This window comes from Achromobacter sp. SIMBA_011 (assembly GCF_046535435.1).
GTDB classification, from domain to species: domain Bacteria; phylum Pseudomonadota; class Gammaproteobacteria; order Burkholderiales; family Burkholderiaceae_B; genus Achromobacter; species Achromobacter dolens.
Map to the genome: position 1 here is coordinate 569,239 of NZ_JAWRWN010000002.1, position 54,890 is coordinate 624,128.

Below are 54,890 nucleotides of genomic sequence, written 5' to 3' on the forward strand. Positions count from 1 at the left end.
GCGACCGCGGCACCAGCTTCGGCTACGACAACCTGGTGGTGGACATGCTGGGCTTCGGCGTCATGAAGAAGGTGTCCGGCAACCGGCCGGTGATCTTCGACGTCACCCACGCGCTGCAGCAGCGCTCGGCACTGGATACGGCCTCGGGCGGTCGCCGCGAGCAGGTCGCGGAACTGGCGCGGGCGGGCATGGGCGTGGGGCTGGCGGGTCTGTTCCTGGAGGCCCATCCGGACCCCAGGAATGCCAAGTGCGATGGCCCCAGCGCCTTGCCGCTGGACAAGCTGGAGCCGTTCCTGACCCAGCTCAAGCAGTTGGACGATCTGGTGAAATCCTTTGCGCCCATCGATATCGAACCCTGATGCCGCCTGTCACCGCGGATCAGTGAAGTTGTTATACGATCCGGGCCACCAACTTTCGGGAGGCCTGGATGTCGTTTTACGCAATCGTCGCCGTTCGTAAAGAAGCCGTCAGCGGTCACGTCGCCTACGTGCGCTGGGGCCTGGCCGAGCGCGGCGTGCCCGGCTGGGTCAGCGACCCCGTGACGGCGGCGGTCTCCGAGGTCATCGAGGCCATCAAGGCCGGCATCGAGGTCGAGACGGTGATCAGCGTCGACGGCCTCTCCGTGGCCTCGCGCCCGGTGCGGATGCTGACCGACGACGACGGGCGCGAACACCTGGCGTCAGTGCCGATGCCAAGTTCCACCCTGCATACCATCTTCGATTTGCCGGAATTCTAGCGACGGCATGCCCGTACCGGTCCGACCGGTAGTTTTTTCACCCCCGAAGCGCCGATCCCGCGCCCCGCGCCGCGGGCATGGCGCTTGCTGCCGCCCCTGTCGTCATACCGCCGCGAGCCGCGCGGCCGCGGCGGGGCTTCAGGGGAACCAGCATGATGGACCACAGCGAAATGATGGCCCGCATGATCAGCAAGCCTGTCGCGTCCGGCAGGCCCGAAGGTTGGGATGGCATCCTGTCCGCCTATGCCGACTGCCTGATGCGGGTGCAGGGCCAATTGACGGACGACGACATGCAACGCTTTCTGGAAGTGGGCGCGCGGGTGTTCCGCAGTTGTTGCCAGGAGGACGCCCGGCAGCGCTGGACCGCCGAGCAATTGGCGGCCTACCACCGCAAACCGCGGGTTGGCGACTGACGAAGGCGGGCGCGCTCTGGCGCGCTAGAGGCACTGGCGCAGCGCGAACTTGCGGCCGAAGGCGCGTATTACGTCGCCGTCGATCGAGGCGGCAACGTCCCAGTGGTCGCCGCGCGTGATCAGCACCGATTGCGACGATAGCGCATGGCGCAGCGCGAACATCCAGAACGCCGCTTCCGAGCCGACCGGCGCGAGGTCATGCGGCCCGATGCGCAGTCGCGCCGGCCGGGGCGTGGCGCCCAACGACCAGCGCAACGCGACGCCCAGGAAGGCGAAGCGAGCCATCACCGATGACGGTTGCACGCAAAGCACTCGGATCTTGGGTTGCATGGTCACTGGACCTCCACGAGGGTGACCCAGCGTAGCAAAGAAGATTTCATCCTTCCATACTGCATTTGGATTACCAGCGGATTGCGTCCGGGGCGGCGGGCATCAGTCCGCGGGCAGGCGGGTAAAGAGATTGGTGACGATCATCTGATCGGGACGCTTGGTGCCCGGCGTCGCCGGCGGCATCAGCTTGTCCATTTCCTTGCGGTCCTGCACGCGGGTGAGCGTCAGGTGGTCGCCCTGGATCTTCACGTAGCGGATGGAAGCCTCGCCGATCTCGTATTCGCTGGTGGATTGCTCCAGCGTCTGCTCGATGCGCTTGGCGTCGAGCCAGCGATAGGTGCCGCTGGAAAGCGCGCCCGGCCCCTGCATCGACCAGGTGCCGTCGCTGCGGAATTCGGCCACGCCGGCGCCGCCAGAAGGCTGGGGCGGCAGCGCCTGACCGTCGACGGTGCGCAACATGGTCTGGTGCCGCCATTTACCGACAAGGGCCTGCGCGGCGGCTTGCTGCGTCGGTGGTTGGGCGGGCGCCGCGGCGGGCAATAGCACGGTGCCGCCGAGCAGGGCGGCCAGGGCGTATAGGCGCAGGAGCTTCATTTTGGTGGGGCGAGGGATCCGGGTTGCGGGGGCGGGGGCCGGTCGCCAGGGGCGGCCCATCAAACGCGTTGTTGCATTATGCGCGACGACGGCGTTTGCGGCGAGTGCTGATCCCGCTCGCCGGGGGGACGCGCTCAGGTCCGGCGCAGGCCCGCGAGCAGCAGATCCAGCGCCTGAAGCGCCTGCGCCAGCCGCCCCTGGCTGTCGTCTCCGGCGATCCAGAGGGCGCTGTCGGCCAGCCCGCCATGCAGCATCCGCGCCAGCGCGTCGGGCTCGGCCGGGCCGATGACGCCTTGCGTCATCAGGGCCTGCAGCAGCGCGCCCAGCGACGCGGTGCACTGTTCCTGCGCGGCGGCGCCGCCGGGGCCCAGCACCGCGCGCGCGTCCTGCAGCACGATCCGGCGGATTTCGGGCTCGGCCGCCATCGCCAGATAGGCCCGGCAGCGTTCGCGCAGGGCGGTCCAGGCATCGGGAGCGCCGCGTGCAATGGCCTGCAGGCGCGCCTCCATCTCGCGGTCGATCTGCGCCGCGACCGCCGCCAGCAAGCCCTGCTTGTCACCGAAATGGTGATACAACGCTCCTCGGGTCAGCCCCGCGGCGGCGGTCAGGTCGTCCATCGACGTGCCCGCATAGCCGGCGCGGCGGAACGACTCGCGTGCCGTCGCCAGCAGTTTTCCGCGGGTTTCTTCGATCATCTCGGCGCGCGATCGCGACATGGCTGTCTCCAGTGGCATACGAGCCGTATGTTAATTGACATACGTAATGTATGTGAATACCATCTTGCATACGCTACGTATGTCAATCTGTCCGGCGTCGCTGCCGCCGGCTGCAACATCCCCAGAGGTACCGGGTGTCGAATCCCTATCGCGAATTGTTCCAGGCGCCCGGCGCCGCCGGTTTTGTCGCCGCCTGCGCCGTGGCGCGGTTGGCCCTGCCCATGATCGGCATCGGCATCATCACCATGCTGTCGCAGGTGCGCGGCGCCTACACCCTGGCCGGCGCGGTGGCCGCCACCTTCGCTTTGGCGACCGCGTTGCTGGCGCCGCGAATTTCGCGCTTGGTGGACCGGCACGGCCAGGGTCGCATCCTGCCGCTGGCCGCCGGCGCCAGCGTGGCCGGCCTGGCGGGCCTGGCCGCCTGCGTGCGCTGGCAGGCGCCCGACTGGACGCTGTTCGTGTTCGCCGCGCTGGCGGGCAGCCTGCCAAGCATGCCCGCCATGGCGCGGGCCCGCTGGACCGAGATCTACCGCGACCGGCCGCAGTTGCGCACCGCCTATGCCCTCGAGTCGGTATTCGACGAACTGAGCTTCATCATCGGCCCGCCGCTGGCCGTCGGGCTGTGCGTGATCCTGTTTCCCGAGGCCGGCCCGCTCGGCGCGGCCCTGCTGCTGGGGCTGGGCGTGACCGCCTTCGTGCTGCAACGGGCCACGGCGCCGGTGGTGCAGCCGCGCGAGGCGGGCCGCGAGTCGTCGGTGCTGGGCGTGCCGCTGATGCGCCAGCTAACCGCCATGATGGCCGCCATGGGCGTCATCGTCGGCACTATCGACGTCATGAGCGTGGCCTTCGCCCGCCAGCAGGGAATGCCCGCCGGCGCGAGCCTGGTGCTGTCGGCCTACGCACTGGGGTCCTGCGTCGCCGGGCTGGCGTTCGGCGTGCTGAAATTCCGGGTGCCCCTGGCGCGCATGTTGGCGATTGCCGCCAGCGTGACCGCCCTCACCACCTTGCCGCTGCTGTGGGTGGGTGATCTGCTGACGCTGTCGCTGGGCGTGCTGCTGGCGGGCCTGTCGTTCGCGCCGACCATGATCATCGCCATGGCGATGGTGGAGGCCAGCGTGCCGGGTCGCCGCCTCACCGAAGGCCTGACCTGGCTGGTGACGGGCCTGGGGGCGGGCGTCGCGGCGGGCGCCGCGCTGGCGGGGTGGATCGTCGACCGTCATGGCGTGGGGGCGGGGTTCTGGACCGCGGCGGGCGCGGGAGCGGTGGTGCTGCTGGTCGCGGTTTACGCGGCGCGCGGCGCCCGGCCTGCCGCCGCCGTGGCCTGAGCGCGGCCGGGGCGGCCACCCCGGATGTATAGAATGCCGGCAACGCCGCGCCGCGGGGCGAGGCGTCTACAAGGAGAACCAATATGTCCCGAACCGTCGTCAATCCCGACACCGTCTTCAATACCGTGCAATACGGCTTCAGCCAGGCTGTCATCGTCACGGGCCAGCGCCGCATGCTGTTGTCCGGCCAGGTCGGCGTCGATGCCCGGGAGCGCACTGTCGGCCCTGGCCTGCGCGAGCAGACCGACGCGGCGCTGGACAACATCGGCCGTGTGCTTGCCGCGGCGGGCGGCACGCTGGCGCAGGTCATCATGCTGCGTATCTACATCTGCGAAACGGCGCGCGAGGATCAGGAGGTGATCGCGCAGGCGCTGCGCGACCGCTTCCCGGTCGATCCGCCGCCGTCGTCCTGGATCATCGTCAGCGGCCTGTCGCTGCCCGAGTGGCTGGTCGAGATCGAGGCCGAGGCCATGCTGGACTGATCCGTCCGGCGCGCGCCTCAGGCAGGCGTCTTGTCTCGCCACGGCGTGGCCGCGAAGGCCTGGCGCAGGTGGGCGAGAAAGCCCGCGGTGCGGGCCGGCAGCTCCTGGCGCGATTTCACCAGCGCCACCACGTTGGCCTCGGGCAGAGTCCAGCCCGGCAGCAGCGGCACCAGCGCGCGCGTTTTCACATGCTCGGCCACGTCCCACTCCGAGCGGGCCACGATGCCGTGGCCGGCCAGGGCCCAGGCCACGGCGGCGGCGCCGGCGTTGCTGGATAGCACCGGCGCGATGCGCACGCCCACCGCCGGCCCGCGCCCGCGCTTGAAGCGCCACAGGGTCACGTCCTCCTCGTTCTCGCGCAAGGCGATGCAGTCGTGTTCGCGCAGGTCTTCGGGCTTGGCGGGCGCGCCGTGGCGCGCCAGGTAGGCGGGCGAGGCGCACAGGATGCGCCGGTTGGGCGCCAGCGGATAGGCCACCAGGGTCGAATCGCGCAGCTCGCCGATATGGATCATCACGTCCCAGTCGTCGCTGGCCAGGCGGGGAGGCCCGTCCGACAGGATCAGGCTGGCGGTCACGTTCTCGCTTTCCTTGCGAAACCCGGCTACCAGTCCGGCGACGTAGCGCTGGCCGAAGCCCAGCGGCGCCACCACGCGCAGGTGGCCGGCCACCACGCCCCGCCGGCCCGCCAGTTCATCGGCCAGGTCGTTCAATTCGCCGCAGATCTGGCCGGCTCGCAGCGCCAGCAGCCGGCCCTCGTCGGTCAGCGCGGTGCCGCGTCCCGAGCGATTGACCAACCGCACGCCCAGGCGCTTTTCCAGCGCGTGCAGGCGTTGGGTCACGGCGGGCGGCGTCACGTCCAGGGCGCGCGCCGCCTGCGCCAGCGAGCTGGTGGCCGCCAGGCTCAGGAAGAAACGCAGGTCATCGGTCGTGATCATTCAGAATCACCTTAATGATTGATTAAGAGATGATTAAACACGCAAGCCACGCGGCGCGCCATACTGCGGGCATGCGGTCGCGCCCCGGGGCGGCGCCCGTGTCGGTTTCCCTTTTTCCGCCCCTTCCTGTTTCGTCGCTACCGCCATGACCACTGCCTCTGCCACCCTCGATACGCTGGAAACGCCCTGCCTGCTGCTGGACGAAACCCGCATGACGCGCAATATCGATCGCCTGAACGCCCTGATGGCCGGCCACGGCGTGCAATTGCGTCCCCATCTGAAAACACCCAAGTCGATCGAGGTGGCACGCCGCGTCATGGCGCGGCCCGAGGGGCCGGCGGCGGTCTCGACGCTGCAGGAGGCCGAACAGTTCGCCGCCGCTGGCGTGACCGACCTGCTGTACGCGGTGGGCGTGGCGCCGGCCAAGCTCGGCCGCGTGCTGGCCCTGCGCCGCCAGGGCGTCGACCTGACTGTCGTGGTCGACAGTATTGACGCCGCCCAAGCGCTGGCGGCGCGCGTGCGGCAAGAGGGCGCCGCCATCCCCGCATTGATCGAGATTGATTGCGACGGCCACCGCGCCGGGGTGCAGCCGGGTCACACCGACCAGTTGCTGGCGATTGCGCGGACTCTGCATGCCGCCGACAGCCTGCGCGGCGTCATGACCCACGCGGGTGAATCCTACGGTTGCCGCAGCGTGCAGGCCATCGCCGACATGGCGGAGCAGGAGCGCGCGGCCGCGGTCGGTTGCGCCCAGGCCATCCGCGCGGCGGGCCTGCCGTGTCCGGTGGTCAGCGTGGGGTCTACGCCCACTGCGCATTTCGCCCGCAACCTCGACGGCGTGACGGAGGTACGCGCCGGCGTGTACGTGTTCTTCGACCTCGTCATGGCTGGCCTCGGCGTCTGCGACGTGGACGACATCGCCGCCACCGTGCTGACCACGGTGATCGGCCACCAGCCCGACAAGGGCTGGATCCTGGTGGACGCGGGCTGGATGGCCATGTCGCGCGATCGCGGCACTGCCAGGCAGCCAGTGGACCAGTTGTACGGGCTGGTTTGCGATGTCGACGGCAAGGTCTATCCCGACCTGCTGCTGGCCGAGACCAACCAGGAGCAGGGCATCATCAAGCTGCGCGCGGGCAGCGGCGCCGCCTTGCCGGAACTGCCGCTAGGCACCAAACTGCGGATCGTGCCGAACCACGCCTGCGCCACCTGCGCCCAGCACGACGCCTATGAGGTCGTGCGCGAGGGCGACCGCCGGGTCGTGGCGCAATGGCAGCGCTTTCGCGGCTGGTAAGTCGGCTGCCCGCAAAAGGACTCGAGATGGACCTGATCCACACCCCCCACGCCACGCCACCGGCGGGCCATTATTCGCAGGCCGTGCGCGCCAACGGCTTCGTGTTCGTTTCCGGGCAACTGGGGTTCCTGCCCGCCGCCAGTCCGCGCGAACGGCCGCAACTGGCGCAGGGCGTCGCGGCGCAGACCGAGGCCGCGCTTCGCAGCGTCGCCGCCATCCTGCAGGCCGCCGGCGCGTCGATGGGTTCGGTGGTCAACGTCACCGTCTACATTGCCGACGTCGGTCTCTGGAACGAAGTGAACAGCGTCTACGAACGCAGCTTCGGCGACCACAAACCGGCCCGCGCGATCGTGCCCACGCGCGAATTGCACTATGGCGCGCTGGTGGAAATCAGCGCCGTCGCCGTCGTTCCCCAGGGTTGAACAAGACCCCGGCGACAGCCCTGTCCGTATGCCGGCCGCCACCCTCGGGGACGGATTGGCCCGCCCACCTATAATGCGGGCGCCGCAACATCCCAGGGGAGTCCGTCCGCATGCAGTACGAATACCTGTTCTGGTCCATGGCCGCCATGGTGGCGGTGGCATTGGTGGGCGGGGCGCTCTGCGGCCGCCTGCATTCCCCCGGGCGGACGCTGGCCGGCGTGGCCGTGCTGGCCGCGGCGGTCTGCGCGGGCGTGGTGGTGTTGTCGCGGTCGGCCGGTTTCGGCGACCAGGCGGCGATGCTGGCGATCGCCGCGTTCATGTTCAGCCTGGTGATCGGCGCCGCCGCCGCGCTGCTGACGCGGCGTATCCTGCGGCGCCGTTGAGCGCTCATTCTTCGTCGTCGAAGTCCTCGTCTTCTTCGTCTTCCTCGTCCTGCTCCAGGGCGTCGTAGCCCTTCCAGGTGATGCGCCAGCGCGTGTCGCCGGCGGTCGCCGTCGTTTCGCTGATCTGCTTGACCAGGCCGGCGTCGGCCAGCAGGTCCAGGTGGTGCGCAATCAGTTGCAGGCCTTGCTCCTGCGCGTGGGGCGCCAGGGCAGCCTCCTTGATGTCGTGGGTGCTCAGGTTGGGGCCCGCCGCGTCGCGCAGGGCTCCCAGGATCGTGACGACCAGATCGAAATCGCGTTGCATGATGTCCGCCGTATGGGTTGGGGTGGAACAGCCCACAATAGCAGAGTTCCGTGGCGGCGACGCGACAGCCGGCCGGGTCGGTTACAGTGCGGGATTACCGATCACAGACAGGCTGTATCAATGAAGAAACCCGCCGAGCGCGATTGCCTCGCCCTGGTCCCTGGCTACACCGGCCAAGCCGCCAAGCTGTTCCTGACGCGCACCGAGGAGGGCGCCATCGTCGGCGTCACCGTGTTCGATCTGCTGGGGCACGTCAAGCAACAGGGCGATGCCCAGGCCGCCGCCGACTGGGTGGCCAACTGGCTCGCGCAAGAAGCCGACAACCGCAAGGCGCGCCGCACGCAACTGCAAGCCCAGATGTTCCTGTGCAAGCTGGTCGGCGACGAGAAGGCCGCGTTCCTGGACGCCCAGAAGCCGCTGCTGGCCGCGCTGGCCGCGGCCGGGGTGCGTAGCCGCAACGTGGCGGCCACGTCCGGCGCCGCCCGCCGCTCGCTGGGACCGGCTGTCAGGAAGCCTTAGCGTAAGGCTGTTATAGTCGCGCCTGGACGTGCACGCATCCGTGCGGGCGCGTCCACGCGGGCCTGGCTCGCAAGTCAAGGAAGAGTGATCATGGAAATACTGAGTCGGCATGTTGCCGACGTGGCGGGCGGCGTTGAGCTGCACACAACGCTGGATGGCGAGAGCATCAGCGTCTATGTCGTGACCGATGTGGACGATCTCAATGCGATTGCCGACATCGTGCCCCCCGAAAAAGTCGAAGCCGGCGCGGACATACACGCCGCCAGTGTCGACAATGTTGATAATGCGCAAGAACAAATCGACCAAGTCCTGGAAAATATGAATCCCGGCGACGTGGCGGTTTTCCTTTGCTCGGGCCCCGACGCTTTCGGCGCGGCGCTCGATCTGTTGGGTTTACCTATCGAAGAGTAAGCCTGACGGCAAACCAAAGTGCCCGTCCAAACGGCGTATGCATCCGGGTACGCTCTTTGCCGGCATTTATATAAGCCTTGATTGTTTTTTTATGATGCGTGGGTGTTTACACCTATGCAGGGCTTCTTTTTTCCTATGAAAACGTGCAAATTCTGTTCGCAGTTTCTCTTTGTTGCATTATTGGCACGTATTTTTTAGGATTATGTTGACTTGTGAGGGGAACATAACGATAGTGTCGGCACACGATCACAAGCGTTGCGATTTTCGTTCAGTGCCGTGCCTTTTCCGGCTCAGCGTTATTGTTCTACTGTCCCCTCCTTGATTGATTCGTGACCTCCGGGCATTTGCCCATTATCTCTAGGAAATACAGTATGGAAACCGGCGTCGTTAAGTGGTTCAATTCGGAAAAAGGCTATGGCTTCATCACCCCGGAAGCGGGTGGTAAGGACCTGTTCGCTCACTTCTCCGAAATTCAGGGCTCGGGCTTCAAGTCTCTGGAAGAGAACCAGCGCGTCAGCTTTGTGACGGCCAATGGCCCCAAGGGCCCGCAAGCCACGAAGATCCAGGTCCTGTAAGGTTCTGGCTTTTCGGAAAAGCCCCTTCGGGGGCTTTTTTGCGTTTGGGCTCCCCGCGGTATCCTTGCCCGTGTCTCCCGCCGCACAGCCTGGCCGGACCCGCCATCGACAGAGGACGATCTCCATGACCCACCCTGGCCAAGCCCCCGCATCCCTGACGCCGCAGGACGTCGTCGCGTTCTGGCGCGACGCCGGGCCGCGGCAATGGTTCACCAAGGACGCGGCCTTCGACGAGCGCTTTCGCCAGCATTGCGGCGCCGCCCACATGGCCGCCGCCGCGCGCCAGTTGGATGCCTGGCTGGATGAGCCGGACGGCGCGCTGGCCCTGATGATCCTGCTGGACCAGTACCCCCGCAACGCCTACCGCGGCACGGCTCACATGTTCGCCACCGATCCGCTGGCGCTGCTGTTCGCCGAACGCGCCATCGCCGCCGGCCACGACCTTGCCGTCGATCCGGCGCTGCGCCAGTTCTTCTACATGCCCTTCGAGCACGCCGAGACCGTGGCCGCACAGAACCGGGCGGTTGCATTGATGGAGCCGCTGGGCGCCGACGCGGTGCGCTGGGCCGTCCTGCACCGCGACATCATCAAGCGCTTCGGCCGCTTTCCCCATCGCAACGCCGCGCTGGGCCGGCAGACCACGCAGCCCGAGCAGGAGTTCCTGGACACCGGCGGCTTCTCCGGCTGAGCCCCGGCGGCATGGCCGTTCGACGCGAGCGTATCTGCTTGTATCGGTGCATGGCGAGTTGAAAGATCCGGGGCCGCGGCTCGGGTGGTGGCGCGGCGCGGGCATGGCGATCACCGCATATTTGACGTTTTTCCGGGTTCGCCAATACACTGGGTTCAGCGAGATTTTCAAGAGACGCGGTCTGCGTTTAACTTGTCGCGGTCAGTGGTGCTGCGGTTGCTTTCCTCTCCCATCCTTGATCATCTGGCGCCCCGCGAGCAATCGCTTCTTTAGGTTCGAGGAAATTCCATGGCAACCGGCATCGTCAAGTGGTTCAACGCCGAAAAAGGGTATGGCTTCATCATGCCCGACGACGGCAGCAAGGATCTGTTCGCCCACTACTCGGAAATCCGCAGCGAAGGCTACAAGTCGCTGCAGGAAAACCAGCGCGTCACGTTCGAGGTCGGTACCGGCCCCAAGGGTCCCAGCGCTAAGAACATCAAGGTGGCGGCCTGAGTACAGGTCCACGGCGGGCCGGATACGGCCCGCCGTAATAAAAAAGCCCCGACACGCCAGTGCCGGGGCTTTTCTTTTCCCGCGCGGCGCGGGGGGCGTTCAGTGCTTCGCGTGCGATGGCGTGGACAGCCTGTCGACCAGGGCGATGCCCAGCGCCGACAGAATGAACAGCGCGTGAATGATGGTCTGCCACATCACGCCCGCTTCCGAGAAGCGCGCGTTGGGCGTGCCCAGCGTGCCGGCCTCGATGAAGGTGCGCAGCAGGTGGATCGACGAGATGCCGATGATGGCCATGGCCAGCTTGACCTTGAGGACGCTGGCGTTGACGTGGCTGAGCCATTCCGGCTGGTCCGGATGCCCCTGCAGCCGCAGGCGCGACACGAAGGTCTCGTAGCCGCCGACGATCACCATCACCAGCAGGTTGGAGATCATCACCACGTCGATCAATCCCAGCACCAGCAGCATGATTTCCATTTCGCCGAAGCTGGTGGCGTGCGTCAGCAGATGCCAGAGTTCCTTCAGGAACAGCATCACGTAGACGCCCTGGGCGACGATCAGTCCCAGATAGAGCGGCAGTTGCAGCCAGCGCGAACTGAAAATCAGGCTGGGCAGCAAGCCAAGACGGGGTGGGGTGTTGGGGGTCATGATGGGTGCGAGCCGTTATAGGGATACGGAAAAAGTGCGGCGGCAATTCTAACAACGCCGCGCTCTCCCGGGATTTGTTTTTGATGACGAATTTATGGCGGAGCAGGGGGTACTTACCACGGTAAGAAGTCTTTCGCCCGCCTTTTGTGTAAGAGAAATTCGCATTTGCGAAACTCTGTGGCGAAACGGTTTGAGCGCTTTTGGCGTATATAGAATTGCCGCCTCACTCGAACAGAGTCAGTCAAGAGGAGTTTTTTCCATGAAGATCCGCTACACCGTTGCCGCGCTGGCCGTTGCCCTTGCCCCTTATTCCGCGTCGCATGCCCTCGATATCGGGGGACTGGTGGGCGCCGGCAGCAAGGTGGTGCAGGCCGCCACCCTGAGCGATGCCGAAATCAAGACCTTGTCGGACAAGGCTTGCGCGCAGAGCGACTCCCAGGAAAAGATCGCCGCCCCGGGCAGCAAGTACGACGTGCGCCTGCAGAAGATCGCCAAGCAACTGGGCGGCACCGTCAACGGCCAGAAGGCCAACTACAAGGTCTACATCACCAAGGACGTCAACGCCTGGGCCATGGCCAACGGCTGCATCCGCGTCTACAGCGGCTTGATGGACATGATGACCGACGACGAAGTGCTGGGCGTCGTGGGCCATGAAATCGGCCACGTGGCGCTGGGCCACAGCAAGAAGGCCATGCAGACCGCCTACACGGTCTCGGCCGCGCGCGACGCCGCCGGTGCCGCCGGTGGCGCCACGGTCGCCGCCCTGAACTCTTCGCAGTTGGGCGACCTGACCGAGAAGTTCATCAACGCGCAGTTCTCGCAATCGCAGGAAAGCGCCGCCGACGACTACTCGTTCGACCAGTTGCAGGCCAAGAAGCTGAACACCCGCGGCCTGGTGACGGCGTTCCAGAAGCTGGCCGAGCTGGACGGCGGCAAGAGCGATATGATGAGCTCGCACCCGTCTTCGGCCAAGCGCGCGCAGCATATCGAAGATCGCATCGCCAAGGCCAAATAAAGCGCCCTGGCGGGCAATTTGCCGCCCTTTCCGGGTGGAAAACGGGGCGCGAGCATCCGGGCTTGTCCGGGTGCTCGCGCCCCTTTGCGTCAGGGGTCCGGAAGTTTCCGGTAAAATGCCGCGTTTATCCGCCCGTCATCCCATATCTTTCGGAAAATAGGTCTTTTAATGCAGCCTGTGGTTGAAACCCTCTCCGGCCTCGAGCGCCGTGTTGATCTGGCCGTCTCGGTGGCCGACGTCGAAAAGGAAGTCCAGGCGCAGTTGAAGCGCGTGGCCCGTACCGCCAAGGTCCCTGGCTTTCGTCCCGGCAAGGCGCCGCTCGCCATGCTCGAGCGCAGCCATGGCCCCGGCATCCGCTACGACGTGATCAACAGCCAGGTCGGCCGCGCATTCGAACAAGCCGTCGACGGCGCCAAGCTGCGCGTCGCTGGCGCCCCGAACCTGGAACCCAAGACGGAAGGCGTCGGCGAAGACACGCTGGCCTTCACCGCCACGTTCGAGGTCTACCCCGAAGTCGCCGTGCCGGACCTGTCGGCCCTGGCCGTGACCCGCTATGAAACCGCTGTCACCGACGCCGAAGTGCAGCAGACCCTGGACGTCCTGCGCAAGCAGCGCGCCACGTTCGAAGCCCGCGAAGGCCGCGCCTCGCAAGACGGCGACCGCGTCACGCTGGACTTTGCCGGCACCATCGACGGCGTGCCGTTCGAAGGCGGCAAGGCCGAAGACTTCCCGTTCGTGCTCGGCCAAGGCCGCATGCTGCCGGAATTCGAAGAAGCCGCCCGCGGCCTGAAGGCTGGCGAAAGCAAGGTCTTCCCGCTCAAGTTCCCCGATGACTACCAAGGCAAGGAAGTCGCCGGCAAGACCGCCGAATTCACCATCACCGTCAAGGAAGTGGCCGAAGGCGTGCTGCCCGAACTGAATGCCGAATTCGCCAAGTCGCTCGGCCAGGCCGAAGGCGACATCGAAAAGCTCAAGGCCGACATCCGCAGCAACATCGAACGCGAAGTCAAGGTTCGCGCGCAAGGCCGCACCAAGTCCAGCGTGATGGACGCCCTGGTCGAAGCCGGCAAGTTCGACGTGCCGAAGGCGCTGGTCGACAACGACGTGCAAAGCCGCATTGCCGCCGCTCGCGAAGAGCTCAAGCAGCGTGGCGTGCCCAACGCCGAGTCCGTGCCGATCCCGGCCGAAGCGTTCTCCACCGAATCCGAGCGCCGCGTGCGCCTGGGCCTGCTGGTGTCCGAACTGGTCAAGCAAGCCCAGCTTCAGGCCAAGCCGGAACAGGTCCGCGCCCGCATCGAAGAGTTCGCGGAAAACTACGAACAACCCGCCCAGGTTGTCAGCTATTACCTGGCCGACCGCCAGCGTCGTGCTGAAATCGAGGCTATTGTGCTCGAAGACAACGTCGTCGCGCATGTTCTGGAAAAGGCCAAGGTCACCGACGAAAAGGTGCCTTTTGATCAGTTGATGGGGATGGCGTAACACTATGCAGAGATTCACCGATTTCTATGCGGCAATGAATGGCGGGTCGTCGGTGACCCCCACCGGCCTGGGCTACATTCCCATGGTGATCGAGCAGTCGGGGCGCGGCGAACGCGCCTACGACATCTATTCGCGTCTGCTCCGCGAGCGGCTCATCTTCCTGGTGGGCCCGGTCAACGACGCGACGGCCAACCTGGTCGTGGCGCAGTTGCTGTTCCTGGAATCGGAGAATCCTGACAAGGACATTTCCCTGTACATCAACTCGCCCGGCGGGTCGGTGTACGCGGGCATGGCCATCTACGACACCATGCAGTTCATCAAGCCGGACGTGTCGACCCTGTGCACGGGCCTGGCGGCCAGCATGGGCGCCTTCCTGCTGGCGGCTGGCAAGAAGGGCAAGCGCTTCACCCTGCCCAACTCGCGCATCATGATCCACCAGCCCTCGGGCGGCGCCCAGGGGCAGGCCTCCGACATCCAGATCCAGGCTCGCGAGATCCTGGACCTGCGCGAGCGTCTCAACCGCATCCTGGCCGACAACACCGGCCAGTCGATCGACCGCATCGCCCTGGACACGGAACGTGACAACTTCATGTCCGCCGAAGATGCGGTATCGTATGGACTGGTGGACAAGGTGATGACCTCCCGTTCGGAAGGCTGACTTCCCGGTTGAGTCCCATCCGCTGCCGCCATGTTTGAGTAAGCGCAGGCGCCGGGCCCTTTACCCGGTCCGGCGCTTCTTTACCTGAGATACGACTACATATGCCTGAAAAAAAGGGATCGGCAGACGCAAAAGTGCTGCATTGCTCGTTTTGCAATAAAAGCCAGCACGAAGTCCGCAAGCTGATCGCGGGTCCGTCGGTATTCATCTGCGATGAATGCATAGACTTGTGCAACGACATCATCCGCGAGGAAGCGCAGGCTACCGCGCGCGCGGCGATTCGTTCCGAACTGCCCACTCCGGCTGAAATCAAGACGTTCCTGGACCAGTACGTGATCGGGCAGACCTCGCCCAAGCGCATGCTGGCGGTGGCCGTCTACAACCACTACAAGCGCATCCGCCACGGCGAGATCAAGGGCGACGAAGTCGAGCTGTCCAAGAGCAACATCATGCTGATCGGCCCCACCGGGTCGGGCAAGACACTGCTGGCGCAGACCCTCGCGCGCATGCTGAACGTGCCGTTCGTCATGGCAGACGCCACCACGCTGACCGAAGCCGGTTACGTCGGTGAAGACGTCGAGAACATCATTCAGAAGTTGCTGCAGAACTGCAACTACGAAGTCGAGAAGGCGCAGCGCGCCATCATCTACATCGATGAAATCGACAAGATCTCCCGTAAGTCCGACAACCCGTCCATCACCCGCGACGTGTCGGGCGAGGGCGTGCAGCAGGCCCTGCTCAAGCTGATCGAAGGCACCGTGGCCTCGGTGCCGCCGCAGGGCGGGCGCAAGCACCCCAACCAGGACTTCGTCCAGGTCGACACGACCAACATCCTGTTCATCGTCGGCGGCGCCTTCGACGGCCTGGAAAAGGTCATCCGCGACCGCACGGAAAAGTCCGGTATCGGTTTCTCCGCCTCCGTGCGCGCCAAGTCCGAGCGCGGCGTCGGCGAGCTGTTCTCCGAAGTCGAGCCCGAAGACCTGATCAAGTTCGGCCTGATCCCCGAGCTGGTCGGCCGCCTGCCCGTGGTCGCCACGCTGGACGAACTCGATGAAGCTGCCCTGGTGCAGATCCTCACCGAGCCCAAGAACGCCCTGCTCAAGCAATTCCAGAAGCTGTTCGCCATGGAAGGCGCCGAGCTGGACGTGCGTCCCGCCGCCCTCAAGGCCATCGCCCGCAAGGCGCTCAAGCGCAAGACCGGCGCCCGTGGCCTGCGTTCCATCATCGAGCAGGCCCTGCTCGACACCATGTATGACCTGCCGTCGCAAGGCAACGTCAAGCGCGTGGTGCTCGACGAAGGCGCGATCGAAGGCGAGGGCAAGCCCTTGCTGATCTACGCCGACGAAGAGGGGACGACCGAAAAGCCCGAGCGCGGGGAAGTCCGCGACGCCGCGGCCTGACGGATATTTCAAGAAAACCCGTTTCCGTAACGGGTTTTTTTGTCTCAGGGCCCCGATTGAACGCACACTCCCTGGGTGTGTGCAATAAAACTGGATACCGGCCGCCGTTTTTTTTGCGGTTTTGTTTATCCGGCCGCCGGGATCTTGAATTTTCGGCTATTGTTCCCATAACAGACGTAACTGACGGGGCTGTCCGGGTATACCCGGTCATCCTGTCCCCGATACGCCGAGTCATACCGAGGAACCTCCTATGTCTGCCAGCCAGACCCTGCCTTCCGACCCGATCGACCTTCCCCTGCTGCCGCTGCGCGACGTCGTGGTGTTCCCGCACATGGTCATCCCGCTGTTCGTCGGCCGTCCGCGCTCTATCCGCGCGCTCGAGGTTGCGATGGAAGCGGGCAAGAGCATCATGCTGGTGGCCCAAAAGTCCGCCGGCAAGGATGATCCCACCCCTGAAGACGTCTACGAGATCGGCTGCGTCGCCGGCATCCTGCAGATGCTCAAGCTGCCCGACGGCACCGTCAAGGTGCTGGTCGAAGGCACCCAGCGCGCCCGCATCAACAGCATCGAAGACGCCGACTCGCACTTCACCTGCCAGGTCACCCCGATCGAGCCGGACGCCGTCCAGGGCTCCGAGACCGAGGCCCTGCGCCGTGCGATCGTCGCCCAGTTCGAGCAATACGTAAAACTCAACAAGAAGATCCCCCCGGAGATCCTGACCTCGCTCGCCGGCATCGATGACGCCGGCCGCCTGGCCGACACGATCGCCGCGCATCTTCCGCTGAAACTCGAGCAGAAGCAGAAGATGCTCGAGATCGTCGGCACCTCCGAGCGCCTCGAAGGCCTGCTCACGCAGTTGGAAACCGAAATCGACATCCTTCAGGTCGAAAAGCGGATCCGCGGCCGCGTGAAGAAGCAGATGGAAAAGAGCCAGCGCGACTACTACCTGAATGAGCAGGTCAAGGCCATTCAGAAGGAGTTGGGCGAGGGCGAAGAGGGCGCCGACATCGAGGAGCTCGAAAAGAAGATCATCGCCGCGCACATGCCCAAGGAGGCGCGCAAGAAGGCCGATGCCGAGCTCAAGAAGCTCAAGCTCATGTCGCCCATGTCGGCCGAAGCCACCGTGGTGCGCAACTACATCGATACGCTCATCAACCTCCCCTGGAGGAAGAAGAGCAAGATCAACAACTCCATCGCCAACGCCGAAACGGTGCTCGACAACGACCACTACGGCCTGGAGAAGGTGAAGGAACGCATCCTCGAATACCTCGCCGTGCAGCAGCGCGTGGACAAGGTCAAGGCGCCGATCCTGTGCCTGGTCGGTCCTCCCGGGGTCGGCAAGACCTCGCTGGGCCAGTCCATCGCCAAGGCCACGAACCGCAAGTTCGTGCGCATGGCCCTGGGCGGCGTGCGCGACGAGGCCGAGATCCGTGGCCACCGCCGTACGTACATCGGCTCGATGCCCGGCAAGATCGTCCAGAACATGTCGAAGGTCGGCGTGCGCAATCCCCTGTTCCTGCTCGATGAAATCGACAAGCTGGGCATGGATTTCCGCGGCGATCCCTCGTCGGCGCTGCTCGAAGTGCTGGACCCGGAACAGAACCACACGTTCCAGGACCACTACATCGAAGTGGACTTCGACCTGTCGGACGTCATGTTCGTGGCCACCAGCAACACGCTGAACATTCCGCCGGCCCTGCTGGACCGGATGGAAGTGATCCGCCTGTCGGGCTACACCGAGGAAGAAAAGATCCACATCGCCCGCGACCATCTGCTGCCCAAGCTGATGAAGAACAACGGCGTCAAGGATACCGAGCTGACCGTCGATGACAGCGCGCTGCGCGACATCGTGCGCTACTACACCCGCGAAGCCGGCGTGCGCGCGCTCGAGCGCGAAGTGGGCAAGATCTGCCGCAAGGTGATCAAGCAGTTGCTGACCCAGAGCGATCGCGCCAAGGCCGAAGGCAAGACCTTCGAACTCAAGCCGGTCAACGTCACGGGCGAGAACCTCAGCGACTACCTCGGCGTGCGCCGCTACACCTTCGGCATGGCCGAAAAGGAAAACCAGATCGGTCAGGTGACCGGCCTGGCCTGGACGGAAGTCGGTGGCGACCTGCTCACGATCGAAGTGGCGGACATGCCTGGCAAGGGCGTGATCCAACGCACCGGTTCGCTGGGCGACGTGATGAAGGAATCGGTCGAGGCGGCCCGCACGGTGGTGCGCTCGCGGGCGCGTCGCCTGGGCTTTGCCGACAGCGTGTTCGAGAAGCACGACATGCACGTGCACGTGCCGGAAGGCGCGACGCCCAAGGACGGTCCGTCCGCCGGTATCGCGATCACCACGGCCATGGTGTCGGCCCTGTCGCGCATCCCGGTGCGCGCCGACGTCGCCATGACCGGCGAGATCACGCTGCGTGGCGAAGTCCTGCCGATCGGCGGCCTGAAGGAAAAGCTGCTGGCCGCCCATCGCGGTGGTATCAAGACGGTCTTGATCCCGGAAGAAAACGTCAAGGATTTGGCGGAGATCCCGGACAACGTCAAGAACCATCTCGAGATCGTGCCGGTCCGCTGGATCGACAAGGTGCTGGAACTGGCCCTGGAACGCCTGCCGGAGCCGCTGGCTGAAGACGAAGCGGTCAAGGAGCCGCTGGTCGCCAAGCCGGCCGAGCCGGGTTCGACGGATCCGGTGCTCAAGCACTGATGCCTGGCCCGAGGCGCCCCGCGAGGGGTGCTCGCAAAAAGAAACCCCGCGCAAGCGGGGTTTCTTTTTTGGCGCGTCCGTGGCGCCGGATCGGAAGCAGTGGGTCAGTGCAGCGTGTGCGGGCGGATCAACCCGACCGCGATGCCTTCCAGCGCGAATTCCTGGTCGGCCTCGACCACGATGACGCTGAAGTCCGGATTCTCGGGCAGCAGTTCGATGCGGCCGTTCTGGCGTTGCAGGCGCTTGACGGTGACGTCGTCGCCGAGCCGCGCGACCACGATCTGGCCATTGCGAGCCTCGGAAGCCTTCTTGACGGCCAGCAGGTCGCCTTCGAGGATGCCGGCGTCGCGCATGCTCATGCCGCGCACCTTGAGCAGGTAATCGGGCGTCTGCGCGAACAGGCTGGTATCGACGCCGATCTCGCGCTCGACATGTTCCGCGGCCAGGATCGGGCTGCCTGCCGCCACGCGCCCCACCAGCGGCAGCAGTAGCTGCGCCAGGCCGGGCAGGGGCAAGGGCGCCTGCGACGGTGTCGGCGAGTTGTCCTTCAGGCGGATGCCGCGGGAGGCGCCGGCGGTGAGCTCGATGGCGCCCTTGCGGGCCAGGGCCTTCAGATGGTCTTCGGCCGCATTGGGCGAGCGGAAACCCAGGGCCTGGGCGATCTCGGCGCGGGTGGGCGGAAAGCCGGTACGCGCGACGGTCTGCCGGATGAGGTCCAGGATTTGCTGTTGACGATCAGTGAGTTTGCTGGCCATGGCGGTGATCCGTTTGTGAGTCGGACTGTACATATATACAGCGGCATTCTGGGGGACATAACGCAAAAATGCAAGCGTTGATCCAACGCGGTTTTGTGACAGGCAATAAAAACGGGACCCGCAGGTCCCGTTTGGAGGTGCCGCTGTCGGCGCGTCTTACAGTACCGCGGCGATGCCCTTGGCCACCTGGTCGATGTTGCCGCTGTTGAGCGCGGCAACGCAGATGCGGCCGCTGGAGACGGCGTAGACGCCGTGCTCTTCGCGCAGGCGGTCGACCTGGGCCGAGGTCAGGCCCGAGTACGAGAACATGCCGCGCTGCTGCAGCACGAAGCTGAAGTCCTGCTTGCCGCCGTGTTCCTTGATCTTCTCGACCAACTGCTTGCGCATCAGGCGGATGCGGTCGCGCATGGCGCCGAGTTCCTCTTCCCACATGGCGAACAGCTCGGGCGAGTTCAGCACGGTGGAGACGATCGTGCCGCCGTGGGTGGGCGGATTGGAGTAATTGGTGCGGATGACGCGCTTGAGCTGGCTCAGCACGCGGGTGGCTTCGTCCTTGCTGCCGGCCACGACCGTCAGGGCGCCGACGCGCTCGCCGTACAGCGAGAACGACTTCGAGAACGACGAGCTGATGAACATGGTCAGGTCGAGGTCGGCGAACAGGCGCACGACCGCGGCGTCTTCGCGCAGGCCTTCGCCGAAGCCCTGGTAGGCGATGTCCAGGAACGGCACCAGCTTGTTTTCCTTGACGACCGCGGCGATCTGCTTCCATTGGTCGAAGGTCGGGTCGACGCCGGTGGGGTTGTGGCAGCAGGCGTGCAGCACGACCACGGTGTTGGCCGGCGCGGCCTTCAGGGCGGCCAGCATGCCGTCGAAGTTCAGGCCGCGGGTGGCGGCATCGTAGTAGGCGTAGGTGCCGACTTCGAAACCGGCGCGTTCGAACAGCGCGCGGTGGTTTTCCCAGCTCGGATCGCTGATCAGGACCTTGGAGGTCGGCAGCAACTGGCGCAGGAAGTCGGCGCCGATCTTGAGCGCGCCGGTGCCGCCCAGGGCCTGGGTGGTCAGGACGCGGCCGGCAGCGGCCAGCGGGGAATCCTTGCCGATCAGCAGGGCTTGCGCGCCCTGGTTGTAGCCGGCGATGCCTTCGATCGGCAGGTAGCCGCGGGCGGCGGCGGCCTCGATGCGGGCGATTTCCGCCTTGCGCACGGCGCCCAGCAGGGGAATGCGACCCTGGTCGTCGTAGTACACGCCCACGCCCAGATTGACTTTACCGGGGCGGGTGTCCGCGTTGTATTGTTCGTTCAGACCAAGAATGGGGTCGCGCGGCGCGAGTTCGACGGAATCGAAAAGGGTGCTCATGGGACTCTGCTGAGGGTGAGTGGACGCAGTCGGAAGTGCTGTGGATAATGGGGGGTTTACCCTGGGAACAGTCTAGCATGCCTAAGAGCGCAATAGACCCGAGCGCGGCGGGTGCCGCAGCCGTTGGCTCCGTCACTAACGGGGCGGCCGATGTGGCCCCTGGCGCTGTCGCGGCGGCCCCTGGCCCGGGGTACGTCGATTACCCCGGCAGCCCGTTCCACCTCTACCAACCCTATCCGCCCGCCGGCGACCAGCCGGGCGCCATCGAAGGATTGGTCCAGGGCGTGCAGGACGGCCTGATGTACCAGACCCTGCTGGGCGTGACCGGCTCGGGCAAGACCTACACCATGGCCAACGTCATCGCCCAGTTGGGGCGGCCGGCGCTGGTGCTGGCGCCCAACAAGACGCTGGCCGCGCAGTTGTACGCGGAAATGCGCGAGTTCTTTCCCAAGAACGCGGTGGAGTACTTCGTCTCGTACTACGACTACTACCAGCCCGAGGCCTATGTGCCGACGCGCGACCTGTTCATCGAAAAGGACTCGTCGATCAACGAGCACATCGAGCAGATGCGCCTGTCGGCCACCAAGAGCCTGCTGGAACGGCGCGACACCATCATCGTTGGCACCGTGTCGTGCATCTACGGTATCGGCAACCCCGGCGACTACCACGCGATGGTGCTGATCCTGCGCGCCGGCGACCAGATCTCGCGGCGCGAGATCCTGGCGCGGCTGGTGGCCATGCAGTACACCCGCAACGACGCCGAATTCACGCGCGGCGTGTTCCGCGTGCGCGGCGAGACCATCGACATCTTCCCGGCGGAAAGCGCCGAGCTGGCGCTGCGCCTGACACTGTTCGACGACGAAATCGAAAGCCTCGAGCTGTTCGATCCGCTGACCGGCCGCATCCGCCAGAAGCTGCCGCGCTTCACCGTCTACCCCGGCTCGCACTACGTCACGCCGCGGGATACGGTGCTGCGCGCCATCGAGACCATCAAGGAGGAGTTGCGCGAACGCACCAAGCGCTTCGTCGACGACGGCCACCTGGTCGAGGCCCAGCGGCTTGAGCAACGCACCCGCTTCGACCTGGAAATGCTGCAGGAACTGGGTTTCTGCAAGGGCATCGAGAACTACTCGCGCCACTTGTCCGGCGCCGCGCCGGGGGAGCCGCCGCCCACGCTGATCGACTATCTGCCCGCCGATGCGCTGATGTTCATCGACGAGAGCCACGTCACCATCGGCCAGCTCAGCGCCATGTACCGGGGTGACCGCTCGCGCAAGGAAACCCTGGTGCAGTATGGCTTCCGGCTGCCGTCGGCGCTGGACAACCGGCCGCTCAAGCTCGAGGAATTCGAGGCGCGCATGCGCCAGTGCGTGTTCGTGTCGGCCACGCCCGCGGCGTACGAAAAGGAGCACGCCGACAACGTGGTCGAGCAGGTGGTGCGTCCCACCGGCCTGGTCGATCCGATCGTCGAGGTGTTGCCGGCGCGCACCCAGGTCGATGACCTGCTGGGACAGATCAAGGCGCGCACCAGCCAGGGAGAGCGGGTGCTGGTCACCACGCTGACCAAGCGCATGGCCGAGGACCTGACCGACTTCCTGACCGAGCACGGGGTGCGGGTGCGTTACCTGCACTCGGACATCGATACGGTCGAGCGCGTGGAAATCATCCGCGACCTGCGCCTGGGCACGTTCGACGTGCTGGTGGGCATCAACCTGCTGCGAGAGGGGCTGGACATTCCGGAAGTGTCGCTGGTTGCCATCCTGGATGCGGACAAGGAAGGCTTCCTGCGTTCCGAGCGCAGCCTGATCCAGACGATCGGACGCGCCGCGCGCAACCTGAACGGCCATGCCATCCTGTACGCCGACCGCATCACCGATTCGATGCAGCGCGCCATGGAGGAAACCAGCCGTCGCCGCGCCAAGCAGTTGCAGTTCAATGCCGATCACGGCATCACCGCGCGCGGCGTGCAGAAGGCCGTGCGCGAGCTGATCGACGGCATCGTCGCCCCGGTGCAGCACGACGCGCTGGAAGCCGCAGTTCCGGCTGAGCTGCTCAAGGACGAAAAGGCCCTGGCCCGCGAGATCAAGCGCCTGGAAAAGCTGATGATGGACCATGCGCGCAATCTGGAGTTCGAGCAGGCCGCGGCCGCCCGGGATGCGCTGACGGCGCTCAAGCAGCGCGTGCTGCTGGATGGCGCGGTATGAGGTAAGTCGGTATCTAAATGTGTCCCTACGCTGACAGTGTGCTGAATATTGGGAAAAGTCATCATGTTGTCAGCGGGCGTCCGAAATTTGCGCAAGGGATCCGTCCCAGGCCCTCCGGAAAGCCTCAAATATAGTTGTTAACTATATGATTTATAATGATTATTTAAGGCGGTGGTCCGGCGTGTAACGGATGGCGAAAACGCAAAAAAAGCTTGCCTTATCTCGGGTTTTCCCGCACACTTACTCCCATGATGACCAAGGTACTTTTCGTTTGCATGGGCAATATCTGTCGCTCGCCGAGCGCAGAGGGCGTGTTTCGCCATTTGGTGAACGACGCGGGTTTGGGCGATGTGGTTCGCATCGACTCCGCGGGCACGCACGCGTTTCACATCGGCGAGGCGCCTGATGCCCGGGCGCAGGCCGCAGCGCGCAAGCGCGGCTACGAGATCACGCACTGCGAGGCCCGCCAGGTCACCGCGGAAGACTTCCGCGACTTCGACCTCATCCTCGCCATGGATTGGGACAACCTGTCCGCCATGCAGCAGCAGTGCCCCAAGGCGTACCAGCACAAGCTGATGCTGTTGATGCGTTTCGCCAACGAGTTCGAAGAGGCGACCGTGCCCGATCCGTACTACGGCGGCGCCGACGGTTTCGGCAAGGTGCTGGACTACCTCGAAGACGCCTGTCAGGGCGTGCTTGAACTGGTCCGTAAGCGCGCTACCCAATACCAGGCGGCTTGAGCCTCCTGTGCGCCGGGGCGTCCTGTGGGGCGCCTGGCGATTGGCAGTGAAAAAACCGCGCGACAGCGCGGTTTTTTCTAGCCGGGAGCCATACCAAATTACTCGGGAATTTGCTATACTTGAGCCAATTACTCGGGTATTGACCGTCGGATTCGCCGGCGGCCATTGCCGAATCACAGGGAATTCACCATGCGGCTAACTACCAAAGGGCGTTTCGCCGTGACTGCCATGATCGATCTGGCTATGCGGCAGCATAGCGGCCCGGTCACTCTTGCGGCCATCAGCCAGCGTCAGAATATTTCGCTTTCCTATCTGGAACAGCTGTTCGGGAAACTGCGCCGCCACGAACTCGTGGACAGCGTGCGGGGCCCGGGCGGCGGTTACTCGCTTGCCCGCCTGGCGCGCAACGTGACCGTGGCCGACATCATCTTCGCCGTCGATGAGCCGCTGGACGCCACTAGCTGCGGCGGCAAGCGGGACTGTACGAGCGGCAACGACGGCAAGCCTGGCAAGTGCATGACGCATGAGCTCTGGGCCACGCTGAATCGCAAGATGGTCGATTACCTGGATTCGGTGTCGCTGCAGGATCTGGTCGATCAGCAGCGTGTGCGCCAATTGCAGGAAGCCAACAATCAAGCGCAGGCCTGCGCGGTGCGCGTGAATCGGGTGGGAGGCGCCAATAACGCCGCCAACGCCCCGACCACCACCGTCGCGGCCAATGCCACCGTATAAGCAGTAGGAGTTGTAGAGATGACCACCCGCCCGATCTATCTGGATTACTCGGCCACGACCCCCGTCGACCCGCGCGTCGTCGAAAAAATGATCCCGTGGCTGTACGAGAGCTTCGGCAATCCCGCGTCGCGCAGTCACTCGTTCGGCTGGGAAGCCGAGGAGGCCGTCGAACGCGCCCGCGAGGAAGTCGCCAAGCTGGTGAACGCGGATCCGCGTGAAATCGTCTGGACTTCTGGCGCCACCGAGTCGGATAACCTTGCCATCAAGGGCGCCGCCAACTTCTATGCCGAGCGCGGCAAGCACATCATCACCATCAAGACCGAGCACAAGGCCGTGCTCGACACCTGTCGTGAACTGGAGCGCCAGGGCTTCGAGGTGACCTACCTGGACGTCAAGGACAACGGCCTGATCGACCTGGATGTCTTCAAGGCGGCGCTGCGTCCCGACACCGTGCTGGTGTCGGTGATGATGGTGAACAACGAAATCGGCGTCATCCAGGACATCGAAACCCTGGGCGAGATCTGCCGCGAGAAGGGCATCATCTTCCACGTCGACGCCGCGCAGGCCACCGGCAAGGTCGAGATCGACCTGCAGAAGCTGAAGGTCGACCTGATGTCGTTCTCGGCGCACAAGACTTACGGCCCCAAGGGCATCGGCGCGCTGTACGTGCGCCGCAAGCCGCGCGTGCGCATCGAGGCGCAGATGCACGGTGGCGGCCACGAACGCGGTTTCCGTTCGGGCACGCTGGCCACGCACCAGATCGTCGGCATGGGCGAGGCCTTCCGCCTGGCCCGCGAGGAAATGGGCACCGAGAACGAGCGCATCCGCATGCTGCGTGATCGCCTCTGGGCCGGCCTGTCGCAGATCGAAGAGGTCTACCTCAACGGCGACATGGACCAGCGCGTGCCGCACAACCTGAACGTCAGCTTCAACTATGTCGAAGGCGAGTCCCTGATCATGGCGATCAAGGAACTGGCCGTCTCGAGCGGCTCGGCCTGCACCTCGGCCAGCCTGGAACCTTCCTACGTGCTGCGCGCCCTGGGCCGCAACGACGAGCTGGCGCACAGCTCGATCCGCTTCACGCTGGGCCGTTTCACCACCGAGCAGGAAGTGGACTACACCATCGAACTGCTCAAGAGCCGCGTCGGCAAGCTGCGCGATATGTCGCCGCTGTGGGAAATGGCCAAGGAAGGCATCGATCTGAATACCGTGCAATGGGCCGCGCACTGAGCGCCCGCGCCAAAGAATACGTGGAGAACTAACATGTCTTACAGCACCAAAGTCCTGGATCACTACGAAAACCCGCGCAACGTCGGTTCGTTCGACAAGTCGGACGACTCGGTGGGCACCGGCATGGTCGGCGCGCCGGCCTGTGGCGACGTCATGAAGCTGCAGATCAAGGTGAACGAAGCCGGCGTCATCGAGGACGCGCGCTTCAAGACCTACGGCTGTGGCTCGGCCATCGCCTCCAGCTCGCTCGTGACCGAATGGGTCAAGGGCAAGACGCTGGACGAAGCGATGAACATCCGCAACACGCAGATCGCCGAAGAACTGGCCCTGCCGCCCGTGAAGGTGCACTGCTCGATCCTGGCCGAAGACGCGATCAAGGCCGCCGTGCAGAACTACAAGGAAAAGCATTCGGTGCCCGCCGAAGCTGTTGCGAGCTGAACATGTCCGTTACCCTGACCCAACAGGCTGCCACCCACATCGGCCGCTACTTGCAAAAGCGCGGCAAGGGGATCGGCTTGCGCCTCGGCGTTAGGACGACGGGTTGTTCCGGCATGGCCTACAAGCTGGAGTATGTGGACGACGCGGCGCCCGAAGACCAGGTGTTCGAAAGCTTCGGCGTGAAGGTGTTCGTCGATCCCAAGAGCCTGGCCTACCTGGACGGCACCGAGCTGGACTACGCCCGCGAAGGCCTGAACGAAGGTTTCAAGTTCCGCAACCCCAACGAGAAGGCGACCTGCGGCTGCGGCGAGTCGTTCACGGTGTAAGTCTTGGCTGGAGACGATCACTTCAGCCTGTTCGGCTTGCCGGCACGCTTCGACCTGGACGCCCAGGCGCTGGAATCGGCGTGGCGCACCGTCGCCGCGCAGGTGCATCCCGACCGCTTTGCCACCGCCAGCCCCGCGGAACGCCGCGTGGCCATGCAGTGGGCGGCGCGCGCCAATGAGGCCTACCGCCAGTTGCGCGATCCGCTGTTGCGGGCGCGCTATCTGTGCGAGCAGGCCGGCGTGGATCTGCAGACCGAGAGCAACACGTCGATGGACACGGCTTTCCTGATGCAGCAGATGACCTGGCGCGAAATGATGGACGACGCGCGCAATGACGCCGGCGTGCTGGCCGAGCTGCGGACCGAGCTGGAGGATGCCCGGCAGCAGATGCGCGCCGCGTTGACGCGCCTGCTGGACGAACAGCGCGACTACGCCGCGGCGGGTCTCAAGGTGCGGGAATGGATGTTCGTGGAGAAGCTGGCGCAGGAGCTGGCCCAGGCCCATCCCGATTCCTAGTCCCCAGGATGGCCCGGCCGCGGGGCGCCCGGACTTCGCCGCCTACTGAGTAGAAAAAACAATCATGGCCTTATTGCAGATTTCCGAGCCCGGCGAATCGCCCGCGCCGCACCAGCGCAAGCTGGCGGTGGGGATCGACCTGGGCACCACCAATTCCCTGGTTGCCGCCGTGCGCAGCAGCGTCGCCGAGGTCCTGCCTGATGCGCAGGGGCACGTGCTGCTGCCGTCGGCGGTACGCTATTTCCCCGGCGGCAAGGTCACCACGGGGCGCGAACCGCTGGCGCAGCAAGCCGAAGACCCGTTGAACACGGTGGTGTCGGTCAAGCGTTTCATGGGCCGTTCGCTGGAAGAGGCGCGCGCCACGCGCGCGCCGTACGAATTCGTGGACGCGCCCGGCATGGTGCGCATCCGCACCGCGCAGGGCGACCTGAGCCCGGTGGAAGTGTCGGCGCAGATCCTGGCGGTGCTGCGCCAGCGCGCCGAGGACGTGCTGGGCGACGACCTGGTGGGCGCCGTCATCACGGTGCCGGCGTATTTCGACGACGCCCAGCGACAGGCGACCCGCGACGCGGCGCGCCTGGCCGGCCTGAACGTGCTGCGCCTCTTGAACGAGCCGACCGCCGCGGCGATCGCCTACGGCCTGGATAACGCCGCCGAAGGCGTGTATGCCGTCTATGACCTGGGCGGCGGCACGTTCGATATTTCCATCCTGCGGTTGACGCAGGGCGTGTTCGAAGTGATCTCGACCGGTGGCGATACCGCGCTGGGCGGCGATGATTTCGATTCGCTCATCGTTGACCACGTGGTGGCGGCCGCGGGCGCCAAGGATCTGACGCACGCCGACCGGCGCGGCCTGCTGATGGCGGCGCGCGCCGCGCGCGAGGCGCTGTCGGATGCGCAGGACGCCAATCTGAATCTGACGCTGGCCAATGGCCAGGTCATCGATCACACGCTGACCCGCACGCAGTTCGAGGCGCTGGCGCAGCCGCTGGTGCAGCGCACGCTGGAGAGCGCGCGCCGGGCGCTGCGCGACGCCGCGCTGAAACCCGCCGACGTGCGCGGTGTGGTGATGGTGGGCGGCGCCACGCGCATGCCGGTGGTGCGCGCCGCCGTGGGCGAGATGTTCGGCACCGAGCCGCTGACCGATCTGGACCCGGACCAGGTGGTGGCGCTGGGCGCCGCGCTGCAGGCCAATCTGCTGGCCGGCAACCGCGCCCCGGGCGAGGACTGGCTACTGCTGGACGTGACGCCGCTGTCGCTGGGCCTCGAAACCATGGGCGGCCTGGTTGAGCGCGTGATCCCGCGCAACAGCACCATTCCGGTGGCGCGCGCGCAGGAATTCACGACGTTCAAGGATGGCCAGACGGCCATGAGCATCCACGTGCTGCAGGGCGAGCGCGACCTGGTGTCGGATTGCCGGTCGCTCGCGCGTTTCGAACTGCGCGGCATTCCGCCGATGGTGGCGGGCGCCGCGCGCATCCGCGTGACGTTCCAGGTGGATGCCGACGGGCTGTTGAGCGTGACCGCGCGCGAGCAGAGCACGGGCGTGGAAGCGGCGGTGTCGGTCAAGCCGTCGTACGGCCTGAGCGACGACGAAGTCGCGCGCATGCTGGCCGACAGCGTGGCGCAGGCCGACAACGACGCCCGCGCCCGCATGCTGCGCGAGCAGCAGGTGGAAGCGCGTCAGTTGGTCGAATCGGTGCAGGCCGCGCTGGCGGTCGACGGCGACCTGCTGAATGCCGAGGAACGCCAACGGGTCGATGAATGCCTGCAGGCAGCCAGTCGCGCCCAGGAGGCGCAGGATGTGGACGCGGTGAAGTCCGCGGTCGAGGCCTTGTCGGCCGCGACCGATGAATTCGCCGCGCGCCGCATGGACCGCAGCATCCGCGCCGCGCTGGCTGGCCGCAAACTTGACGAAATCGCCTGATAAGACGCTATGCCGAAACTGACCGTATTGCCTCATCCCGACTACTGCCCCGAGGGCGCCGTGATCGAGGACGCGCCCAAGGGCGTGTCGATCTGCCGCATCCTGCTGGACAATCACATCGACATCGAGCATGCCTGCGAACTGTCGTGCGCGTGTACGACCTGTCACGTGGTGGTCAAGCAGGGTTATTCGTCGCTGGAAGACGCGACCGATGACGAAGAGGACCTGCTGGACAAGGCCTGGGGCCTGACGCCGACCTCGCGCCTGTCTTGCCAGGCGCGGGTCGAGGATGCCGATCTGACGATCGAGATTCCCAAGTACACCATCAACCACGCGAAAGAGGGCCATTGATGAAGTGGACCGATACCTACCAGATTGCCGAGGCGCTGGCGGACGCCCATCCGGACGTCGACCCCAAGACGCTGCGTTTCACGCAGTTGCGCGAATGGGTGCTGGCCTTGCCCGGTTTCAATGACGACCCGGAACGCAGCGGCGAGAAGATCCTGGAGGCCATCCAGATGGCCTGGATCGACGAGGCCGACTGATCCTCCGGCGAAACGCTCCTTCGGGAGCGTTTTTGCATTGGGGGCGCGGGCGGCGGGGTATCATCAAGACTCTTTCGTTGTCCTTGCCATCCGAGTCTACCGATGCCCGCTGCCCAATTGCGCTTTGGCCTGGCCGCCAACCGACTGCACCATGAATCGCCCGACGCCGCCTTGTTCACCTGGCTGCGGGCCTGTTCGTCCACCATCCGCGAACTGGGCGTGCAGTTGCATACCGTGGGGCGCACCCACGATGCCATCGTGCGCGAGGGCATGCTGCAAGGCTATTCCGGCCTGATCCGCTATCCGTATGGCCGCGAAGGCGGGTTGATGAAGCTGGTGGCGCGCGTCACCGAAGGGCGCGATGGGCAGGAGCCGTTCGATGGCGCGATTTACCTGATCGATCCGGTGGACCCGTCGTCGATCTTTCCGGAGGCGCTGGCGCTCAAGCGCCAGTGCATCACGCATGGCCGGCCGTTCATTTCAACGCTGGCCGGCGCCATCGAGTGGATGGAAGTCGAGCGCGTGCACGCGGGCCTGGCGCCGGACATGGCGGCGTCGCGGCTGTTCAATTACACCGGCCAGACGCTGGCGTTGATCGCGCACGATGCGCTCAAGGACGAGATGGTGGCGTTCGCGGCCGAGCACTTCGACGTGCTGTCGCAGTTTGCGCGACGCGTGGCGACCGGCACCACCGGTGGCCGCCTGAACGAACTGGCGTGGTCGCGCGGCTGGCCCAAGGACACGCCGTGGGTGCACCGCTACCTGAGCGGTCCGCTGGGCGGCGATGCGCAGATCGCGGAACTGGTGCTGGAGCACCAGTGCCAGCGGGTCATCTTCTTCGAGGATCCCCATGTGGCGCGCCAGCATGAGGCGGACATCCAGTTGCTGGAACGGGCGGTGCGCGTGGTGACGGAGTCGGCCACGTGCGCGACCTCGCCGTCGGTGGCGCGGCGCTGGGCCAAGGCGGTGGAATTGCGCGCCGGGCGCGCTTGAGCCGCCAGCGTGCCGTCGGGGCGCCCTTTGGGGCGCCTTTTTTATTGTCGTTTTCCCTGATGGGGCGGAGCGCTTGGGGGGCGTTGCCCGTGGGCGGTCTGTTGTAAACAGGGGAAGTCTTTCTTTTCGTAGAGAAAAGGAACCATTTCAATAACGAGAAACATTAACATCTGGCTCTTCAAAATTCATCAAGGGGAGCCACGTCGATGTTTGATCCTGCCATGTCCCGCCGCGCCAGCCTGGCGGCGGCGTTGAGCCTGCTGCCGGCCGCGCTGGTCGCGCAGTCCGCGCCCGTCGAACCGACCACGTTGCCGTCGGTCAAGGTGGAAGGCAGCGCCGAGACGGCGACCAGCCCGGTGCTGGGCTACGCGGCCACGCGTTCGGCCACGGCCACCAAGACGGATACGCCGCTGAACGAGACGGCGCAGTCGATCACCGTGGTGCCGCGCGACCAGATCGTGGACCAGGGCGCCACCAGCCTGCAGGAGGCGCTCGGCTATGCGGCGGGGGTACGTTCCGATGCGTATGGGCTGGATTCGCGCAGTGACAGCGTGCGGGTGCGCGGGACCGACGTCGACGTCTATCTGGACGGCATGCGTCAGGCGTTCGATTACTACACCAGCACGACCCGCCCCGATCCGTATATGCTGGAACGCATCGAGGTGCTGCGCGGGCCGGCGGCCATGACGTATGGCCAGGGCAGCACGGGCGGCCTGATCAACATGGTCAGCAAGCGCCCGTTGGCCGAGGCGCAGCGCGAGGTCGGCGTGCAGGTGGGCAACCATGGGCGCAAGCAGGCGCAGATCGACCTGACGGGGCCAGTCACCGAGGATGGCCAATGGCTGTACCGCCTGGTGGCGTTGCAGCGCGATGCCGATACCCAGGTGCACCATGTGCCGGACGACCGCACGCTGGTGGCGCCGTCGCTGACCTGGCGACCGAGCGCGGCGACGTCGTTGACGCTGCAGGCGCTGTACCAGAAGGACAAGTCGGGTTCGACCGCGCAGTTCATGCCGTGGTCGGGCATGCGCACGCCGAATCCGAACGGCATGATTCCGACCTATCGCTTCATCGGCGAACCGGACCACGACCGCTACGATTCCGAGCGCCGCAGCTTCGGCTGGCTGTTCGAGCACCAGTTCAACGACAAGTGGTCGTTCAGCCAGGGATTCCGCCACGCCAACAACAAGGTGACGTACTTCACGCACTACGCGGATGCATTCTCGGTGCCCGGCGGCTGGGCGGATGATCCGATCAACCAGCGCATCATCGGCCGCTATGCCGATGACACCATCACCAAGGTGCGCATGGACACGCTGGACCAGCACCTGACGGGCGAGGTGAGCACCGGCGCGGTGACGCACAAGCTGCTGCTGGGGCTGGACTGGTCGCGCTATCGCCGCGACCGCGAGAGCGGCAGCGGCAAGGACACGATCGATGCCTATGATCCGGTGTACGGCAATGGCTATATCCCCGAGCTGTGCGGCGAGCCAAGGTTCAACCAGCGCCAGACGGGCATCTACCTGCAGGACCAGATGAAGATCGGTCAGCACTGGATCGTGACGGCGGGCCTGCGGCATGACCGCGCGCGCAGCCAGCTTGAGGATGGGGAGGCGGACAAGGCTCAGGCCACCACCAAGCGCTTCGGCCTGATGTATGCCGCCAGCAATGGCTGGTCGCCGTACATCAGCTACAGCGAGTCGTTCACGCCGGTGGCCGGCACTACGCGCAACACGCCCGACGGCGCGGTGCCCGAGCTGTACAAGCCGCTGCGCGGCAAGCAGTGGGAGGTGGGCGTCAAGTACCAGTCCGCCGACGGCGGCCACCTGGCCACGGCGTCGGTGTACGACCTGCGCGAGAAAAACCGCCTGGTGCCGGATCCGACGGCGGCGTTGAACAACGTCCAGACCGGCAAGACGCGCACGCGCGGCCTGGAGCTGGAATGGCGCGGCCAGGTGACGTCGTCGTTCGACGTGATCGCGCACTACAACTACATCGACCTGGATCCGAAGCTGGAGGGCATTCCGCGCCACCAGGCCGCGGCGTGGGGGCGTTACCGTTTCGCGCTCGACAACCTGGACGGACGCTTCACGGTGGGCGCGGGCACGCGCTGGATGGCGTCGTTCCGCGATGGCGACGGGCCCAAGCTGGCGCCGGTGTGGCTGGTGGACGCCATGATGGCGTACGAGACCAGTCACTGGCGCTACGCCTTGAACGTCAACAACCTGACCGACAAGACCTATCTGGCGACGTGCCTGTCGCGCGGCGATTGCTGGTACGGCGCGCGCCGCAGCGCGATCGCCAGCGTCACCTACAAGTTCTGACGCGGACGCCGCGCTCGCGCTTTACCGGCCCTGGAAGCGGGGCGCGCGTTTTTCGCGGAAGGCGCGCACGCCTTCGGCGAAGTCCTCGCGCCGCGCGGTGTCCAGGAAGCACGCGGTCTCTTCGGCCAGTTGCGTTTCCAGCGGGGCGTGCGCGGCGTTGCGCAGCAGGCGCTTGGCGCCGGCGATGCCGTGCGGCGCGTGGCTGGCGAGCTGACTGGCATAGGTTTGCGCCTGTTGCGCGAGCAGGCCGGTGTCGGCGACGCGGTTGAGCAGGCCCCAGCCCAATGCATCGGCGGCGCTAAAGGCGTCGTGGCGCAGCAGCAGGTCGAGCGCGCGGCGCGGGCCGAGCAGGCGGTTCAGGCCATGCGTCATGCCGGCATCGGGCGTGGCGCCGAGCTTCAGGTAGGCCGTCATGAAGCGCGTGTCGGCATCGGCGATGGCCAGGTCGCAGGCCAGCGCCAGCGACAGGCCGGCGCCGGCCGCAACGCCGTGTATCTGCGCCAGCCACAGCTTGTCCATGCGCGCGACGTGCGCGACGAAATCGTTGAGGGGCGTGAACAGGTCGAGCAGTTTGCCGCGCACTGCGTTGACGTCGCCTTCGAACAGCGTGATGTCGCCGCCGGCGCAGAAGGCTTTGCCCGCCCCGCGCAGCAGCACGACCCGGATGTCGGCGCGCGTATCGAGCCATTGGGCGGCGCGCTGCAGGTCCAGCGCCATGGCGACGTCGATGGCGTTGAGCGTGGCGGGCTGGTTCAGCGTGAGCGTGGCGATGCCGTCGCCGGCTTCCAACAGCAGGGTGGGAAAGACCGGAAGGGGTGGGTTCATGGCTTGTCTCCGTTATCGGGTAAATACCAACTTTCGATCCAAAAACCACGATGCTATGTTCGGAACCAAGCGCTTGCTCGGTCGCCGTCCGCCACGCAAGCGTAACGCATAGAACGATTTTCCGGCGCTGTACAGCGTAGGTAAAGACAGGTTCGCCGCATCGCCTGCCTCGGGGCTACGCTGATTCACCGCCAATAGAAAAACAGCTTCGCGACCAAAGCGAGGAGACAAAGGTGGATCAATCCGATAGCCCTCCCTTGCTGGAGGTGGATGGGGTCACGTTGGCGTTCGGCGGGGTCAAGGCGCTCACGGGCGTGGGCTTTCGCGTCGCGCCGGGATCCATCACCACGGTCATCGGCCCCAATGGCGCGGGCAAGACCTCGCTGTTCAACACCATCTCGGGGTTCTACCGGCCGGCCGCGGGCACCATCCGCTTCCTGGACCGCGACATCACGCGCGTGGCGGCGCCCGAGCGCGCCCGCCTGGGGCTGGCGCGCAGCTTCCAGAACATCGCGCTGTTCCGCGGCATGACGGTGCTGGACAACATCAAACTGGGGCGCCACGCCCACCTGCGCACCAATGTGCTCGATGCGTTGCTATACCTGGGCCGGGCGCGGCGCGAGGAGATGGCGCTGCGCGCCGATATCGAAGAACGCATCATCGACTTCCTGGAGATCGACCACATCCGCCATGCGCCGGTGGCGGCGCTGTCGTACGGGCTGCGCAAGCGAGTGGAGCTGGCGCGGGCGCTGGCGATGCAGCCCAGGGTGCTGATGCTGGACGAGCCGGTGGCCGGCATGAACCGCGAGGAGACCGACGACATGGCGCGCTTCATCCTCGATGCGCGCGCCGAGTGGGGCGTGACGGTGCTGATGGTGGAGCACGACATGGGCATGGTGATGGACCTGTCGGACCACGTGGTGGTGCTGAACTTCGGCCAGGTGATCGCCGATGGCACGCCGGCGGCGGTGCAGGCCGATCCCGAGGTCATCAAGGCCTATCTGGGCGCGGGCGACGTCGGCGACCTGCGCCGGCGGCTGCGCGAGGCGGCCTGATGGACGGCCTGTTCTTCCTGGAGGTGACGCTGGCGGGGCTGGGCAGCGGCGGCCTGTACGCGCTGGCGGCGCTGGCGTTCGTGATCGTCTACAAGGCGACGCGGGTGGTGAACATCGCCATCGGCGAATTCCTGATGATGGGCGCCTACGTGTTCTATGCCCTCGCCGCCGGCATGGCCTGGCCGGTGTGGGCGGCGATCGCCGGGGCGGTGGCGCTGTCGGCCGTGCTGGGCGCGCTGGTGGAACGCTTGACGATCCGGCCGATGCTGGGCGAGTCGCCGATCTCGGTGTTCATGATCACCGTGGGACTGGCGTCGATCCTGGTGGGCGTGGTGGAACTGATCTGGACCGCGGACCAGCGCCGCCTGCCGGAGTTCATGCCGCGCGCGCCGGTGATGGTGGGCGAGGCGTTTGTCGCGCCCAAGGTGTTCTACGGCTTCTGGGTGGCGCTGGCGCTGGTGCTGCTGGTGCTGGCGGTGTTCCGCTACTGGCGCGGCGGGGTGGCGTTGCGCGCCACGGCGTCGGACCAGGGGGCGGCGTATGCGATGGGCATCAACGTGCCGCAGGTGTTTTCGCTGTCGTGGGCGGCGGCGGGCGCGATCGCGGCGGTGTCGGGGGTGATCGTGGGGGCGATCGGCGGCATCTCGTCGTCGATGGGCGTCTTCGGTCTGTCGGTGCTGGTGGTGGTGATCGTGGGCGGGCTGGACAGCGTGGCCGGGGCGCTGGTGGGGGGCATCTTCATCGGGCTGCTGGAGGCCTGGGCCGGCGCCTACCTGGGCGGCGAATACAAACTGCTGGCGACCTTCGTGGTGCTGGTGGCGGTGCTGATGATGCGGCCCTACGGGCTGTTCGGCACGCGCGAAATCGAGAGGCTGTAGCCATGCGCATCGCGACCGCGAAAGAGACCTACCAGGCCGACGAGGCGCTGTTCGACACAACAACCCAGCGGCTGTGGCTGGCGTTGTTGGCGGCGTCGCTGGCGCTGTTCCCGTTCGTGGCCGACGCCTACTGGCTGTACCTGGCGTGCCTGGTGGCGATCAACGTGGCCAGCGCCACGGGGTTGAACATCCTGACCGGCTACACCGGGCTGGTGAGCCTGGGGCAGGCCGCCTTCATGGGGCTGGGCGCGTATACGGTGGCGGTGATGGAACTGCGGCTGGGCACGCCGGTGTTGCTCAACCTGCTGGGCGCCGGCGTGGTGGCGATGCTGGGCGGGCTGCTGGTGGGGATTCCGTCGCTGCGGGTCAAGGGGCTGTACCTGGCGATCTCGACCATCGCGGCGTCTTTCATCGCGCACTTCGTGTTCGCGAATTGGGCCTTCACGGGCGGCACGGGCGGGTTGCAGGTGCCGCCGGCGCGGCTGCTGGGGATCGATCTGGACACGTCGTTCAAGATCTATTGGCTGATCGTGCCCTTGACGGCGCTGATGGTGCTGGGTGCGGCCAACCTGTTCCGCACGCGCATCGGCCGCGCGTTCATCGCGATCCGCGACCGCGACATTTCCGCCGAAGTGCTGGGCATCCATCTGCTGCGCTACAAGCTGCTGTCGTTCGGGCTGTCGTCGTTCTATGCGGGCGTGGCGGGCGGCCTGTGGGCGTATTTCTTCCGCGTGGTCACGCCGGAGAGCTTTCCGCTGATCATGTCGATCTTCTTCCTGGCCGCGATCATCGTGGGCGGCATGGGGTCGATCCTGGGTTCCATCCTGGGCGCCGTGTTCATGACCATGGTGCCCGAACTGCTCAAGCTGGTGGTGGGCTGGCTGCCGGTGGGGGGCGATGCCCTGCGGCTGATCTCGCCGGTGCGCACCATTGTGTTCGGCCTGCTGATCGTGGGCTTTCTGATCTGCGAGCCGCACGGGCTCGCGGAAATCTGGCGCCGCGTGCGCCGCTACTTCCATCTGTGGCCATTCCGCACCTAGACGGCGGCCGCGTATTCCCAAGAGAACCAGGAGACGAAACCATGAAGCGCATCCGGATAGGCAGCGGTTTATCGAAGTTGCTGGCCCCCTTGGGCGTGGCATTGGCGTTGGCCGCGGCGCCGGCGGCCCAGGCCGAGGAGGACCTGGTGCTGGGCGGCTCGATCCCGCTGAGCGGGGTGTTCGCGTTCGCCGGGCAGGGCATCCATGCCGGCATCACCGACTACGTCAAGATCGTCAACGACCAGGGCGGCATCAAGGGCCGCAAGCTGCGCTACGTGCCGGAGGACACCGCCTACAAGGTGGATGCTTCGGTGGCGGCCTTCAAGAAGATCACCAGCCAGAACAAGGTCAATTTCTACTATGGCGATTCGACCGGGTTCTCCAAGACCATCAATGCCGAGCTGAACCGTTCGGGCAACATCCTGATGACGGGCGCGTCGTTCGCCACCGAGCTGAATGACCCGGCCAAGTATCCGGCGCAGTTCATGCTGGGGCCGGACTACACGGAGATGTTCGGCATCCTGCTGCGCTACATCGCCAAGGAGAAGCCGGGCGCCAAGGTGGCGTTCGTGTATTCGGACACGGAGTTCGGGCGCGACCCGATCGCCAGCTCGCGCGCGGTGGCGCAGAAGCTGGGGCTGACGGTGGCCACCGAGATCATGACGCCGCCGGGCAGCGTCGACGTGTCGACCGAGGTCATCAAGCTGCGCCGCGCCGATCCGGACTTCACCATTTTCCACGGCTACGTGCTGGCGCCGATTCCCGAGTTCGTCGGGCAGGGCAAGCGCATGGGCCTGAAGACGCGCTACATGGGCACGTTCTGGACCATGGACAACTTCACCGTGATGCAGATGGGCGAGGATGCCGAGGGCTTCATGGGCGTGATGCCGTACCGCTATTACTACGACGGGACGGCCGACGCGCCGATGCTCAAGAAGATCCGCGAGATGCGGCCGCAATACCAGAGCACCGGCTACATGCAGGGCTTCCTGGCGGCGATGCTGTTCACCGAGGTGGCCAAGCGCACGCTGGAGGCGGGCAAGGATCTGACCAGCGCCAACATGAAGGCGGCGCTGGAGGGCATCAAGGACTTCGACACCGGCGGGCTGATCGGCGTGCCGATCAGCATCAAGGGCAATTCGATTCCGGTGGGCCGGATCTACCGCGCCGATACCAAGCAGAAGCAGATGGTGCCGGCTTCCGACTGGATCGTGCTGCAGTGAGGCGCCCATGAATCCCGGACACGCCGCGTCGCCATCCACGGTGCTGGACATCAACAACATCGAGGTGGTCTACAACAAGGCGGTGCAGGTGCTGCGCGGCCTGTCGCTGTCGGTGCCGGCCGGCGCCATCGTGGCCCTGCTGGGCAGCAACGGCGCCGGCAAGTCGACCACGCTGAAGGCGGTGTCGCGCCTGCTCGACCTGGAGGACGGCGAACTCGCGCGCGGGCGCATCCTGTTCGACGGCGGCGACACCGCCGGCGCGCGGCCGCAGAACCTGGTGCGCGCCGGACTGGCGCACGTGATGGAAGGGCGCCGCGTGTTCGAGGACCTGTCGGTCGAGGAGAACCTGGTGGCGGCGACCTACGCGCTGAGCGGCAGGCCGGGCGCCAAGGCCGACTTCGATCTGGTGTATGGCTATTTCCCGCGCCTGTACGAGCGTCGCCGCGGACTGGCGGGCTATCTGTCGGGCGGCGAGCAGCAGATGCTGGCGATCGGGCGGGCGCTGATCGCGCAGCCCAAGCTGATGCTGCTGGACGAGCCGTCGCTGGGCTTGTCGCCGATGCTGGTGGAAACCATTTTTTCCATCATCGCCCGCATCAATCGCGAACAGGGGGTGTCGATGTTGCTGGTCGAGCAGAACGCGTCCGTGGCGCTGGCGGTGGCGCACTATGGCTACATCATGGAGACGGGCAAGGTGGTGATCGACGGCACGGCCGAGAGGCTCGCGGCCGATCCCGACGTGCGCGAGTTCTACCTGGGCGTGGGCGGCGCGGGCGAGGCGCGCGGCTTTCGCGACATCAAGCACTACAAGCGCCGCAAGCGCTGGCTGTCATGAACGGGCCGATCGACCCTGGCTCGGCCGGAGAGGCCTGGCCGGCGCTGACCCTGCCGCAGATGCTGCGCGAACAGGCGCGGCGCCAGCCGGATGGCATCGCGGTGCGGCAGAAGGACTTTGGCATCTGGCAGCCGGTGTCGTGGTCGCAGTATTGGCGCCGCGCCTGCCGCGTGGGGCTGGGGCTGCGGGCCGCCGGACTGTCGCGCGGCGGCCGGGTCGCGATCGTGGCGGACAATCGCCTGGAATGGCTGTTGACGCAACTGGGCGCGGGCGCGGTCGGCGGCGTGGCGGTGGGTGTTTATGCCACCAGCCCGGCCGAGGAAATGGGCTATGTGCTGGAGCATGCCGACGTCGAACTGGTGGTGTGCGAGGACCAGGAGCAGACCGACAAGGTGCTGCAGGTGGCGCACCGGTTGCCGCTGTTGCGGCGCATCGTGGTGATGGAGACCAAGGGGCTGCGTTCCTACGCGCCGGCCGAACGCGCGCGCATCATCGCATTCGCCGAGCTGGAGGCCGACGGCCAGCGGCTGGAGGCGGAAGGGTTGCAGGCGTTGAATGAGTTGCTGGACACGCAGGGGCTGGATGACCTGGGCCTGATGATCTACACCTCGGGTTCGACCGGCAAGCCCAAGGGCGCGATGCTCAGTTACCGCAACATGCGCGGCGTGGCCCCCGGCATTGCCGAGCGGCTGGGCATGGATGCGCGCAGCGTGCATCTGTCGTACCTGCCGCTGTGCCACGTGGCCGAGCAGATGCTGTCGACCTTCGTGCCGATCTACCTGGGCGCGCAGGTCAATTTCGGTGAATCGATTCGCACCGTGCAGGAGGATCTGCGCGAAGTGGCGCCGACCCTATTCCTGGGCGTGCCGCGCATCTGGGAGAAGCTGCACGCGTCGATCTCGATCAAGATGCAGGAGGCCGGGCGCCTGCAACGCTGGCTGTATCGGCGGGCCATGGCGGCCTGCGCGCCGTTCGCGGAAAAGTCGGCGCGCCAGCGCAATGCGGGCGAACGGCTGACCTACGCCTTGTGGTACTGGCTGGTGTTGCGGGCCCTGCAGAACTTCATCGGCCTGCGGCGCGTGCGGGTGGCGATGACGGGGGCGGCGCCGATCGCGCCCGAGGTGGTGCGCTACTTCCGCAATCTCGGCGTGCCGCTGGTGGAGGTGTATGGCCTGACCGAGTCGACCGGCATGATCTTCGGCCAGCATCCGGACCGCGTGAAGGGGGGCACGGTGGGCGAGCCGATCCTGGGCGTCGAATGGCGCTTGGGCGAGGCGGGTGAATTGCAGGTGCGTGGCGAGATGGTGTTCGCGGGCTACTACAAGAACGACGCCGCCACCGCCGACACGGTGCGCGACGGCTGGCTGCACACGGGCGACGTGGCCGCGGTGCGGGACGGCCAACTGCGCATCGTCGATCGCCTGAAGGACATCATGATCACGGCGGGCGGCAAGAATCTGACGCCATCCGAGATCGAGAATGCGGTCAAGAGCAGTCCGTACGTGAAGGAATGCGTGATCGTCGCGGACGGTCGGCGCTACGTGGCGGCGCTGATCCAGCTTGAGTTCGAGACGGTCGGCAAGTGGGCGGAATCGCAGCGCATCGCCTTCACCCATTTCCGCTCGCTGGCCGAATGCGGGCAGGTGCGCGAGCTGGTGGCGGGCGAGGTGGCGCGCGCCAATGCGGGGTTGGCGCCCGTGGCGCAGATCAAGCGCTTCCATCTGCTGACCAAGGAACTGGACCATGACGATGGCGAGGTGACGGCGACCATGAAGGTGCGGCGTGCCAGCATCTATCGCAGCTATGCGGATGAGATCGAACGGCTGTACGCCGAGGAGACGCCGGCATGAACGAAGCGGTGATCGTGGAAGCGGTGCGCACGCCGTTTGGGCGGCGCGGCGGCTGGTGGGCCGATACCCGGCCCGATGACTTGCTGGCCATTGCCATCCAGGGCGTGCTGGCCCGCGCAGGCCTGCCGGCGGAGCAGGTGGACGACGTGTTGGCGGGCTGCGTCAGCCAGGCGGGCGAGCAGGGCGCCAACATCGGCCGCCTGGCCGCGCTGCTGGCGGGCCTGCCGGACACGGTGCCGGGCGTGGCGTTGAACCGCATGTGCGGATCGAGCCAGCAGGCGGTGCATTTCGGGGCGCAGGCGATTGTCGCGGGCGATATGCGCTACGTGGTGGCCGGTGGCGTCGAGAGCATGAGCCGCGTGCCGATGTTCCTGGACGTGACGCTGGGACAGCGCGAGTTCCGCGGCTTTGAGTCGCTCAACCCCGGACTATTGCGGCGCTATCCGCTGATTCACCAGATCGAGAGCGCCGAGCGCATCGCCGAGCAATGGCAGTTGAGCCGCGAAGAACTGGACGCCTGGTCGATGCAAAGCCATGCCCGCGCCTGGCAGGTGGCCAGCACGGGGCGCCATGCCGAACTGTTGCCGGCCCCGGCTGGCGCGCCGACGCGCGACGAAGGCATCCGCGAGCACGCCGACCCCGCCAAGATGGCGGCATTGGCGCCGGCCATGCGCGCGCCCGGCCTGGGCAAGGTGACGGCGGCGCAGGCCAGCCAACTGGCCGATGGCGCCGCGGCGGTGCTGCTGGCCGATCGCGCCGTGGCGCTGGCCGACGGGCTGCGGCCGCAGGCGCGGTTCCGCGCGCGGGTGGCGATCGGCTCGGATCCTGTGTTGCAACTGACCGGTGTCATCCCCGCGACCGAACGCGCCCTGGCGCACGCCGGCCTGCAACTGGCGGATATCGACTGGATCGAGATCAACGAGGCTTTCGCCAGCGTCGTGCTGGCCTGGCTGAAAACGCTGGGCGCCGATCCGTCGAAGGTCAATCCGTGGGGCGGCGCCATCGCCCACGGCCATCCGCTGGGCGCGACCGGCGCGGCGTTGATGGCCAAGATGCTGGCGGGGCTGCGCGCCACCGATGGCCGCTTCGGCCTTCAGGTCATGTGCATCGGACACGGCATGGCGACAGCGACGATCATCGAACGCCTATGAATCGGATCGGCAGGCAAGGGTCGGGCGCGATGCCGGCCGGGCATGAGGACGGCGCGGAATCGCTGCGTCGCGCCGAAGTGATCCTGACCGCGGCCCGCCTGTTTCGCAAGCACGGCTACGAGCGCACCACGGTGCGCGAGCTCGCGCGCGCCGTGGGACTGCAGTCCGGCAGCCTGTTCCACCATTTCCGCAGCAAGGAGGAAATCCTGGTGGCGGTGATGAACAACGGCATTCAGGAAGTGCTGGATGCCGGCCGCCAGGCCCTGGCGTTGTACCCGGCGCCAGCCGACCGGCTGGCGGCGCTGTTCCGCGTGCACATGTGGAGCATGTTGCACGGCGCCGGCGGCGACGCGATGAATGCGCTGGTCTACGAGTGGCGCAGCCTGTCGGCGCCCAGCCAGGCCAGCGTCAAGGTGCTGAGCGACCGTTACGAGGCGATGTGGCAGGACGCAGTGGCGGCGGCGGTGGCCGCCAGCCTGCTGCGCGGCGATGCGCGCGTGATCAAGCGTTGCGTGCTGGGCGCGATGAATCTGACGGTGCAGTGGTACAAGCCCGAGGGCCGGCTGCGCCCCGCCGCGTTCATCGATGAGATGCTGCGGGCCAGCCTGCCGACGTTGCCGGAGGGGGCGGGGCGCTGGCCGGTGGGCTGAATAGGGGTCGGTTTGCAGGCCGGCGGGGTGTGCAATGAATGTGAACATATTTGTTCATTTGTTAAAAACTCATAATTAATGTTAAAAGCCTGTTTCTCTTAGAAACATAATCCGGATCAATCCGGGAGGGATAGAGGAACATGCTGCGAGTCTTAACGGCTTCGGGCCTGGCTTTGCTTTTGGCGGGCTGTGCTGCGACGCATCAAAGCAAGGTGGGCCAGAGCACGGCGGATGCCAGCCAGGGACGGCTGCAGGACGCCATCATCAAGGTGGATGGGCAGTTGCAGGGCGGCAAGGCCCATGACGTGCTGCTCAACCTGGAAAAGGGCGAGTTGCTGCGCATCGCCTCGAATTACGGCGACAGTATGGCCGCCTTCGAGATTGCCGACAGCGCGGTCAAGCAGTGGGAAGAGCAGGCGCGCGGCCTTGTGACCGAAGCGGCAAGCCAGGTCGGGGCGACCCTGCTGGGCGACGGCACTCGAGACTACGAAGTGCAGGACTACGAGAAAGTCATGCTGACCACGGTCATGGCGTTGAACCGCCTGTCGCAGGGAGACCTGGACACCGCCCGCATCGACATCAAGCGCACGCACGAGCGCGAAGCCATCATCGCCGAGTTCCGCGCCAAGCAGACCGAGGAGGCCGAGGCCAAGGCCAAGGAGAAGGGCGCCCAGGTCAAGACGGCCGAACTCCAGGGCTACCCGACCGAGACCCTCAACGACCCCGAGGTGCTGGGGTTGAAGAACGGCTACCAGAACGCCCTGAGCCATTACCTGTCGGGCTTCGTCTACGAGGCGCTGAACGAACCCAGCCTGGCGGCGCCGGGCTATCGCCAGGCGATCCAGCTCCGTCCGGGCAGCACCGTGCTGGAAGCGGGCCTGGAGGGACTGGATCAACGTCGCGGCCAGCAGCGCAAGAATGGCGCGACCGATGTGCTGTTCGTGATCGAGTCGGGCAACGCTCCGGCGCGGGAATCGAAGAAGTTCATGCTGCCGGTGCCGACGCCGCAGGGGCTGATCACGGTGGGCATGTCGTATCCCGTGATCAACGCCGTGTCCGATGCGCCCAGCGTGGAGCGGATAGCCGTGGGCGACACGATGCTGGATACCGGCCTGGTCGCCGATTTCAACGTCATGGCCCGCCGCGCCTTGAAGGACGATCTGCCGGGCATGCAGGCGCGCGCGACGGTGCGCATGATCGTGAAGGCCGGCGCGCAAGTGGTCCTGTACAAGGAAGGCGGCATGCTGGCAGGCCTGCTTGGCAGTGTCGCGGCGGCCGTGACCGAACCGCCGGCCGATGATCGCATGTGGCGCACGCTGCCCGGGCGCGTCTATGTGGCGCGCACGTTCCTGCCGCCGGGCGACTACAACGTTTCGCTGCCGGGCGTGCCCGGCGCGGCGCAGAAGATCTCCGTCGGCGGGCGCCACATGATCGTGCCGTTGCGCACGTTCGCGTCCGTGACCTATTTTGGCGAACCTGGTCGCTTCGGCGACTTGGCCGCGCCCCAACCCGAGGACAAGCGCGGAACCGGCAAACGCCGTCCGGCGCCCAAGTCCGCCTCCTTGAACTGAACGCGCCTCGCGCGTAGCGGAATATTCCTATGAAGCAGTTAGCCCAATGCGCGGCCGCGCTGGCGCTGGGCCTGGCCCTGGCGGGCCAGGCCATGGCGCAGGCCAATCCCGCGCCGCCCTATGCGGCCTCGCCCGGCATCGCCGCCAAGCTCATGGTGCGCGATTCGGTGCGCGATCTGCGTGTCGAAAGCCTGCGGTCGCAGCGTCGCAACGATGTGATGGTGGTGCAGGCCGAGATCGTCAACACCAGCGGCCTGAACTCGCGCCTGTACTACCGCTTCCGCTGGTTCGACGCCGACGGCATGCAGGTCGGCGACGACGAGGCCTGGAAGCCGCTGACGTTCCTGAACCGGCAGAGCCTCATGGTCAAGGGCGTGGCCTATGGCCCGCAGGCGACCGATTTCCGAATCGAGATGAGCGCCGAGTCGCCCTGATGGTCGCCCGGCTCACCTGATTTCCAGAAGAGTTTCCACGGAGTTTGTATGCGTTCCAATCTGTTCCCCCGCCTGATGACCGGCATGGCCGTATCGTCGGTGCTCCTGCTGGCCGGTTGCCAGACGACGCAACCCAAGGTCGATTCGTCCTCCGGCGTCAGCTACGGCGATGCCAAGGCGGTCGAGACGGTGAGCAACGAGTTCGGTTCGACCGATCTGCAGATGATCGCCGAGAAGATGACGGGCTCGCTGCTGGAAAGCCCGGTGTTCAGCGGCCGGCCCACGGTGACGTTGGCGCCGGTGCGCAACAAGACCAGCGAATACATCGACACCAAGTCGATCATGAACACCATCCAGACCCAGCTGGTCAAGAGCGGCAAGGTGCGTTTCACGCGCAGCATGGACGAGATGCAGTCCGGCGTGGAGGAGTTGCAGCGCCAGAACCAGAGCGGACTGTACAAGAACCAGGGCAAGGCCAAGATGGGCAACATGGTCGGCGCCAAGTACGCGCTGGAAGGGGAGATCTCATCCATCGTCAAGCAGGCCAGCGGCGTCAAGGACGTCTACTACAAGATGACGCTCAAGCTGTACGACGTGCAGGAAGGCACCATCGAGTGGCAGGAAGAGAAGGAAATCCGCAAGACCACGCGCCGTTGATTCAATCACCCATTCGAGGCATTCCGATGCTGAAAACCTATCGTTTGATGGCCGCGCTGGCGCTGTGCGTGGCGGCGCTGCCGGCCGCCCGCGCCGCCGAGCCCAAGATCGCGGTGACCGACCTGGCCTATGAAGAGCGGGTCCGAGAGTATTTCCGCGTGGTGTCCGCGTCCAGCAGGAGCAGCGTCAACGCCAGCGCCAGTGTGCAGGATGGCCCGCGCTCGTATTCCGAGCGTGGCCGCATAAACGCCCGCTCGGAAAGCAGCTATCACGAGGAAGAGGGCACGTACTCGTACATCGAGTACGGCGAGCTGCGCAAGTACACCGCAGACCTGAAGGGCGCCATGCTCAAGGGCGGTGGCGTCAGGTTGGTGCAGGGCAAGGCCTACCAGGGCAAGCCGACAGAAAAACTCTTTGACATCGTGGCGCGGATCCGGCAGGGCCAATTCGCCGGCGCCGACTACGTGCTGTTCGGCACGGTCAGCGATGTCCAATTCAACCAGAACGCCATGTCGTTTGGCGGTTCGGCCACTTCCGCCACGCTGGGCCTGGATATCGCCGTGGACTTCAGCCTCATCAACACGCGGACCTACGAGGTCAAGGCGGCGTTCACGGCGCTGGGCTCGGGACAGGACGTGAAAGTGGTGTCGAGGCCGGGCGATCGGGCCACGTTCAGCCGGCCAAAGGTAATCGCCGATGCGTCCAAGAGCCTGGCGGAAGCGGCCTATGGCGAGCTGATGAGCCAGTTCGGCCTGCCAGGGCGGCACCTGCAGGGGACGGCCGGCGCCAACCCGCCGCCGCCGGCCTCGCGCAACGAGCCGGTGGTGAACTACTGATCGGCACGGGCGGCGGCGGCGCCCCTGGCCGCGTCAGGTCGGATCCGGCCAGTAGTGGCTGTCCGGCAGCGCGCGCGCGCCGAATATCGCCTGGCCGACGCGCACCAGGGTGGCGCCTTCCTCGATGGCGATCTCGAAGTCGCCGGACATGCCCATCGACAATTCGTCCAGGCAGATGCCGGCGGGCGCCTCCTGGCGCAGACGGTCGCGCAGGCCGCGCAGCAGCACGAAGCACTGGCGCACGCGCTCGGCCTCGCTGGAGAACAGCGCCAGCGTCATGAAGCCGCGCACGCGCAGCGCGGAGTAGGCCGGCAGCGCCTGGAGGAAGGCCGCCACGTCGTCGGGCGCCAGGCCATACTTGCTGGGCTCGCCGGAGGTGTTGACCTGCACGAATACGTCCAGCGCGCGGCCCTCGGCCTGCAGGCGCCGGTCCAGCGCCTCGGCCAGCCGCAGGCTGTCGAGCGCCTGGAATTCGGTCGCGAACTGCGCGACCAGCTTGGCCTTGTTGGTCTGCAGGTGGCCAATGACCGACCAGCGCAGATCGGCCAGGTCGGTGGTGTTCTGCCATTTGCGGTGCGCTTCCTGCACCTTGTTCTCGCCCAGCAGGCGGCAGCCGGCGGCGTAGGCCAGCCGGATGCGGGATTCATCCATGGTCTTGCTGACCGGCAGCAATTGCACGCTGGCCGGATCGCGCCCGACGCGATCGCAGGCGGCCGCCATGCGGGCGCGGATCGTCGCCAGGTTGTGCTGGAAATCCTCGACGCTGAGGGCCTGCGGATAGCGGCCATGCTGGTCGTGCCGGGTCTGGGTGTCGCCGTCGGCTGGCGTGGCCGCGGCGCTGTCGGGGCAAGTCGTCATCATTTCACCAGTTGCTTGTGCGCGGAGTCGGAACGCGTCGATGCAGTGTAACGGGCCGCGGGCCGCGGCAGGCGCCCATTGAGCAGGGCGTGCGCCAGCAGGCCGATCACAAGGCCCCAGAAGGCGCCGCCGATGCCGAACAGCTTGATGTTGGCGGCGGCTGCCAGGAAGGTGATGAGCGAGGCCTCGCGCGATTTGGCGTCGGCCAGCGCGCTGGCCAGGCTGCCGCCGATGGTGCCCAGCAGGGCCAGGCCCGCCAGCGTCGTGATGAAGGTCGCGGGCAGTGCCATGAACACGGCGGCCAGCGTCACGCCGAAGATGCCGACCAGGATGTAGAAGACGCCCGCGGCGATGCCGGCGATCCAGCGCTTGGACGGGTCGTCGTGCGCTTCGCGGCCGGTGCAGATGGCGGCGGTGATGGCGGCCAGGTTGAAGGCGTGCGAGCCGAACGGCGCCATCAGCAGGGAGCCCAGGCCGGTGAGGGTGACGATGGGATTGGCGCTGGTCTTGAAGCCGTCGTTGCGCAGCACCAGCATGCCGGGCATGTACTGGCCCGTCAGCGTGATGAGGAACAGCGGCAGCGCTACGCTCAACAGTCCATTGAGCGAAAACTCGGGCGCCGTGAAGACGGGGGCGGCGAACTCCAGCCGCAGCCCCGACAGGTCGACCCGGTCCTGCGCCAGCAGCAGCGCCAGGCCGGACACCAGGATACCGACCACGGCGTAGCGCGCGGTGTAGCGCTTGAGCGCGACGTAGGCCAGGATCAGCCAGCCCACCAGCAGCGGGTCCAGGCTCATGCCGCCGAAGGCGCCGATGCCGAAGGGCAGCAGGATGCCGGCCAGCAGGCCGGCGGCGACGCCCGGAGGGATCAGGCGGATGGCCTTGTCGAAACAGCCGGACAGCCCGAGCAGGACGAAGGCGGCGGCCGAGACCAGGTAGGCGCCGATGGCCTCGGCATACGGCGTGGTCGCCAGGGCCGTGACCAGGAAGGCGGCGGCGGGCGTGGACCAGGCGGTGATGACCGGTTCGCGGCTGAGCCAGCTCAGCACGATGCCGGTGATGCCCACGCCGATCGACACCGACCAGACCCAGGAGGCCGTGAGCGCCGGACTGAGGCCGGCGACCTTGGCGGCCTGGAACACCAGGATGAAGGTGCCGCCGTAGTTGACGATGACCGAGATCAGGCCGGCGACGATGGGGTGGACGAGGTCGCGCGGGAACAGGGAAGAGGCGCTAGGCGATGACATGGGGGCGGTGGGAAGCGGGAAAGGTTGAATGGCAGACCACTTTGTAGCGCGGCATTGGACTGTCAAGGCAGTACACTTTGGCAATGCGTGCCAGACCACTTTTTCGCTGCGACGACTTTTGCCTCGCCCGGAATGGCAGGCTGCCAGTAACCCTTTCATCGCCCGCGGGCAGACTCCATGAGCAAGACCTTCGCGCTTGAGACGCTGAAAATCCGTATGGGCGACGCCGACCTGGCGCCGCTCGACCTGCACTTGCGCATCCAGCGCGCCTTGCGCGCGCTGGTGCTGGACGGCGACCTGGATCCCGGCGTGAAGCTGCCCGCCACCCGCGCGCTGGCGCAGTTGCTGGGGGTGGCCCGCGACACGGTCGAGAATGCCTACGTGCAGTTGCAGCGCGACGGTTTCATCGCGCGGCGCAAGGGCTCGGGCAGCTATGTGTCCGAGACCATCGGCACCGAACTGCGCGGTTCGGCGCGGCGCCGCGCCCCGCAGCGCGAACGCCGGGCGACGGCGCAACCGGCCGCGCCGGCGGCCGGCCTGAGCCGGCGCGGCCGCGCGATCTTCGACAGCGGCGGCGTGACCGACCAGCAGACGATCCAGGCATTCGCCACCGGGCTGCCCGAGACCCGCACCTTTCCGACGGACGTGTGGGAGCGCTTGCAGCGGCAGGTGATGAAGGACCATCGCGGCCATGTGCTGCTGCACGGCGATCCCCAGGGCGCCGAGCCCTTGCGCCGCGCGATCGCGACTTATCTGAACCTGGAGCGTGGCGCCCGGATCCGTGCCGAGCAGATCGTGGTGCTCAGCAGCACGCGGCAGGCGCTGTTCCTGTGCGCGCAGTTGCTGGCGGATGCCGGCAGGCCGATCCTGCTGGAGAACCCGGGCTACTTCGGCGCCCGCAAGGCGTTCGAGTTCGCCGAGGCCAGGGTGGTGCCGATCGACGTCGATGCGCACGGGATCCGCACCGACCTGCTGCGGGCCGACCGCAGCGGCGCCAGTTGCGTCTATGTGACGCCGTCGCACCAGTATCCGACCGGGGCGACGCTGTCGCTGGAGCGGCGGTTCGACCTGATCCGCTGGGCGGCCGAAAACGGCAAGTGGATCATCGAGGATGATTACGACAGCGAATTCCACTACGACGGCCTGCCGACCGCGTGCGTACAAGGCCTGGATCGGCACGGCCGCACGATCTACCTGGGCACCTTCAGCAAGACGCTCTACCCGGGGTTGCGGATGGGCTACATGGCGCTGCCGGACGAGCTGGTCGGCGCCTTCAGCCGCGCGCGCAGCATCGTCGACGGCCATACGCCGCAGGTCCTGCAACTGACGCTGGCGCGCTTCATGGCCGATGGCCATTACAACGCCCACGTGCGCGCCATGCGCAAGCTGTACGCGGCGCGGCGCGAGGCCATGCTGGACGCGGTCGGAAAGCATCTGGCGGGCGTGGCGCGCGCGCTGCGTCCCGAAGGCGGACTGCAGGTGCCGTGCCTGCTGGAGCCGGGATGGTCCGAGGCCGACACCATCCGCCGCGCCGCGCAGGCGGGGCTGGTGCTGCCAGGCCTGGCGCGGTTGTATGCGGATACGCCCGCGCTGCAAGGTTGGCTGCTGGGCTATGCCTCGCTCAGCGCGCATGAGATCGACCTGGCCATGCGGCGCCTGGCGGTCGCGATAAGGAAGAAGGGGTAGGGTGGGCATGGCGCCGCGGAGGGCGGTCGCTTGTGGACGGCCCGAGGCGCGGGATCAGCCCTTGCGCTTGAGGAAGGCGCCGACCCCGCAGGCCACGGCGATCGCCAGCAGGGCGCCGGCGATGGTCAGGAGGAAATCGGCTTCGCCATGGTAGCCGCCGCCGGTCACGCCGCCGGCAACGCTGCCCATCCAGATCACCGCGGTGACCAGCGTGCCGGTCAGGGCCAGCGCCGTGGCCAGGCACAGCGCGATGAACAGCGGCGTGCGCCGCGCGGGCGCGGGGCCGGTGGCGTAGCCGCCGCGGCCGCGGCGGGGTTGCATCACCATGAAGAACAGCGCCGCAACCACCGCCGCCAGCATCAGGATCTTGACGATCATGATGCCGCCCGCGTCTTAGTCTTCACGGCGCAGGTGCGGGAAGAGGATGACGTCGCGGATGCTGGGGCTGTCGGTCAGCAGCATGACCAGGCGGTCGATGCCGATGCCGCAGCCGCCCGTCGGGGGCATGCCGTATTCCAGCGCGCGGATGTAGTCGGCGTCGTAGTACATCGCTTCCTCGTCGCCGGCGTCCTTGGCCTCGACCTGCGAGCGGAAACGCTCGGCCTGGTCTTCGGGGTCGTTCAACTCGGAGAAGCCGTTGGCGATCTCGCGGCCGGTCATGAACAGCTCGAAGCGCTCGGTGATGCCCTCGCGGGTGTCGGAGGCGCGCGCCAGCGGCGACACTTCGACCGGGTAGTCGATGATGTAGGTCGGGTTCCACAGCTTGGCTTCAGCCGTTTCCTCGAACAGCGCGAGCTGCAGCGCGCCCAGGCCGGCGCGCGCCAGCACCGGGCCGTCGGCGTCGGCGCCCAGCTTCTTGAGTTCGGCGCGCACGAAGGCCGGGTCGTCCAGTTGCGCCTGGGTGTAGCCCGGGGCGTACTTGAGGATGGCTTCGCAGATGGTCAGGCGGTCGAACGGCTTGGACAGATCCAGCTCGCGTTCCTGGTAGGTCAGCACGGCGCTGCCGGTGGCCGAGATAGCGGCCTGGCGGATCAGTTCCTCGGTGAAGTCCATCAGCCAGCGGTAGTCCGCGAAGGCCGCGTAGAACTCCATCATCGTGAATTCCGGATTGTGGCGCGGGCTCACGCCTTCATTGCGGAAGTTGCGGTTGACCTCGAACACGCGCTCGAAGCCGCCGACGATGAGGCGCTTGAGATAGAGCTCGGGCGCGATGCGCAGGAACATTTCCATGTCCAGCGCGTTGTGGTGCGTGACGAAGGGCTTGGCCGCCGCGCCGCCCGGGATCGGGTGCAGCATGGGCGTTTCGACTTCGAGGAAGCCGGCGTTCAGCATGAACTGGCGGATGCTGCCCACGGCCTTGCTGCGCGCCTCGAAGGTGCGGCGCGTGGCGTCGGTCATGATGAGGTCGACGTAGCGCTGGCGGTAGCGCAGCTCCTGGTCGGCCACGCCGTGGAACTTGTCCGGCAGCGGGCGCAGCGACTTGGACAGCAGGCGCGCCGTGGCGGCGTGCACCGACAGTTCGCCCTTGTTGGTCTTGAAGACCGACCCTTCGACCGCGATGATGTCGCCGATGTCCCATTGCTTGAACGCGGCGTAGCTGTCTTCGCCGAGCGTGCCGCGGTCCAGGTAGATCTGGATGCGGCCGGTGCTGTCCTGCAGCGTGGCGAAGCTGGCCTTGCCCATGACGCGCTTGAGCATCATGCGGCCGGCGACCTTGACGGTGACGGGCGCGGCGGCCAGGGCTTCCTGCGTCTGGTCGTCGTACTTGTCGTGCAGGGCCGCGGCGCGGGCGTCGGGGACGAAATCGTTGGGATACGCGACCCCGGTTTCGCGCAGTTTGGCCAGCTTGGCGCGCCGTTCGGCGATCAAGCGGTTTTCATCCTGGGCGGTTGCCGGAGCGGTCGTGTGGTCGGTCATGGTCGGGGGATCAGTCGTAATTGCGGATGTCGTCGATTTCGGTGGCGCCGAAATCGTCGCGATCCAGGTAGGCGAGGATGCGGGAAGCCACGTTGGCGGGCGAAGACAGCTTGCCGGTGGCGTGGAAGTCCTGGAACTTGGCCAGCGCCGGGAAGCTCTTGGGATCGCTGGAACGGATGGCGGCCTGCATGTCGGTGTCGACGATGCCGGGGGCCAGCGAGACGACGCGCGCGCCGTTCTCGCCCTGTTCCTGCTTGACCACGCGCGAGTACATGTCGAGCGCGGCCTTGGTGGCGCAGTACACGCCCCAGCCGGCGTTGGGGTTGCGGCCGGCGCCGGAGGAGATGTTGAGCACGCGGCGGTCGGCCTTGACATCTTCGACCGCGGCCAGGAAGCGCGCGGTCAGCAGCATCACGGCCGTGACGTTCAGATTGAAGGCGGCGGCGATAGCAGGGCCGTCGATCAGCGCGTCGGTGCCGGACACGGGGTGCACGGTGCCGGCGTTGTTGATCAGCAGGTAACGACGGGCGTCGCGCGGCAGCGCGTCGCAGATGCGGCGCGCGGCCGCTTCGGCCGCGGCCAGGTCCGAGAGGTCCACGGACACCTGTTCAAGCTGCGCGTCCTGCGAGCGGGCGTAGGCGGCCAGCTCGGGGTCTTCGCGGCGCGCCAGGGTGATCAGGCGGGTGCCCGGTTTGGCCAGGCCGCGCGCCATGGCGGCGCCGATGCCGCGCGAAGCGCCGGTGAGAATTGCGATGGTGTCGGACATGCGTGAACCCTCGGGGGACGGTGGACGGAAGTATCGCGGAACTTACACGCCTTGCTTGAGGCTGGCCTGGATGAAAGGATCCAGGTCGCCGTCCAGCACTTTCTGCGTGTTGGAGATTTCGACGTTGGTGCGCAGGTCCTTGATGCGGCTCTGGTCCAGCACGTACGAGCGGATCTGGTGGCCCCAGCCCACGTCGGTCTTGGAGTCTTCCAGCTTCTGCTGTTCGGCCATGCGGTTGCGCATTTCCAGTTCGTACAGCTTGGACTTGAGCATCTGCATCGCTTCGGCGCGGTTGCGGTGCTGCGAGCGGTCGTTCTGGCACTGCACCACGATGCCGGTCGGGATGTGCGTCAGGCGCACGGCCGAGTCGGTCTTGTTGATGTGCTGGCCGCCCGCGCCCGAGGCGCGGTAGGTGTCCACGCGCAGGTCGGCCGGGTTCACTTCGACTTCGAAGGAATCGTCGACCTCGGGGTAGACGAACACGCTGGCGAACGAGGTGTGGCGACCGCCCGACGAGTCGAACGGGCTCTTGCGCACCAGGCGGTGCACGCCGGTTTCCGTGCGCAGGTAGCCGAAGGCGTACTCGCCCTCGAGCTTGATGGTGGCGGACTTGATGCCGGCCACTTCGCCCTCGGATTCTTCCAGCACTTCGGCCTTGAAGCCCTTGCGCTCGGCGTACTTGAGATATTGGCGCAGCAGCATCGAGGCCCAGTCCTGCGCTTCCGTGCCGCCCGCGCCCGCCTGGATGTCCAGGAAGCAGTTCAGGGGATCGGCCGGGTTCGAGAACATGCGGCGGAACTCCAGGCTTTCCAGCTTTTCCTGGAAGCCATTGGCGTCCTGCTCGATGGATTCGAGGGTGGCGTCGTCGTTGTCGGCGGCGGCCAGTTCGAACAGTTCGTTGGCGTCGGCCAGGCCCGTGCCGAGCGCGGTGAGGGTCTCGACCACGTCCTCGAGGGATTTCTTTTCACGGCCCAGGTCCTGGGCGTGCTTGGGGTCGTTCCAGACGGCCGGGTCTTCGAGCTCGGCGTTTACGACCTGCAGGCGTTCGGTTTTGGCATCGTAGTCAAAGATACCTCCGTAGAGCCTGTTCGCGCTCCGCGTAGTCGGCGAGGCGGGCTGCGAGCTGGTTCTGACGTTCGGCTTCCATGATGATTCCTGATGACTTTTGTGCGAAACCGGGCATTTTACCGTGTAAGCCGCCATCCCGTCGGGTCCGCTCGCATGCAGGGGGACGGATCGGGCGAAAAACGGTTTCGCCGAGGTTCCACCCGATTCTGTCGGATCGTTCTAGGGGTTTGCGCGCAGAGGGCATAGTTGTTCAGTTTTTTGTCAACTACCGGGTTCTAGGCTTGGTCTGCCGGCCCATATGTCCCCGCTGGGGACGCGGGACCGGACAAGCTGCCGGTCCATGACCGGCCTATCCCGTCAGAGGAGGAGACATTGATGGAACACACTATGGCCCCCGGGGTCTCGCCGGCGATCCCGGCGGCTGAGGAGGACCGGATCTATCGCAAAGTGGGGTGGCGGCTGGTGCCGCTGTTGGTCGTCTGCTACGTCGTGGCCTACCTGGACCGCGTCAACGTAGGCTTCGCCAAGCTGCAGATGCTGCAGGAACTCCAGTTCAGCGAGACGGTGTACGGGTTGGGCGCGGGGATATTCTTCATTGGCTATTTTCTGTTCGAGATCCCCAGCAACATCATTCTCCACAAAGTCGGCGCGCGGGTCTGGATCGCGCGCATCATGATCACCTGGGGCATCATCTCGGCCTGCATGATGTTCGTGACCAGCGTGCACATGTTCTATTTCCTGCGCTTCCTGCTGGGCGCGGCCGAGGCGGGTTTCTTTCCGGGCATCATCCTCTATCTGACCTACTGGTATCCGGCCGCCCGGCGCGGGCGCATCACCACCTTCTTCATGACCGCGGTGCCGATGTCCGGCCTGATCGGCGGCCCGATCTCGGGCTGGATCATGAATACGTTCCACGGCGACCATGGCCTGTCGGGCTGGCAATGGCTGTTCCTGCTGGAAGGCATCCCGTCTGTGATCATCGGCGTGCTGGTGCTGATCTACCTGGATGACCGCATCAACAAGGCCAAGTGGCTGACCGCGAACGAGAAGGCGGTGCTGATCCGCAACATCGCGGCCGAGGAGCAGCACAAGGAAGACCCGCCGATCCGCGCCGCGCTGGCGCATCCGCGGGTTTGGGCCATGGCGCTGATCTACTTCTCCTTCGTGATGGGCCTGTACGGCGTGGGGTTCTGGATGCCGACGCTGATCAAGAGCACCGGCGTGCAGAGTCCGCTGGCGATCGGGCTGTTGACGGCCGTGCCGAACCTGTTCGCGGTGATCGGCATGATCCTGATCGCGCGCAACTCCGACCGCAATCGCGAGCGCCGCTGGCACGTGGCGATTCCGGCGCTGTTCGGCGCGCTGGGGCTGCTGTTCTCGGCGATCTGGAGCGGCAACACGGTGCTGGCCATCCTGGCGCTGACGGTGGCCAACATCGGCATCTGCACGGTGCTGCCGCTGTTCTGGAGCCTGCCGACCGCGCTGCTGGGCGGCACGGCCGCCGCCGCCGGGATCGCGCTGATCAACTCGGTGGGCAACCTGGCGGGCTTCGTCAGCCCCTACCTGGTGGGCTGGCTCAAGGACATGACCGGCACCACCAACACAGGCTTGTACATGCTGTCGGCGTGCCTGGTGGTCGGCGCGCTGGTGGCGCTGGCGCAGCCGGCCAGGCTGGTCAACAAGTAGCGTAGCCGCGCGCGCGGGCCCTGCCGGATGGGGCCGCGAGCGAAACGGGCG

General features: G+C 66.2%; 59 protein-coding genes (1 of these 59 running past the window's edge). 44 read left to right on the forward strand and 15 right to left on the reverse strand.

Annotated features, from left to right (window positions below; translation table 11 throughout):
* The 3 genes from kdsA to SB816_RS09855 all read left to right on the forward strand — a co-directional run.
* Positions 1-359, forward strand: the 3' end of a protein-coding gene (gene kdsA / locus SB816_RS09845) for a 3-deoxy-8-phosphooctulonate synthase (protein WP_054502130.1). 499 nt of this gene lie to the left of the window's left edge; the window shows 359 of its 858 coding nt (coding positions 500-858); its start codon lies off the left edge, out of view; the stop codon is at positions 357-359.
* Positions 360-427: 68 nt separating this feature from the next.
* Entirely contained in the window at positions 428-736 is a 309-nt protein-coding gene (locus SB816_RS09850; RefSeq protein WP_054502131.1) for a hypothetical protein, read from the forward strand.
* A 152-nt stretch (positions 737-888) separates the two neighbouring features.
* Entirely contained in the window at positions 889-1,149 is a 261-nt protein-coding gene (locus SB816_RS09855; protein WP_231133000.1) for a hypothetical protein, read from the forward strand.
* Between the two features lie 24 nt (positions 1,150-1,173).
* Here SB816_RS09855 and SB816_RS09860 read toward each other — a convergent pair whose 3' ends face one another.
* The 3 genes from SB816_RS09860 to SB816_RS09870 all read right to left on the reverse strand — a co-directional run bounded on the left by SB816_RS09860 (position 1,174) and on the right by SB816_RS09870 (position 2,789).
* Positions 1,174-1,479 (reverse strand): hypothetical protein, encoded by a 306-nt coding sequence (locus SB816_RS09860; RefSeq protein WP_336235099.1) that lies wholly within the window; start codon positions 1,477-1,479, stop codon positions 1,174-1,176.
* A gap of 102 nt (positions 1,480-1,581) precedes the next feature.
* Positions 1,582-2,073 (reverse strand): hypothetical protein, encoded by a 492-nt coding sequence (locus tag SB816_RS09865; RefSeq protein ID WP_054502133.1) that lies wholly within the window; start codon positions 2,071-2,073, stop codon positions 1,582-1,584.
* A gap of 134 nt (positions 2,074-2,207) precedes the next feature.
* On the reverse strand, positions 2,208-2,789 hold the full coding sequence (locus SB816_RS09870) for a TetR/AcrR family transcriptional regulator (RefSeq protein ID WP_410546861.1): 582 nt from the start codon (positions 2,787-2,789) through the stop codon (positions 2,208-2,210).
* A gap of 134 nt (positions 2,790-2,923) precedes the next feature.
* Between SB816_RS09870 and SB816_RS09875 the strand changes: the two genes are divergently transcribed.
* Both SB816_RS09875 and SB816_RS09880 read left to right on the forward strand, forming a co-directional pair.
* Positions 2,924-4,114, forward strand: coding sequence for an MFS transporter (locus tag SB816_RS09875; protein WP_144657974.1), 1,191 nt, complete (start codon positions 2,924-2,926; stop codon positions 4,112-4,114).
* A gap of 83 nt (positions 4,115-4,197) precedes the next feature.
* Positions 4,198-4,596: a RidA family protein gene (locus SB816_RS09880; protein WP_054502136.1), complete on the forward strand. Its 399-nt coding sequence runs from the start codon at positions 4,198-4,200 to the stop codon at positions 4,594-4,596.
* A gap of 17 nt (positions 4,597-4,613) precedes the next feature.
* Here SB816_RS09880 and SB816_RS09885 read toward each other — a convergent pair whose 3' ends face one another.
* Positions 4,614-5,531 carry a LysR family transcriptional regulator gene (locus SB816_RS09885; protein WP_054502137.1) on the reverse strand — a complete coding sequence of 306 codons (918 nt, stop codon included), beginning with the start codon at positions 5,529-5,531 and terminating at the stop codon, positions 4,614-4,616.
* 145 nt (positions 5,532-5,676) lie between these two features.
* Here SB816_RS09885 and SB816_RS09890 point away from each other — a divergent pair, with 145 nt between their 5' ends.
* The 3 genes from SB816_RS09890 (at position 5,677) to SB816_RS09900 (ending at position 7,630) form a co-directional block, all read left to right on the forward strand.
* Positions 5,677-6,825: a DSD1 family PLP-dependent enzyme gene (locus SB816_RS09890; protein ID WP_343719070.1), complete on the forward strand. Its 1,149-nt coding sequence runs from the start codon at positions 5,677-5,679 to the stop codon at positions 6,823-6,825.
* Positions 6,826-6,851: 26 nt separating this feature from the next.
* Positions 6,852-7,247 (forward strand): RidA family protein, encoded by a 396-nt coding sequence (locus tag SB816_RS09895; protein WP_410546862.1) that lies wholly within the window; start codon positions 6,852-6,854, stop codon positions 7,245-7,247.
* A 110-nt stretch (positions 7,248-7,357) separates the two neighbouring features.
* Positions 7,358-7,630 carry a hypothetical protein gene (locus SB816_RS09900; protein WP_054502140.1) on the forward strand — a complete coding sequence of 91 codons (273 nt, stop codon included), beginning with the start codon at positions 7,358-7,360 and terminating at the stop codon, positions 7,628-7,630.
* 4 nt (positions 7,631-7,634) lie between these two features.
* Here the strand turns inward: SB816_RS09900 and SB816_RS09905 are convergent, their stop codons facing one another.
* Entirely contained in the window at positions 7,635-7,934 is a 300-nt protein-coding gene (locus SB816_RS09905) for a DUF2513 domain-containing protein (protein WP_006395879.1), read from the reverse strand.
* A gap of 120 nt (positions 7,935-8,054) precedes the next feature.
* Between SB816_RS09905 and SB816_RS09910 the strand changes: the two genes are divergently transcribed.
* From SB816_RS09910 to SB816_RS09930, 5 genes are all read left to right on the forward strand, one after another.
* The gene (locus SB816_RS09910) at positions 8,055-8,453 is read left to right on the forward strand and encodes a hypothetical protein (protein WP_064525937.1); all 399 of its coding nucleotides are present in this window, start codon (positions 8,055-8,057) and stop codon (positions 8,451-8,453) included.
* A 90-nt stretch (positions 8,454-8,543) separates the two neighbouring features.
* Positions 8,544-8,864 carry a hypothetical protein gene (locus SB816_RS09915; RefSeq protein ID WP_054502142.1) on the forward strand — a complete coding sequence of 107 codons (321 nt, stop codon included), beginning with the start codon at positions 8,544-8,546 and terminating at the stop codon, positions 8,862-8,864.
* Between the two features lie 371 nt (positions 8,865-9,235).
* Positions 9,236-9,439: a cold-shock protein gene (locus tag SB816_RS09920; RefSeq protein WP_006220190.1), complete on the forward strand. Its 204-nt coding sequence runs from the start codon at positions 9,236-9,238 to the stop codon at positions 9,437-9,439.
* A gap of 124 nt (positions 9,440-9,563) precedes the next feature.
* Entirely contained in the window at positions 9,564-10,127 is a 564-nt protein-coding gene (locus SB816_RS09925; RefSeq protein ID WP_054502143.1) for a DUF924 family protein, read from the forward strand.
* Between the two features lie 288 nt (positions 10,128-10,415).
* Positions 10,416-10,622 carry a cold-shock protein gene (locus tag SB816_RS09930; protein WP_006225311.1) on the forward strand — a complete coding sequence of 69 codons (207 nt, stop codon included), beginning with the start codon at positions 10,416-10,418 and terminating at the stop codon, positions 10,620-10,622.
* Between the two features lie 99 nt (positions 10,623-10,721).
* Here the strand turns inward: SB816_RS09930 and SB816_RS09935 are convergent, their stop codons facing one another.
* Entirely contained in the window at positions 10,722-11,267 is a 546-nt protein-coding gene (locus SB816_RS09935; RefSeq protein ID WP_054502144.1) for a TIGR00645 family protein, read from the reverse strand.
* A gap of 259 nt (positions 11,268-11,526) precedes the next feature.
* Here SB816_RS09935 and SB816_RS09940 point away from each other — a divergent pair, with 259 nt between their 5' ends.
* The 5 genes from SB816_RS09940 (at position 11,527) to lon (ending at position 18,520) form a co-directional block, all read left to right on the forward strand.
* Entirely contained in the window at positions 11,527-12,282 is a 756-nt protein-coding gene (locus SB816_RS09940; RefSeq protein ID WP_006386184.1) for a M48 family metallopeptidase, read from the forward strand.
* Positions 12,283-12,450: 168 nt separating this feature from the next.
* On the forward strand, positions 12,451-13,761 hold the full coding sequence (gene tig / locus SB816_RS09945) for a trigger factor (protein WP_054502145.1): 1,311 nt from the start codon (positions 12,451-12,453) through the stop codon (positions 13,759-13,761).
* Between the two features lie 4 nt (positions 13,762-13,765).
* On the forward strand, positions 13,766-14,419 hold the full coding sequence (gene clpP, locus SB816_RS09950; RefSeq protein ID WP_054502146.1) for an ATP-dependent Clp endopeptidase proteolytic subunit ClpP: 654 nt from the start codon (positions 13,766-13,768) through the stop codon (positions 14,417-14,419).
* 101 nt (positions 14,420-14,520) lie between these two features.
* On the forward strand, positions 14,521-15,819 hold the full coding sequence (clpX, locus tag SB816_RS09955) for an ATP-dependent Clp protease ATP-binding subunit ClpX (protein ID WP_054502147.1): 1,299 nt from the start codon (positions 14,521-14,523) through the stop codon (positions 15,817-15,819).
* A 250-nt stretch (positions 15,820-16,069) separates the two neighbouring features.
* Positions 16,070-18,520, forward strand: a complete 2,451-nt coding sequence (lon, locus tag SB816_RS09960; protein WP_049073184.1) for an endopeptidase La — start codon at positions 16,070-16,072, stop codon at positions 18,518-18,520.
* Between the two features lie 104 nt (positions 18,521-18,624).
* On the opposite strand, the gene lexA is transcribed toward lon, so the two are convergent.
* On the reverse strand, positions 18,625-19,275 hold the full coding sequence (lexA, locus tag SB816_RS09965; protein ID WP_064525933.1) for a transcriptional repressor LexA: 651 nt from the start codon (positions 19,273-19,275) through the stop codon (positions 18,625-18,627).
* 156 nt (positions 19,276-19,431) lie between these two features.
* Positions 19,432-20,631 carry an amino acid aminotransferase gene (locus SB816_RS09970; protein ID WP_049073186.1) on the reverse strand — a complete coding sequence of 400 codons (1,200 nt, stop codon included), beginning with the start codon at positions 20,629-20,631 and terminating at the stop codon, positions 19,432-19,434.
* 77 nt (positions 20,632-20,708) lie between these two features.
* On the opposite strand from SB816_RS09970, the gene uvrB reads away from it, so the two are divergent.
* From uvrB to SB816_RS10030, 12 genes are all read left to right on the forward strand, one after another.
* The gene (uvrB, locus tag SB816_RS09975) at positions 20,709-22,835 is read left to right on the forward strand and encodes an excinuclease ABC subunit UvrB (protein WP_410546863.1); all 2,127 of its coding nucleotides are present in this window, start codon (positions 20,709-20,711) and stop codon (positions 22,833-22,835) included.
* Positions 22,836-23,083: 248 nt separating this feature from the next.
* Positions 23,084-23,575 (forward strand): low molecular weight protein-tyrosine-phosphatase, encoded by a 492-nt coding sequence (locus SB816_RS09980; protein WP_006386176.1) that lies wholly within the window; start codon positions 23,084-23,086, stop codon positions 23,573-23,575.
* A 189-nt stretch (positions 23,576-23,764) separates the two neighbouring features.
* Positions 23,765-24,307 carry a Fe-S cluster assembly transcriptional regulator IscR gene (gene iscR, locus SB816_RS09985; RefSeq protein WP_026384517.1) on the forward strand — a complete coding sequence of 181 codons (543 nt, stop codon included), beginning with the start codon at positions 23,765-23,767 and terminating at the stop codon, positions 24,305-24,307.
* A gap of 18 nt (positions 24,308-24,325) precedes the next feature.
* Positions 24,326-25,537 carry an IscS subfamily cysteine desulfurase gene (locus tag SB816_RS09990; protein ID WP_049073188.1) on the forward strand — a complete coding sequence of 404 codons (1,212 nt, stop codon included), beginning with the start codon at positions 24,326-24,328 and terminating at the stop codon, positions 25,535-25,537.
* Positions 25,538-25,570: 33 nt separating this feature from the next.
* On the forward strand, positions 25,571-25,975 hold the full coding sequence (gene iscU / locus SB816_RS09995) for a Fe-S cluster assembly scaffold IscU (RefSeq protein WP_006386173.1): 405 nt from the start codon (positions 25,571-25,573) through the stop codon (positions 25,973-25,975).
* A gap of 2 nt (positions 25,976-25,977) precedes the next feature.
* The gene (gene iscA, locus SB816_RS10000) at positions 25,978-26,301 is read left to right on the forward strand and encodes an iron-sulfur cluster assembly protein IscA (RefSeq protein WP_006386172.1); all 324 of its coding nucleotides are present in this window, start codon (positions 25,978-25,980) and stop codon (positions 26,299-26,301) included.
* 3 nt (positions 26,302-26,304) lie between these two features.
* Complete coding sequence (hscB, locus tag SB816_RS10005) at positions 26,305-26,817, forward strand: Fe-S protein assembly co-chaperone HscB (protein WP_049073189.1); 513 nt, start codon at positions 26,305-26,307, stop codon at positions 26,815-26,817.
* A 64-nt stretch (positions 26,818-26,881) separates the two neighbouring features.
* A complete protein-coding gene (hscA, locus tag SB816_RS10010; protein WP_410546864.1) occupies positions 26,882-28,744 on the forward strand; it encodes a Fe-S protein assembly chaperone HscA in 1,863 nt (620 codons plus the stop codon).
* Positions 28,745-28,753: 9 nt separating this feature from the next.
* Positions 28,754-29,095 (forward strand): ISC system 2Fe-2S type ferredoxin, encoded by a 342-nt coding sequence (gene fdx, locus SB816_RS10015; RefSeq protein WP_026384519.1) that lies wholly within the window; start codon positions 28,754-28,756, stop codon positions 29,093-29,095.
* Positions 29,095-29,289: a Fe-S cluster assembly protein IscX gene (gene iscX, locus SB816_RS10020; RefSeq protein WP_020928322.1), complete on the forward strand. Its 195-nt coding sequence runs from the start codon at positions 29,095-29,097 to the stop codon at positions 29,287-29,289. Before fdx ends, iscX begins: the two co-directional genes overlap by 1 nt.
* 102 nt (positions 29,290-29,391) lie before the next feature.
* A complete protein-coding gene (locus SB816_RS10025; RefSeq protein WP_064525929.1) occupies positions 29,392-30,282 on the forward strand; it encodes a methylglyoxal synthase in 891 nt (296 codons plus the stop codon).
* A gap of 221 nt (positions 30,283-30,503) precedes the next feature.
* A complete protein-coding gene (locus SB816_RS10030; protein WP_410546865.1) occupies positions 30,504-32,606 on the forward strand; it encodes a TonB-dependent siderophore receptor in 2,103 nt (700 codons plus the stop codon).
* A gap of 21 nt (positions 32,607-32,627) precedes the next feature.
* Here SB816_RS10030 and SB816_RS10035 read toward each other — a convergent pair whose 3' ends face one another.
* Positions 32,628-33,431, reverse strand: a complete 804-nt coding sequence (locus tag SB816_RS10035) for an enoyl-CoA hydratase/isomerase family protein (protein ID WP_410546866.1) — start codon at positions 33,429-33,431, stop codon at positions 32,628-32,630.
* Between the two features lie 257 nt (positions 33,432-33,688).
* On the opposite strand from SB816_RS10035, the gene SB816_RS10040 reads away from it, so the two are divergent.
* The 12 genes from SB816_RS10040 to SB816_RS10095 all read left to right on the forward strand — a co-directional run bounded on the left by SB816_RS10040 (position 33,689) and on the right by SB816_RS10095 (position 45,611).
* Positions 33,689-34,486, forward strand: coding sequence for an ABC transporter ATP-binding protein (locus tag SB816_RS10040; protein ID WP_374700846.1), 798 nt, complete (start codon positions 33,689-33,691; stop codon positions 34,484-34,486).
* On the forward strand, positions 34,486-35,364 hold the full coding sequence (locus tag SB816_RS10045; RefSeq protein ID WP_054502155.1) for a branched-chain amino acid ABC transporter permease: 879 nt from the start codon (positions 34,486-34,488) through the stop codon (positions 35,362-35,364). Before SB816_RS10040 ends, SB816_RS10045 begins: the two co-directional genes overlap by 1 nt.
* A gap of 2 nt (positions 35,365-35,366) precedes the next feature.
* Positions 35,367-36,404 (forward strand): branched-chain amino acid ABC transporter permease, encoded by a 1,038-nt coding sequence (locus SB816_RS10050; protein WP_410546867.1) that lies wholly within the window; start codon positions 35,367-35,369, stop codon positions 36,402-36,404.
* A 41-nt stretch (positions 36,405-36,445) separates the two neighbouring features.
* A complete protein-coding gene (locus SB816_RS10055; RefSeq protein WP_410546868.1) occupies positions 36,446-37,627 on the forward strand; it encodes an ABC transporter substrate-binding protein in 1,182 nt (393 codons plus the stop codon).
* Between the two features lie 7 nt (positions 37,628-37,634).
* Complete coding sequence (locus SB816_RS10060; RefSeq protein ID WP_269872442.1) at positions 37,635-38,462, forward strand: ABC transporter ATP-binding protein; 828 nt, start codon at positions 37,635-37,637, stop codon at positions 38,460-38,462.
* Positions 38,459-40,312: an AMP-dependent synthetase/ligase gene (locus tag SB816_RS10065; RefSeq protein WP_269872441.1), complete on the forward strand. Its 1,854-nt coding sequence runs from the start codon at positions 38,459-38,461 to the stop codon at positions 40,310-40,312. The genes SB816_RS10060 and SB816_RS10065 overlap by 4 nt, the downstream gene beginning before the upstream one ends.
* Positions 40,309-41,463, forward strand: coding sequence for a thiolase family protein (locus SB816_RS10070; RefSeq protein WP_410546869.1), 1,155 nt, complete (start codon positions 40,309-40,311; stop codon positions 41,461-41,463). Before SB816_RS10065 ends, SB816_RS10070 begins: the two co-directional genes overlap by 4 nt.
* The gene (locus SB816_RS10075; RefSeq protein WP_410546870.1) at positions 41,460-42,113 is read left to right on the forward strand and encodes a TetR/AcrR family transcriptional regulator; all 654 of its coding nucleotides are present in this window, start codon (positions 41,460-41,462) and stop codon (positions 42,111-42,113) included. Before SB816_RS10070 ends, SB816_RS10075 begins: the two co-directional genes overlap by 4 nt.
* 212 nt (positions 42,114-42,325) lie before the next feature.
* On the forward strand, positions 42,326-43,684 hold the full coding sequence (locus SB816_RS10080) for a COG3014 family protein (RefSeq protein WP_410546871.1): 1,359 nt from the start codon (positions 42,326-42,328) through the stop codon (positions 43,682-43,684).
* A 29-nt stretch (positions 43,685-43,713) separates the two neighbouring features.
* On the forward strand, positions 43,714-44,118 hold the full coding sequence (locus SB816_RS10085) for a YcfL family protein (protein WP_144657964.1): 405 nt from the start codon (positions 43,714-43,716) through the stop codon (positions 44,116-44,118).
* A 60-nt stretch (positions 44,119-44,178) separates the two neighbouring features.
* Positions 44,179-44,775: a penicillin-binding protein activator LpoB gene (gene lpoB, locus SB816_RS10090; RefSeq protein ID WP_144658033.1), complete on the forward strand. Its 597-nt coding sequence runs from the start codon at positions 44,179-44,181 to the stop codon at positions 44,773-44,775.
* Positions 44,776-44,801: 26 nt separating this feature from the next.
* A complete protein-coding gene (locus tag SB816_RS10095) occupies positions 44,802-45,611 on the forward strand; it encodes a penicillin-binding protein activator LpoB (protein ID WP_175142836.1) in 810 nt (269 codons plus the stop codon).
* A gap of 33 nt (positions 45,612-45,644) precedes the next feature.
* Here SB816_RS10095 and SB816_RS10100 read toward each other — a convergent pair whose 3' ends face one another.
* Entirely contained in the window at positions 45,645-46,472 is an 828-nt protein-coding gene (locus tag SB816_RS10100; RefSeq protein WP_175142835.1) for a YggS family pyridoxal phosphate-dependent enzyme, read from the reverse strand.
* Positions 46,469-47,716 carry a benzoate/H(+) symporter BenE family transporter gene (locus tag SB816_RS10105; RefSeq protein ID WP_343720069.1) on the reverse strand — a complete coding sequence of 416 codons (1,248 nt, stop codon included), beginning with the start codon at positions 47,714-47,716 and terminating at the stop codon, positions 46,469-46,471. Before SB816_RS10105 ends, SB816_RS10100 begins: the two co-directional genes overlap by 4 nt.
* Positions 47,717-47,893: 177 nt before the next feature.
* Between SB816_RS10105 and SB816_RS10110 the strand changes: the two genes are divergently transcribed.
* Entirely contained in the window at positions 47,894-49,402 is a 1,509-nt protein-coding gene (locus SB816_RS10110; protein ID WP_410546872.1) for a PLP-dependent aminotransferase family protein, read from the forward strand.
* Positions 49,403-49,456: 54 nt separating this feature from the next.
* Here SB816_RS10110 and SB816_RS10115 read toward each other — a convergent pair whose 3' ends face one another.
* The 4 genes from SB816_RS10115 to prfB form a co-directional block, all read right to left on the reverse strand.
* On the reverse strand, positions 49,457-49,780 hold the full coding sequence (locus SB816_RS10115; protein ID WP_049073202.1) for a hypothetical protein: 324 nt from the start codon (positions 49,778-49,780) through the stop codon (positions 49,457-49,459).
* A 15-nt stretch (positions 49,781-49,795) separates the two neighbouring features.
* The gene (gene lysS / locus SB816_RS10120) at positions 49,796-51,319 is read right to left on the reverse strand and encodes a lysine--tRNA ligase (protein ID WP_054445149.1); all 1,524 of its coding nucleotides are present in this window, start codon (positions 51,317-51,319) and stop codon (positions 49,796-49,798) included.
* A 10-nt stretch (positions 51,320-51,329) separates the two neighbouring features.
* Entirely contained in the window at positions 51,330-52,085 is a 756-nt protein-coding gene (locus tag SB816_RS10125) for an SDR family oxidoreductase (RefSeq protein WP_410546873.1), read from the reverse strand.
* A gap of 42 nt (positions 52,086-52,127) precedes the next feature.
* Positions 52,128-53,232 (reverse strand): peptide chain release factor 2 gene (gene prfB / locus SB816_RS10130; protein ID WP_116792170.1). Its coding sequence is split into 2 segments (ribosomal slippage): positions 52,128-53,150 and positions 53,152-53,232, totalling 1,104 coding nucleotides; the frame shifts between segments, so codons are not numbered across the junction.
* 296 nt (positions 53,233-53,528) lie between these two features.
* On the opposite strand from prfB, the gene SB816_RS10135 reads away from it, so the two are divergent.
* The gene (locus SB816_RS10135; RefSeq protein ID WP_064525912.1) at positions 53,529-54,839 is read left to right on the forward strand and encodes an MFS transporter; all 1,311 of its coding nucleotides are present in this window, start codon (positions 53,529-53,531) and stop codon (positions 54,837-54,839) included.
* Positions 54,840-54,890 lie beyond the last annotated feature (51 nt).

Bases quoted from the DNA above. Each gene is read 5' to 3' on its own strand.
- SB816_RS09905 (WP_006395879.1), bottom strand. From the start codon at position 7,934: ATGCAACGCGATTTCGATCTGGTCGTCACGATCCTGGGAGCCCTGCGC.
- SB816_RS09925 (WP_054502143.1), top strand. From the start codon at position 9,564: ATGACCCACCCTGGCCAAGCCCCCGCATCCCTGACGCCGCAGGACGTC.
- SB816_RS10025 (WP_064525929.1), top strand. From the start codon at position 29,392: ATGCCCGCTGCCCAATTGCGCTTTGGCCTGGCCGCCAACCGACTGCAC.
- lon (WP_049073184.1), top strand. From the start codon at position 16,070: ATGTCTGCCAGCCAGACCCTGCCTTCCGACCCGATCGACCTTCCCCTG.
- iscU (WP_006386173.1), top strand. From the start codon at position 25,571: ATGTCTTACAGCACCAAAGTCCTGGATCACTACGAAAACCCGCGCAAC.
- iscX (WP_020928322.1), top strand. From the start codon at position 29,095: ATGAAGTGGACCGATACCTACCAGATTGCCGAGGCGCTGGCGGACGCC.
- SB816_RS10065 (WP_269872441.1), top strand. From the start codon at position 38,459: ATGAACGGGCCGATCGACCCTGGCTCGGCCGGAGAGGCCTGGCCGGCG.
- SB816_RS10115 (WP_049073202.1), bottom strand. From the start codon at position 49,780: ATGATCGTCAAGATCCTGATGCTGGCGGCGGTGGTTGCGGCGCTGTTC.
- SB816_RS09935 (WP_054502144.1), bottom strand. From the start codon at position 11,267: ATGACCCCCAACACCCCACCCCGTCTTGGCTTGCTGCCCAGCCTGATT.
- SB816_RS10125 (WP_410546873.1), bottom strand. From the start codon at position 52,085: ATGTCCGACACCATCGCAATTCTCACCGGCGCTTCGCGCGGCATCGGC.
- SB816_RS09880 (WP_054502136.1), top strand. From the start codon at position 4,198: ATGTCCCGAACCGTCGTCAATCCCGACACCGTCTTCAATACCGTGCAA.
- fdx (WP_026384519.1), top strand. From the start codon at position 28,754: ATGCCGAAACTGACCGTATTGCCTCATCCCGACTACTGCCCCGAGGGC.
- SB816_RS10060 (WP_269872442.1), top strand. From the start codon at position 37,635: ATGAATCCCGGACACGCCGCGTCGCCATCCACGGTGCTGGACATCAAC.
- tig (WP_054502145.1), top strand. From the start codon at position 12,451: ATGCAGCCTGTGGTTGAAACCCTCTCCGGCCTCGAGCGCCGTGTTGAT.
- hscA (WP_410546864.1), top strand. From the start codon at position 26,882: ATGGCCTTATTGCAGATTTCCGAGCCCGGCGAATCGCCCGCGCCGCAC.
- SB816_RS10100 (WP_175142835.1), bottom strand. From the start codon at position 46,472: ATGATGACGACTTGCCCCGACAGCGCCGCGGCCACGCCAGCCGACGGC.
- clpX (WP_054502147.1), top strand. From the start codon at position 14,521: ATGCCTGAAAAAAAGGGATCGGCAGACGCAAAAGTGCTGCATTGCTCG.
- SB816_RS09940 (WP_006386184.1), top strand. From the start codon at position 11,527: ATGAAGATCCGCTACACCGTTGCCGCGCTGGCCGTTGCCCTTGCCCCT.
- SB816_RS10045 (WP_054502155.1), top strand. From the start codon at position 34,486: ATGGACGGCCTGTTCTTCCTGGAGGTGACGCTGGCGGGGCTGGGCAGC.
- SB816_RS09980 (WP_006386176.1), top strand. From the start codon at position 23,084: ATGATGACCAAGGTACTTTTCGTTTGCATGGGCAATATCTGTCGCTCG.
- lysS (WP_054445149.1), bottom strand. From the start codon at position 51,319: ATGACCGACCACACGACCGCTCCGGCAACCGCCCAGGATGAAAACCGC.
- SB816_RS09855 (WP_231133000.1), top strand. From the start codon at position 889: ATGATGGACCACAGCGAAATGATGGCCCGCATGATCAGCAAGCCTGTC.
- SB816_RS10055 (WP_410546868.1), top strand. From the start codon at position 36,446: ATGAAGCGCATCCGGATAGGCAGCGGTTTATCGAAGTTGCTGGCCCCC.
- SB816_RS09850 (WP_054502131.1), top strand. From the start codon at position 428: ATGTCGTTTTACGCAATCGTCGCCGTTCGTAAAGAAGCCGTCAGCGGT.
- SB816_RS09865 (WP_054502133.1), bottom strand. From the start codon at position 2,073: ATGAAGCTCCTGCGCCTATACGCCCTGGCCGCCCTGCTCGGCGGCACC.
- SB816_RS10035 (WP_410546866.1), bottom strand. From the start codon at position 33,431: ATGAACCCACCCCTTCCGGTCTTTCCCACCCTGCTGTTGGAAGCCGGC.
- SB816_RS10095 (WP_175142836.1), top strand. From the start codon at position 44,802: ATGCTGAAAACCTATCGTTTGATGGCCGCGCTGGCGCTGTGCGTGGCG.
- SB816_RS09890 (WP_343719070.1), top strand. From the start codon at position 5,677: ATGACCACTGCCTCTGCCACCCTCGATACGCTGGAAACGCCCTGCCTG.
- SB816_RS09860 (WP_336235099.1), bottom strand. From the start codon at position 1,479: ATGCAACCCAAGATCCGAGTGCTTTGCGTGCAACCGTCATCGGTGATG.
- SB816_RS10135 (WP_064525912.1), top strand. From the start codon at position 53,529: ATGGAACACACTATGGCCCCCGGGGTCTCGCCGGCGATCCCGGCGGCT.
- SB816_RS09920 (WP_006220190.1), top strand. From the start codon at position 9,236: ATGGAAACCGGCGTCGTTAAGTGGTTCAATTCGGAAAAAGGCTATGGC.
- SB816_RS10050 (WP_410546867.1), top strand. From the start codon at position 35,367: ATGCGCATCGCGACCGCGAAAGAGACCTACCAGGCCGACGAGGCGCTG.
- SB816_RS09915 (WP_054502142.1), top strand. From the start codon at position 8,544: ATGGAAATACTGAGTCGGCATGTTGCCGACGTGGCGGGCGGCGTTGAG.
- SB816_RS09970 (WP_049073186.1), bottom strand. From the start codon at position 20,631: ATGAGCACCCTTTTCGATTCCGTCGAACTCGCGCCGCGCGACCCCATT.
- uvrB (WP_410546863.1), top strand. From the start codon at position 20,709: ATGCCTAAGAGCGCAATAGACCCGAGCGCGGCGGGTGCCGCAGCCGTT.
- SB816_RS09895 (WP_410546862.1), top strand. From the start codon at position 6,852: ATGGACCTGATCCACACCCCCCACGCCACGCCACCGGCGGGCCATTAT.
- SB816_RS09900 (WP_054502140.1), top strand. From the start codon at position 7,358: ATGCAGTACGAATACCTGTTCTGGTCCATGGCCGCCATGGTGGCGGTG.
- SB816_RS09930 (WP_006225311.1), top strand. From the start codon at position 10,416: ATGGCAACCGGCATCGTCAAGTGGTTCAACGCCGAAAAAGGGTATGGC.
- SB816_RS09870 (WP_410546861.1), bottom strand. From the start codon at position 2,789: ATGTCGCGATCGCGCGCCGAGATGATCGAAGAAACCCGCGGAAAACTG.
- SB816_RS10110 (WP_410546872.1), top strand. From the start codon at position 47,894: ATGAGCAAGACCTTCGCGCTTGAGACGCTGAAAATCCGTATGGGCGAC.
- SB816_RS10070 (WP_410546869.1), top strand. From the start codon at position 40,309: ATGAACGAAGCGGTGATCGTGGAAGCGGTGCGCACGCCGTTTGGGCGG.
- SB816_RS09910 (WP_064525937.1), top strand. From the start codon at position 8,055: ATGAAGAAACCCGCCGAGCGCGATTGCCTCGCCCTGGTCCCTGGCTAC.
- clpP (WP_054502146.1), top strand. From the start codon at position 13,766: ATGCAGAGATTCACCGATTTCTATGCGGCAATGAATGGCGGGTCGTCG.
- SB816_RS10085 (WP_144657964.1), top strand. From the start codon at position 43,714: ATGAAGCAGTTAGCCCAATGCGCGGCCGCGCTGGCGCTGGGCCTGGCC.
- iscA (WP_006386172.1), top strand. From the start codon at position 25,978: ATGTCCGTTACCCTGACCCAACAGGCTGCCACCCACATCGGCCGCTAC.
- lexA (WP_064525933.1), bottom strand. From the start codon at position 19,275: ATGGCCAGCAAACTCACTGATCGTCAACAGCAAATCCTGGACCTCATC.
- SB816_RS10105 (WP_343720069.1), bottom strand. From the start codon at position 47,716: ATGTCATCGCCTAGCGCCTCTTCCCTGTTCCCGCGCGACCTCGTCCAC.
- SB816_RS10030 (WP_410546865.1), top strand. From the start codon at position 30,504: ATGTCCCGCCGCGCCAGCCTGGCGGCGGCGTTGAGCCTGCTGCCGGCC.
- iscR (WP_026384517.1), top strand. From the start codon at position 23,765: ATGCGGCTAACTACCAAAGGGCGTTTCGCCGTGACTGCCATGATCGAT.
- SB816_RS09885 (WP_054502137.1), bottom strand. From the start codon at position 5,531: ATGATCACGACCGATGACCTGCGTTTCTTCCTGAGCCTGGCGGCCACC.
- SB816_RS09990 (WP_049073188.1), top strand. From the start codon at position 24,326: ATGACCACCCGCCCGATCTATCTGGATTACTCGGCCACGACCCCCGTC.
- SB816_RS10075 (WP_410546870.1), top strand. From the start codon at position 41,460: ATGAATCGGATCGGCAGGCAAGGGTCGGGCGCGATGCCGGCCGGGCAT.